Origin of the sequence: Arthrobacter gandavensis (genome assembly GCF_015355785.1) — a bacterium.
GTDB lineage: Bacteria > Actinomycetota > Actinomycetes > Actinomycetales > Micrococcaceae > Arthrobacter_B > Arthrobacter_B gandavensis_A.
The window spans coordinates 758237-813985 of the sequence record NZ_JADKYW010000005.1 but is presented as its reverse complement, the minus strand read 5'-3'; the positions used below and the strand labels follow the sequence as shown (position 1 = coordinate 813985).

Sequence of the window (55749 nt, the reverse complement as noted above, 5' to 3'; positions counted from 1 at the left end):
GGCGCTCTTCGGATAGGCCAAATCCCGAGGTTGCCGTCCAGCTGCCGTGGACGGCGCCGCAGGGCTGTGGAATCAGCCCGACGGTGCAAGGATTAAGGGGCTAATCCATCCACCCGTGCGGGCAGGATCTGCCGGTGCGGAGACAGGAGCATGCCATGAAGGCCCTTCAGTACCGCAGCATCGGCCAAGCCCCCGAAGTAGTGGAAATCGAAACGCCGGAGCCCGGGCCCGGGCAGGTTCGGCTCAAGGTCACAGCCGCCGGAGTATGCCACTCCGATGAATACCTTATGTCCCTGCCGGAAGAGGATTACGTCTACGGGCTGCCGCTGACCCTCGGCCATGAAGGCGCAGGCGTCGTGGACAAAATCGGCCAGGGAGTGAAGTACATCGAGGAGGGCCAGTCGATGGCCGTCTACGGTCCGTGGGGCTGCGGGCTCTGCTACGAATGTTCGTCCGGGCGGGAGAACTACTGCCGCAACGCCGGCAAGTACGGCATTGCCCCTCCCGGACTGGGCGCACCAGGCTCAATGGCCGAATACCTGATCGTGGACAGCGCCCGGCACCTGGTGCCGCTGGGGGACCTTGACCCGGTGAAGAACGTTTCCCTGACCGACGCGGGCCTCACGCCCTACCACGGAATCAAGGGATCCCTGGAGAAACTGCACTCCGGTGCCACCGCCGTCGTTATTGGAGTGGGCGGGCTGGGCCACGTTGCCATCCAGATCCTGCGGGCACTCACCAGCGCCACCGTAGTTGCCCTGGACATTGACGAAGCGAAACTGAACCTGGCCAGCGACGTCGGGGCGCAGTACACCTTCCCGTCCGAGTCCGGCGCAGCGACCATGGTCAGCGACCTCACCAACGGACTGGGTGTGGACGCCGTCTTCGACTTCGTAGCAAACCAGGCCACCCTGGACCTGGGCCAGGCAATGGTGCGCCCCCAGGGCGACCACGTACTCCTCGGCGCAGGCGCCGGAACCCTGAAGATGGGGCTGGTCTCCGGAGCAGCGTGGGACGTCTCCGTTCGCTCACCCTACTGGGGATCGCGTACAGAGCTGTTCGAAGTCCTGGACCTCGCCAGGGGCGGCAACATCAGGGTGCACACCGAAGTCTTTTCACTCGAGGATGCTCCGGCGGCCTATGAAAAGCTGAAGAACAACCAGCTGCTGGGCCGGGCCGTCATCGTCCCGTAGTCGGGCGCTAGTGGGCAATGCGCCGGCCGGCCTGCCCCATTGACCTTTATCCAAAGCGCTCATTAGGGTGTGCAGCAATCGCCGGACGGGTTTTCGGTAACTATGCCGGCCGGCGTTTACCGGTTTCCGCGCATTACCCGAAACGGCATCGTGCTGCCGGGAAATGCCCCCGCAGAGAGGTGACTCATGCCCCTATACGCCTACCGGTGCGCGGACTGCGCGGACTTTGAGGTCCAGGCACGCATGGGCAGCGCCCGGGACACGGAACCGTGCCCGGTGTGCGGCAGTGCGGCAGCACGGAAATTCACCGCACCGAACCTGTCACGTGCGTCCTCGAGTGCCTACAAGCTCATCGAGAGCACGGCCCGCAGTGCGTCGGATCCCGCCGTCGTTTCCTCCCCGGGCGGGCGGAACTCCCCGAACGAGCGGAATCAGGCCGGCCCCCGGATCACCCGAAACCCGCTCCACCGGAAGCTTCCCCGCCCCGACTGAAGAATGTCCATAAGGAGGAATAGTGCCAAAAAACCTGTTTCCACTCGATTCAGCCAAAAAATTCGAAGACCAGGAAAAACTGGGGCATAACCGCTGGCACCCGGAGATACCGCCGGTTGCCGGCATCAAACCCGGCGAATCCTTCCGGGTGGACTGCCGGGAATGGTTCGACGGCGCGATCGTCAACGACGATTCCGCCGAGGACATTCTCAACGCTCCGCTGCTGACCGTGCACAAGCTCAGCGGGCCTTTCGCGGTGGAAGGCGCCAAGCCGGGGGATCTGCTGGTAGTGGACATCCTGGACGTGGGCCCGATTCCGCAGGAGGATTCCGGGCCGCTGGCAGGCCAGGGCTGGGGGTACACCGGAATTTTCGCGAAGGAGAACGGCGGAGGCTTCCTCACCGACCAGTTCCCGGACGCCTACAAGGCCATCTGGGACTTCAGCGGCCAGACGGCCACTTCACGCCACGTTCCCGGTGTCTCCTTCACCGGGCTGATCCACCCCGGCCTGATGGGAACAGCGCCGTCCGCCTCGCTGCTGGCAAAATGGAACAAGCGCGAAGGTGACCTTATTGCCACAGACCCGCACCGGGTGCCGCCGCTGGCCCTGCCGCCCGAAGCCGAACATGCAGTTCTCGGCGGACTGCCCCGGGAGAACTGGGGACGCGTGGGCAGCGAGGCAGCACGCACCGCGCCCCCGCGGGAGAACGGCGGGAACCAGGACATCAAGAACCTCTCCAAGGGATCGCGGATCTTCTATCCCGTGTTCGTGGACGGTGCCAACCTCTCCGTGGGGGACCTGCACTTCTCCCAGGGCGACGGGGAAATCACGTTCTGCGGCGCCATAGAAATGGGCGGGTACATCGACCTGCGCGTGGACATCATCAAGGGCGGCATGGACACCTACGGGGTCCATGAGAACGCCATCTTCATGCCCGGCAACGTGGACCCGCAGTTCAGTGAATGGATCGCGTTCTCCGGAACCTCGGTAACCCTCGACGGCGAGCAGCGTTACCTCGACTCCCACCTGTCCTACCAGCGGGCCTGCCTGCACGCGATCGACTACCTGACCAAGTTCGGCTACAGCCCGGAGCAGGCCTACCTGCTGCTGGGCGCCGCCCCGATCGAGGGCAGGCTCTCCGGCGTGGTGGACATCCCCAACTCGTGCTCCACGGTCTACATTCCGACGTCGATCTTCGACTTCGACGTGCGGCCTTCGGCTTCCGGGCCGTTCCAGATCGACCCCGGAATCGGAGCACCGCGGGCCTCAAGCCGCTAAAACGGCTACGCGCCCACGCCTGCCCCGGATATGGATCCGGGGCAGGCGTGCCGGTCAGCGGTATTTACGGTGCAGGTTCTCCTTCGGCTCGCCGTCGGACGCCGTGGGAGATATCCACGGACCGGTTCCCTCCGACTGGTCTAGTACGCCCTCTTCCAGCCAGGTGTACCGGCCGTCCAGGACCTTCTTGGCAAGCCTGTGGTCCTCGGCATCCGAATTGCTCCACAGCTCGCTGAAGAGGGCATCCACACGCACCCTTGACTGGGCGCAGAACGCGTCGGCCAGCTCGTACGCGCCGGCACCTTCGGAGGCGTCACCCCGCCGGATGGTTTCAGCCTTCATGCAGGACGCGGACATGGCAAACAGCTCCGCACCGATGTCCACGATCCGGCCCAGGAACGCCTGGTGGTGCTCCAGCCCGGCCTGCCAGCGGGCCATGCCGTAGAAGGTGGAGCGCGCCAGCTTCCGGGACGCGCGCTCGGCGTAGCGCAGGTGCCTGGCCAGCGGCCCGAACTCAGCGTACGACGTCGGGACGTTGCCGTTTCCCACCGCCAGGGTGGGCAGCCACTTGCCGTAGAAACCGCTGGCCTTCGCTCCGGCCTTCATCTTGCTGGAAAGCGGCGCGTCGGCCACGGCCAGGTCACCGGCGGCCTTCAAATGTGAGTCAACGGCTTCGCGCGCGATGAGCAGGTGCATGATTTCCGTTGAACCTTCGAAGACCCGGTTGATCCTCAGGTCCCGCAGCTGCTGCTCGGCGGCCACCGCCCGTTCCCCGCGTGCGGCCAGGGAAGCGGCGGTTTCGAATCCGCGCCCGCCGCGCACCTGCACCAGTTCATCGGCAATGTTGTACGCCATTTCGCTCGCCCACAGTTTGGCAAGCGCAGCCTCGATCCGGATGTCCTTGGTGCCGGCGTCGGCCATTTCGGCTGAGAGTTCAAAGACGGACTCCAGGGCGAAGGTGGTCGCGGCGATGAACGCCAGTTTCTTTCCCACCGCCTCATGCCGGCCGATCGGGCGGCCCCACTGTTCCCGGGCATTGGACCAGCCCCGGGCGATTTTCAGCGACCATTTGCCGCCCGCGGCGCACATCGCCGGAATTGAAAGCCGCCCCGTATTCAGGGTGGTCAGCGCGATCTTGAGGCCCTGGCCTTCGCGTCCCACCCGGTTGGCCGCGGGAACCCGCACTCCCTGCAGCCGGGTGACGCCGTTTTCAATCCCGCGCAGGCCCATGAAGTTGTTGCGGTTCTCCACGCTGATCCCCGGGGAGTCCATCTCCACGATGAACGCGCTGATCCCGCCCCTGTGGCCGTCGCGCGGCGGAACAGCAGCCATCACCACCACCAGTTCGGCGATCACGCCGTTGGTGGTCCAGAGCTTCACGCCGTCCAGTACGTATTCGCTGCCGTCCTCAGTGGGAACGGCCGTGGTGCGCATGCGGGCCGGGTCGGATCCGACGTCGGGTTCGGTGAGGAGAAAGGCCGTGATTGCCCCGGCGGCGCAGCGCGGCAGGTACTCCCGTCGCTGTTCCTCGCTGCCGAATACCTTCACGGGTTCAGGGACGCCGATCGAGAGGTCGGCCGAGACGAGGGCGCCCAGGCTGGGGTGGACCGTGCCCAGGATCATCAGGGCCCGGCCGTAGTAGAGCAGGGAGAGCCCCAGACCGCCGTACTCCTGCGGAATCTTCAGGCCGAAGACTCCCAGCCCGGCCAGGCCCGCCAGATACTCATCCGGAATCACCCCGGTGCGCTCGATCAGCTGGCCGTCCATGGTGGCGCAGTACTCCGTCAGGTCCGCGAGGAACTTCTCCGAACGGGCTGTTTCGCCGGGGTCCGGTGCCGGATGCGGCCGGATCAGCGAGAGGTTGAAGTCGCCGAGGTAAATTCCCTTGGCGAAGCTGGGCCGCTGTTCGTCGGTGATACGGGACGCCTCTGCTACGTCGCGGGCGTCCTTTTCGCTGACCTTGCGTTCCCGGAGCCGCCGGACCGAATCGTCCTCGCCGGTGTTTTGGGCATCCTGCAGATTAGTGGAACTCATGGTTTTCCCCTGGTTCTGAACTGGTCAGGGCCGCTCCCCAGGCAGCCTCCGCTGGGTGTGCCAGCCATGCTACGCGCTCCTATTTGCCGGTAAAGGGGTAGGCGGATAACCGGTACCGGCCAGTAGGCAATCCATATCTTCGCCGTCCCCGGGGGTGCCGGGGCAGGGCCATGTAGGGTACGGGCATGGCATGGATGGAAACCGAACGCGCGGCCCTGGTCCGCACGCTGCACGGCGCTGACCCGCAGGCGTCCACGCTCTGCGAGGGCTGGAACGTGAGCAGGCTCCTGGCTCACCTGATAGTCCGCGAGGAGCGGCCGTGGGCCATGGCAGGGGATGTGCTGCGGCGGGACAAGCCGGGGCATGAGCACAGCCTGGATCCGCTGGTGGCCCGGGCCGCGACGGACACGGGCTACCGGCAGCTGGTGGACAGGTTCGCCGCCGGTGCGCGGGGCTTCTCGCCGATGCGGTGGGGCGGCGACGCGGTAAACCTCCTGGAGTTCTACGTCCACCACGAAGACATCCGCCGGGGAACCGGCGATGCGGAACCGCGGGAGATGCCGGAGGGGGAGCTGGCCGAACTGCGCCGCCTGCTTCCACTGGCGGCCCGTCTTGGGTACCGGCGAAGCCCCGTGGGAGTGGTGCTGCAGCTTCCCGGCGGGGAACAGGCCACGGTGCGCGGCGGGGAGCCGGCCGTGACCATCACCGGGCCGGTGACCGAGCTGGCACTCCACGCCATGGGAAGGAGCGCAGCCGCCCGGGTGGAAATTTCCGGCGCGCCCGGGTGCGTGGCGCAATTCCAGGCTTTTGCCGGGGCCCGAGACCGCCGAGCTTGACAGGCACCCCCCTGCAGCGGTTTGGATAGTAAGTACACTGAGGAAATTGGAAACCAGCCACAGCTAACTCAGGGGGTACCGCGGTATGCAGAACGAGGGGGATTGGGAAGCGATCCGGCTGCTGTCAACGGCAGCCCGGATGCTGCGCCGGGAGATGGACAACCGGCTCCGGGCCATGGGACTGACCCAGGAGCGGGTCACGGCGCTGAAGGTGCTGCGGGATTTTGGCCCGATGCGCCGGGCGGAACTGGCCCGCAGGCTCCGTGTGACCGCGCAAACACTGGGCACAACCCTGGTAAGCATGCGCTCGCAGGGACTTGTCTACGAGGTGGGCGACGGCGCAGAGGCGCCCAAGCGCGCAGTGCACATTTCCGAGTACGGCCGCGAAGCGCTGGGACAGGCAATCCGCCTGGAAGACCAGAGCCTTACGGCTGAGCTCCGGCCGGCACTGCGCCAGGAACTCATCTCACTCATTTCCGAACTGGAGGGGCAGCGCCAGTACGGGGCCGCAGGGTCCGCCGGTGCATAGCCGCCGGATCAGTTCCGGCCTCCGGCCCGCGGTAACGTGGATGCCATGAGCGAAGGTATCCGTGTAGCTGCAGCAGACGAAATCGACGAGGGTGAAGCCATCACGGTCGATTCCACCACCACCGGGACAGCGGACGACATAGCCGTCTTCCACAGTGACGACGGTGGGTTCTATGCCCTCAACGACACCTGCACCCATGAGGAAGCGTCCCTGGCCGAAGGCTGGATCGAAGACGGTGAGGTTGAATGCCCGGTCCACTCTGCACGCTTCTGCCTCAAGACAGGTGCGGCCCTCTGCCTTCCCGCCACCGTGAACGCCGTGGCCCACCGCGTGGAGGTTGTGGACGGGGACGTGATCCTCTATCCGGGCGTTGCCCCCGCCGGGTCATAGGGGATGTCCGAGCCCCGCTCCGCAGTAATCATCGGGGCCGGTCCGGCAGGGTTCAGTGCCGCCGCTGAACTGCGCCGACGCGGCTTCGCCGGCCGCCTCCAGCTCGTAGACCCAGCTGGGCGGCCCTATGACCGGCCGCCGCTCAGCAAGGCCTACCTCGCCGGTGGTTCCGGTGCGGCCCTGGCCCTGGCCGAGGAGTCCTGGTACAAAACCAACGCCGTGGACGTGGCCGCCGGAACGGCCGTGCAGCTGGATCCGGATTCCGGAACCGCCGTCCTGGCCGGCGGCGAAGAGATCCAGGCCGATGTATTCCTGCTGGCCACGGGGGCACCGCTCGGAGGCTACCGATCCCCGGCGCCGGGCTGCTCCACACCCTGCGGACCCGCTCCGACGCGGACGCCCTCCGTGGACGGCTGGGGGCCGGTAAGCGACTGGTCATCATTGGGGCCGGACTTATCGGAGCCGAAGTCGCGGCCACGGCTGCCGCGGCCGGTACCGCCGTCGTGCTCATTGATCCGGTTCCCGTGCCGCTCGTGCCCGCCATGGGTCCGGAAGCCGCCGCCTACCTGCATTCACTTCACGCCCGGAACGGGGTCGAAAGCCTCACCGCGCTGCCCGTGGATGTAGTGCCCGACGGCGGCGGGCTGGCCGTGCTGCTGGAAGACGGTTCCGCAGTGGCCGCGGACACCGTGCTGGCCGCCGTGGGAATGGTTCCGGACACGGCGCTGGCAGAGGCCGCAGGCCTGGAAGTCGCAGACGGCATAGTGGTTGACTCCTGCGGCCGTACCAGCCATCCCCGCGTCTACGCAGCGGGCGACGCCGTCCGCAGGCGCGTGGGGGCAGCGCTGGAGCGGCGCAGCGAACACTGGGATGCGGCCGTCCGGTCCGGACAGGCAGCCGCGGCCGGAATCCTGGGACAGGAACCGCAGGAAGCGGCCGTGCCATGGTTCTGGACCGACCGCTACGGCATCCATGCCGAGGCAGTGGGCTCACTGTCCGGTGCAGGATCCAGCGTGGAGCGCGGAGAACCGGGCCCGGGGTACATGGTGTTCCGCATCTCTCCGGATGGAACGCTGGCCGGGGCGGCCGGAATTGATTCCGGGAACTCGATCCGTGCCGCACGCCGGCTGATCGCGCTTGGCAGGCCTGTAGACGCGGGATCACTGGCTGATGTCGACGTTGACCTGCGGCGCCTGCTGCGTCTCCGCCCCCAGTGTGACGATTAGGGCACATCTGTTTTGCGTATTTCACGGATGAATAGGTTAGCCTTACCTTGCCGGACCAAAGAGGCCGGCATCCCCGTCCACACTGCACTATCAAGGAGCCCACAAATGGCCCTGTCCCGCATGCGCAGCCTTGCGGCCGTCGCAGCCGTTGCCGCGCTGTCCCTTTCCGCCTGCTCCACCGGGTCCTCATCGGATTCGGGCAGCGGAAGCTCTGCCGGCTCCAGCGACCAGTTCCCCGTCACCATCGAGCACGCGTTCGGCGAAACCACCATCGACTCGGCTCCGGAGCGCGTCGCCACTGTTTCCTGGGTGAACACCGACACGGCACTGGCCCTGGGCGTAGTACCCGTCGGCATGCCGGAGTACGAGTGGGGCGGCAACGAGAACGGAACCACCCCATGGATTGACGACGCGCTCGAAGAGCTCGGTGCGCCCATCGGATCCGAGAACGCCCCGGTTCAGTACTCCGAGACTGACGGCATCAACTTCGATGCGATCGCTGCCACCACCCCCGACGTGATCCTCGCCGCCTACTCAGGTATTACCGAAGAGGAATATGACAAGCTCAGCGCCATCGCACCGGTGGTCGCCTACCCGGAGACCCCGTACTACACCTCCTGGCAGGACTCCGCGGAGATGATCGGCGAAGCCCTGGGCAAGAGCGACGAAGCAGCCAAGCTGGTTGAAGAGACCGAGCAGGCCATCGCGGACAAGGCGGCCGAGTATCCCGAGCTCGCCGGAACAAGCTTCATTTACGGCAACCTGGACACCACCGCCGGTGCAGACCAGATCTCCATCTACACCTCCGGTGACAACCGCCCCAAGTTCCTGAAGGAACTGGGCATGGTCCAGGCGCCGGTCGTGGACGAGAATGCGCCCTCAGACGCGTTCTACCTGACCTGGTCTCCGGAACGCGCCAATGAGCTCGAAGCGGACCTCTTCGTCAGCTGGGTAGCGGACGACGCCGCCAAGGACGCCATTGCCTCCGATCCGCTGCTGAGCCAGATTCCGGCCGTCAAGAACGGCGGACTGGTTACCGACTCCGACAACACCCTGACGCTCTCCGTTTCAGCCGCCAACGTGCTGAGCATCCCCTACGCACTGGACAACTTCGTTCCGATGCTGGGCGAGGCTGCCGCTCAGGTCAAGTAACACATCCCGTGCCGAGTACCCCTCCGGTTTTATCCGGAGGGGCACTTTTGCGTCCGGGATCACAGGATTGGACAGGACCCCCGGGAGGTTTGCCATGATCGGCCCATGCAGGAATTTCTTGACGCCCTGGACCCGCTGCGGCCTTTGATCGCTGTTCTTATTGCTGTTGCGGCCGCATTGGTCGCCGCCCGGGTGGTGCACGGATCCGCCGCCCGGATCTTCCGCAAGGTCCCGCATATCCGTGAAGTCACCGTCCTGGGACGGAACCCGCTGCGGCTGGTGCTCGCGCTGATCGGCACGCGGATAGCGCTGGGAGCGACGGCCCGCGGGCAGTCCTGGTACGGCACCCTGGACTATGTTCTGGTCATTGGACTGATTGCCGCGATCGGCTGGCTCGCCGTCGTCGCGCTGCTGATCATTGAGGCAGTCATCCTGACCAGATACAGCACGGACACCAAGGACAACCGCCGGCTGCGTCGCCTGAAGACACAGGTCATCCTGGGCCGCCGGGTCGCCGTCGCGCTGGTCATCACCGTGGCGGTAGCCTGCGTCCTGCTGACCATCGAGGAAGTCCGCGCCCTGGGAGCCGGGCTCCTAGCCTCTGCCGGCCTGCTCTCGATCGTGGCCGGCCTTGCCGTCCAGAGCACGCTGGGGAACGTTTTCGCCGGGCTGCAGCTGGCCTTCACGGATGCCATCCGCGTGGACGATGTGGTTGTGGTGGAGGGGCAGTGGGGAACCATCGAAGAAATCACCATGACCTACGTGGTGGTGCACATCTGGGACGACCGGCGGCTGATCCTTCCTTCCACGTACTTCACCTCCACCCCCTTCGAGAACTGGACCCGCAAGCAGTCTGCCATCCTGGGTACCGTCGAGCTGGACCTGGACTGGGAGTCCCCGGTGGCGGCCATGCGCGATGAGCTCAAGCGCATCCTGGCCGGCACGGACCTCTGGGACGGGCGCACCGGCGTCCTGCAGATCACCGACGCCATCCAGGGCCTCATTCGTGTCCGCATCCTCGTTTCAGCCCCCGACTCCGGCACCCTGTTCGACCTGCGCTGCCTGGTCCGGGAGTCCATGGTGTCCTTCCTGCAGGACGAGCACCCGGCGGCCCTGCCGCGCCAGCGCTTCGAACAGCTGCGCCAGCCTGCGGTGGATGCGGTGCCCCCGCGGCTGCAGCCGCAGCGCCGCGGCGCAGATGAGGACGCCAGCACGTCGCAGCTGTTCACCGGCAGCATCGACGCCGTGGAACGCAACCGCAGTTTCGCCGGCCCCGGCCGCGACGCCTGGGAAGACCGCGATGAGCACGCCGGCCGATGAGCACGCCGGCCGCCGGGTGTTGACAACCCGGGGGGCCTAAGGGCTGGAATGATACCCACGGTGCAGCCGCCCGAATGCGGACAGGCTGCGCAAAGCATCCGGACAAGGAGCCAGCGGCCATGGTTGACCAGTATGTGATCCACGAATTGCAGGGTTCGAATGTCTGGGCGAAGGACGGCGAGCGGCTGGGCCTGGTGGGCAACGTCCACCTGGACCGGGCTACCGGCCAGCCGGCCTGGGTTACGGTGGCGCTGGGGCTGTTTGAGGGCCGGCAGTATTTCGTGCCGCTGCAGGGTTCCCGCCGGGACGACGATGACCTGTACGTAGACTATTCGCGCAAGGCGATCGAGGATTCACCGGACATGGACCACGACGGCGCGCTCACCCCGGAGGAGGAAGCGCAGCTGGAGGATTACTACAAGGCCTGGTGAGGCCGGCGGGCCTGCTTGGACATAAGCCTGCTTAGCAATACGATGGGTACCCCGGACTCGAGCATGCCAGGAGGGGCCCATGGCTCAGCAGGAAAAATCTGACCAGTCGGGCGAAGGCTCGCTCGGAACGGCGTCGAAGCCGGACACTCCGGCGGAAGTCACCAAGCCAAGCTGGATGTACATCTTCAAGAAGACGGGGCGGGAGTTCTCCAAGGACCAGTGCACGGACCTGGCCGCATCCCTCACCTATTACACGGTGCTGGCGCTCTTCCCGGCACTGCTTGCACTGGTTTCCATCCTCGGCCTGGTTGGACAGGCGGAAACCACCACCAGCACCTTGATGGATTACGTTCGCTCGTTCGCCCCGGCAGACGCCGTGGACGTGCTCGAAGGTCCCATCGACCAGCTCACCTCTTCCAGTGCAGCAGGGCTGGCGCTCTTTGTAGGCCTCGCCGGCGCGCTGTGGTCCGCTTCCGGATACACCGGTGCCTTCGGCCGTGCCATGAACCGGATCTACGAAGTCGAGGAAGGCCGGCCCATCTGGAAGCTGCGTCCCGTGCAGCTGCTGGTCACCCTGATCATGATCCTCCTCGTGGCGTGCCTGCTGATCATGCTCGTTGTGAGCGGCCCGATCGCAGAGAGCATCGGCAACTGGATTGGCATGGGCAGTCAGGCGCTGATGGTGTGGAACATTGCCAAGTGGCCGGTGATGGTGCTGTTTGCCGTCATCCTGATTGCAGTCCTGTACTACGCCACCCCCAATGTGCAGCAGCCCAAGTTCCGCTGGATGAGCATGGGCGCCTTCCTCGCGCTGGTGGTCATGGCCGTGGCCACGCTCGGCTTCGCCTTCTACGTAGGCAACTTCGGCAGCTACAACGCCACATACGGTGCAATCGGCGGCGTCATCGTGCTGCTGCTGTGGCTGTGGCTGGTGAATATCTCCCTGCTCTTCGGTGCGGAGTTCGACGCGGAGGTAGAACGCGGCAGGGAACTGCAGGCCGGAATCCAGGCCGAACACTCGATCCAGCTGCCTCCGCGGGACACCCGCCAGATCGAAAAGCGGGCGGAGCAGGAAGAGAAGGATATCCAGCAGGGCCGGGAGCTGCGCCAGCAGCACGCCGGCAAGGACTACGACGACGATCTGTAGCCCGGGTAGACGGTCCGCGCGGGCGGGCCGGAAACCAGGTCCGGGGTGCTACGCGGGAAGGGTCCTGGCCTCAGCACGGCTCTGGGCGAACCACAGCAGCAGGACCACCGCGGCACCCGCGAGCGCGGCAGCGAGCGGCACGAGCCAGGCATCATCCGGCGGCAGCAGGGCACTGTTTTCCTGCCACGGCCACAGTGCGCGCAAGGAACCCAGGATCAGGCCGGTCGCCACCAGCAGGACTGCCCGGCGGCGGATCCGCAGCAAATAGCCCAGCAGCCGGACAAACGACCCGAGGCCGACTACTGCGCCGGCTATGAAGAACGCGAGATACCCGAGGTCCCGGTTGCTGACGGCTTCGAGGGTTGGCTCGTACATGCCGAAGGTCAGCAGCAGGAAGGACCCGGAAAGGCCGGGGAGGGCAAGGGCGCAGACGGCAATGGCCCCGCTGAGCACCAGCACCCACCATGAATGGTCCTGGATCTGCAGGGCCGGAATGCCCAGCAGCGCGAATGCGGCCGCGGCTGTCACCAGCACCACTGCCGGGCCGGCGAGCCTGGCTGCAGCCGTCGCCGGGACGGCGGGCGCCGCATCGCGGGCCATGCTGATCGGAACAACCAAGCTGGCAGCCACCATGCCAAAAAACAGTGCGCTGGCGATCTCCGGCTGGCCCTCCACAAATGAATGAAGCGGTCCGGACAGGAAGATCAGGGCCAGGAACATTCCGGCAGCGAGGGGGAGCAGCAGGCTCCACTCGACACCGGAAACCTTGCGGACGGCGCCTGCCCGGTCGCGCCGGAAGACCAAGTGGAGCGCGCCGCTGATGAAGTGGTTCGCCGATGCAATCAGCCGGTCGAAAACGCCGAGGACCAGTGCCACGGTGCCGCCGGAGACTCCGGGGACAAGTTCCACCAGGCCCATGAGGGCTCCGCGGCCGGCATGGGCAACACCGGAGCGGACGGGCCGTGCGGGCTTGGACGGCGGGTGCTGCGGCGAGGGCTGTGATGAAACCATTTTGTCCACGCTACTAGACGGCCCGGCGGCACAGGGAACTCCCGGCCCGCCGCAGCGGGGCCGGGAGGCAGGTATCAGCGGCCGGGACCCAGCAGCGGAGAGGCCGGCACGCCGGCTTGTTCGCTCAGTCCGTCCAGTACATCCTGGAACGCCCGAAGGGAGCTGCGGGTAGGCTGCCAGCCCAGGACCTCGCGGGCACGGGTCGTGTCCATCAGCGGCGCACCGGCCGCCATGTCGATCCAGCCCGGATCGGTTGCCTGCAGTCGGGCCGCCCAGGTGAGGCCGACGATGGCACGGATGACGCGCACGGGAATGTTGATAATCCGGCGCGCACCCAGCATGCCGGCCAGGAGCTCGGGCGTGACCACGGGGTCCGCGGCGATATTGAACGCCCCTTCCGCACGCTGATCCACCACCCGCCAGTACGCGTCGGCCATGTCATCCGCGTGGACCACCTGGAACGAAAACTCCGCCGGCAGCGGGATGATCGGCAGGCTGAGCTTGTTCAGGATGGAACGGGGGACCAGCGGGCCCAGGAAGTACCTGCCGATCTCACTGCCGGCATCGGACTGGAAGATCAGGCCCGGGCGCAGCCGTGCCACACGGATCTCCGGGTAGTTCCGCTCGAACTCGTCCAGCAGTTCTTCCTGTTCGCCCTTGTGCCGGCTGTAGTGGGAGGTGGCAATTCCGCGGGCCGGCCAGGACTCGTCCGTGAGCCTGTCCTTCGGGGCAGGGGAGTAGGCACCGACAGATGATGCGCAGACAACCTGCCGCACTCCGGACTCGGCTGCGGCGGCGAGCATGTTCTGTGTGCCGCGGACATTGATCCGGTGCAGTTCCGCCTCATCGCGGTTCGGCTGGATAGCCCAGACCAGATGGATCACGGCATCCACGCCGCGCAGCACTTCGGTGAGCTCCTGGGCCCCCGCCCGCGAAGCGACGTCGATGCTGTGCCACTCCACTGACTCATAGGGGCCGGTGCGCTGCTCCGGAATCCGGCGGGCGACGCCGATGATCTCCAGGCCGTCGGGGCGTTCGGCCCGCGCTGCCTGCAGTCGGCGCAGGACAGCGGTCCCAACGTTTCCGGTTGCTCCAAGGACGGCTACACGCATCAAGAAAGTCCCTTCAATCTGAGAACCCCGCGGTTCCGCTGCGGCAGTGCTGCTGGTCTCCCGACTCTACAGCCCAAGTGCCCCGGCTGGCAGGGCGATAGTCTGGAGGCCAGAGCAGGCTGGCGGTCAGGAAGGCGAAGCAATCATGGCGAACACAACGGACAAGGCAGCGTCGGAGTACAGCACCAAGGGAGCGTACGTCTCCGGCGGGCAGGAATACACCCGCGACACCAACTACATTGAAACCCGCATCACCCGGGACGGACGTGACGGCTACCCCGTTGAAGCGGGCCGGTACCGGCTGATCGCGGCACGCGCGTGCCCGTGGGCCAACCGCACCATCATCGTGCGCCGGCTGCTGGGCCTGGAGGATGCCATCTCCCTGGGCATGCCCGGTCCCACGCACGACTCCCGGAGCTGGACCTTCGACCTTGATCCGGACGGCAAGGACCCGGTGCTGGGCATTGAGCGGCTGCAGGAAGCCTTCTTCCGCCGCACCCCCGGGTACAGCCGAGGCATCACCGTTCCCGCCGTCGTCGACATCCCGACCGGCGCAGTGGTGACGAACAACTTCCCGCAGATCACCGAGGACTTCAGCAGCGAATGGGTCGATTTCCAGCGCGACGGCGCCCCGGACCTGTGGCCGGCCGAACACCTGGAGGAAATGCGCGAGGTCAATAAGCGCGTCTTCACCGAGGTTAACAACGGTGTGTACCGCTGCGGTTTCGCCGGTTCCCAGGAGGCGTACGACGCCGCCTACGACCGGCTCTGGACGGCTATGGACTGGCTGGAAGACCGGCTCTCCGGGCAGCGGTACCTGATCGGCGATACCATCACCGAGGCCGATGTGCGGCTGTTCACCACCCTGGTACGGTTCGATGCCGTCTATCACGGCCACTTCAAGTGCAACCGGAACAAGCTCAGCGAAATGCCAAACCTGTGGGGCTACGCCCGGGACCTGTTCCAGACCCCGGGCTTCGGGGACACCGTGGACTTCATGCAGATCAAGCAGCACTATTACATCGTCCACGAGGACATCAACCCCACGGGAATCGTGCCCAAGGGGCCGGACAACTCGGTTTGGCTGACCGAGCACGGCCGGGAGGCCCTTGGCGGCCGCCCGTTTGGCAACGGAACGGCCCCCGGCCCGGTCCGTCCCGGTGAGGAAGTCATCCCCGGCCACGGCGCTGAATAGCCGCTTTCCTCCCACCGCGTTTACCCTCGTGTATCTCGCTGGGAGTAATACGGCACAGAACTGTTTCTTAATCTGACGGGCCGTAGGTTAGCCTTACTTAAGTCAAATACCGCTGGCTTCAGGAGGTGCCGCCGTGTCCTCATCGGCCGTGCTCAGCACCCCCGTCTCCGGTCCTCGGCCCGCACCCCGGCGCGGCCGGCGGATGTCCCCGGTGCTCCTGCTGACAGCGGCGCTTGCCATCCTGGCCGCAGCCGCGTTCGCCTCCGTGGCGCTCGGCGCACGTCCGCTCTCCCTCGACACCGTCTGGCAGGCGCTCGTCAGCGCCGATCCCGCCAACGGAGACCACGCCGTTGTCCTGAGCCGGCTCCCGCGCACCGTGGCAGCGCTGCTCATCGGTGCCGCGCTTGGACTGGCAGGAACCGCGCTGCAGGGCATGACCCGCAATCCGCTGGCAGACCCCGGGATTATGGGGCTGAACGCCGGCGCCGCGTTTGCCGTCGTAACGGCGATCTACGTTTTCGGAGTCACCTCCTTCACCGGCTACGTGTGGTTCGCGCTGGCGGGCACGGCCCTGGCCGCGCTGCTGGTTTACGCCGTCGCCTCGCTGGGCAGGGAAGGCGCCACCCCCGTGAAGCTGGCGCTGGCAGGTGCTGCCCTCACCGCCGGGCTGACGAGCCTGCTCTCCGCCGTGCTGGTCTCCAGCCAGCAGACGCTGAACACGTTCCGCTTCTGGCAGGTTGGCACGGTCTCCGGCCGCGGCTGGGACGTCCTGCTTCCCCTGGTCCCCTTTCTCGCGGTGGGCGCGGCCATTCTGCTCGCCTCCGGGCGGGCACTGAACGGCCTGAGCCTGGGCGACGACGTCGCACGCGGGCTGGGCCAGAACGTCGCCTTTTCCCGAGGAGTCATGGCCGTTGGGGTGGTGCTGCTTTGCGGCGCCGCAACCGCGGCCGCTGGTCCCATCGCCTTCCTCGGCCTGGTGATCCCGCACCTGGTCCGGGGCCTGGCCGGGCCGGACTACCGCTGGATCCTGGTGCTCTCGGCGGTGCTGGCGCCCGTACTGCTGCTGGTGGCCGACGTCGTGGGCCGCCTTATCCTTCCCCCGGGCGAAGTCCCGGTTGGCATCATGACCGCCGTTATCGGCGCACCCGTCTTCATTGCGATCATCCGCCGGCGGAAGCTGGCCGAGCTGTGAGCGCCGCACCCCTGATGCAGGAAAACCTCCCTGCCGCCGCGACGATCCGTGAGGTCCGGCGCCGCAGCGGACGGCGCCGCCGCGTGGTCCTCGCCGCGCTGGCCGCCGGGGTCGTGGTGCTGTTCTTCGCCGGCGTGCTGCTCGGCAGCTACACCGTGACCATTCCGGACTTCGTGCGCATCCTGGCAGGGGAGAGGATCCCGGGGGCCTCGTTCATCGTTCTGGAGAGCAAACTGCCGCGTGCCGTGACCGCCGTCCTCATCGGCACGGCCTTCGGAATCTCCGGGCACCTGTTCCAGACCATGCTGCGCAACCCGCTGGCCAGCCCGGACATCATCGGCATCAGCTACGGAGCCAGCGCCGCGGCAGTCACTGCCATGGTGGTGTTCGGTGCCGCCGGGGCCGGAGTATCACTCGCCGCCCTCGCCGGAGCCTGCGTGACAGCGGTGTCCCTGCACCTGCTCAGCCGGCGCGGCGGAGCTTCCGGCGCGCGCCTTATCCTCATGGGTATCGGCTTCGCCGCCGTGCTCCAAGCCGTGGTGAACTTCCTGCTTACCCGCACGGACGTCCGCACCGCGGCGGAATCACTCGTGTGGCTGACCGGGTCCCTGAATTCAGCGTCCTGGGAACGTGCCGGCATCGTTGCCGCCGCCCTCGCGGTGCTGATCCCCGCCGCGGTCCTGCTGGGCCGGCGCCTGCGCGTACTGGAACTGGGGGACGATTTCGCTGCCGGACTGGGACTGCCCGTGGAGGGAACGCGCGCCGGGCTGCTGTTCACCGGCGTCGCGCTCGCTGCGGTGGCCACCGCAGCGGCCGGCCCCGTGGCTTTTGTGGCGTTCCTGGCCGGGCCGACTTCCCGCCGGCTGACCGGCGGGCGCGCCTCGCTCGCCGCCGCCGGCCTCACCGGCGCCCTCATCCTGCTGGCCGCCGATTTCGTGGCCGGAAACCTGCTTCCGGGTGCCCTGCCCGTCGGCGTCGTGACCGGCGCCCTGGGTGCGCCGTTCCTGCTGTGGCTGCTCGTCAGTTCCAACCGTGTAGGCCGAGGAGGCTAAAGCATGCAGAACAAGCTCGAGGCACGGGACCTGGTGCTCTCATATGCTGACCGGACCGTGGTGAACGGCCTCAGCGTCGAGCTGCCCGCCGGCAAGATCACCGTGATCGTCGGCGCCAATGCCTGCGGCAAGTCCACTCTGCTGCGAGGTCTGGCGCGGCTGCTGAAGCCCGCGTCAGGTGTCGTAGAACTGAACGGCAGCAACATCAGTTCAATGCCGAGCCGTGAAGTCGCCCGCATCCTCGGCCTGCTGCCGCAGACCCCGAACGCGCCGGACGGAATCACGGTCGCGGACCTCGTGGGCCGCGGCCGCTACCCGCACCAGGGCTGGTTCCGCCAATGGAACGCGGATGACGACGCCGCCGTGGCCGCTGCCCTCGAAGCCACCGGCACGCTGGAGCTGGCTGGACGCGACATTGACGAACTGTCCGGCGGCCAGCGTCAGCGGGTCTGGATCGCGATGGCGCTGGCCCAGCAGACAGACATCCTGCTCCTGGATGAACCAACCACGTTCCTGGACGTCAGCCACCAGGTGGAAGTCCTGGACCTGGTCACTGACCTGAACCGGCGCGCGGGCACCACGGTGGTGATCGTCCTGCATGACCTGAACCTGGCCGCCCGCTATGCAGACCACCTCATTGCCATGAAGGACGGCCGCATCGCCGCTCAGGGTGCGCCCGCCGACGTCGTGACCGAGGAACTGGTCCAGGACGTTTTTGGCCTGGAAGCAGCGGTCATCCCCGACCCGGTGGCCGGCACGCCCATGGTGGTCCCGGTGGGGCGCCACCATTCCCGCCCGGCTCCAGCCGCCAAGACCCCCGCCGTGGGCTACCTGCCCAACCCGCACGACTCCCGCAGCGAGAACCGCAACCCTATGGAGGCAGCTTCATGACCGCTACCCGCACCACCTCGACGACAGCCGCGGCTGCCCAGGCACGGCGCCAGGGCGCGAACGCTGCGGTGCTGGCCTTCGACGTCGAGGTTCGGAACGTCAAGCGGCTTAGCGCGAACTTCCAGCGCATTACCTTCGGCGGTGAATGCCTCCGTGAATTCGGTGTGCAGGGCAGCACCGACGACCTGCGGATCAAAGTGGTCATCCCGCCCGAGGCTCCCGACGGCACGCGGGCACCCCTTCCTCCCATCGACTGCGACGACGCCGGCTGGTACCGCAACTGGCTCGCCATGGACGCGCAGGCCCGCGGCTCCATGCGCACCTATACCGTCCGTGCATCCCGCTGTTCCGCCCCCGAACCGGAGATCGACGTCGACTTCGTCCTGCATTTCGATGCCGACGGCGCGGGTGGTCCGGCGTCCACCTGGGCGGCTGCGGCGCAGCCCGGCGACCGTGTCACTGTTATCGGTCCCAGCGTGGTGCACTGCGTCACTGCTGAGTCCTACGGCGGCATTGAATGGCGTCCAGGGCTGGCCCAGCACGTCCTGCTGGCAGGCGACGAGACCGCCGTGCCCGCAATCGCGTCCATCCTCGAAAACCTGCCCGAAGACTTCACCGGCCACGCGCTGCTGGAAGTTCCCGACGCCGCGGACGTCCAGGAGCTCACCACCGCGTCCAAGGTGAGCATCAGCTGGCTTCCCCGCAACGGAAGGGCACACGGCGAAGCGCTGGAAGCCGCAGTGCGGGACGCGGTCGCGATTCCGGGTTACGCCACCGTGGAACGCATCCCGGCTGCCGCCCCCGCTCCGTCCCGCCGGCCGGAACTCGAAGACGTGGACATCGATTCAGTGATCCTCTGGGAAACGCCCGCCCGGCTTGATCCTGAAGTCGTCAAGGGCTCCCCCAGCCCGAATACACCCGCCGGTGCGCTGCCGTTCTACGCCTGGATTGCCGGCGAAGCGGCGGTCGTCCGCGGGCTGCGCCGCTACCTGGTCCGGGAAGCCGGAATCGACCGCAAGCAGGTGGCCTTTATGGGTTACTGGCGGCAGGGGCGCGCCGAAGCCTCCTAGGCCGTCAGCTCTCCTGCACGGTGTGAAGCGGCGCCGCTGCCCTGGCAGTAGAACCCGTCACACGCTCCAGTTCGGTTAGACATAAAACTCCCCCCTGTCAATGCCGGCTTGGCTAAACTGGAGGAAATCACTTCCACTTTCGCCGTGGCTCTCGCACGCCCCCATGAGGCATCCGCAGTACCGACAGAAACTGTTGTCTATCCACAGTGGAGTATGCGTGACCCTCAAACTGAACGAGACCGCACGGAACCTGGCCGGCATTCTTCGCCGCTACGCCACAGAAACGGCGGCCCGTTACCGTACACCCGGCAAGCACGCCGGCCCCGAAAATGGCCGCCGGTTTGTCCAATCCCCCCAGGTGCAGGACGTCCTTCGACGCGCCCGGACGTACAGCACACCCGCACGCAAGACGGCCGCGCTTGGAACCGGTGCGTCCCTGCTGCTCAGCGGCATGGTCTTCGGAGTAGCCGAAGCGGCAACCCTTGAAGCTCCCGAAACGGTCTCCGAACGGCAGCTCGTCAATACCCGGCCGCTGGACGAGGAGCCGCGGGCGGAAGCCTCCGTTCAGGCTCCGCCTGCGGAAGCCCCTCTTCAGGACGGCACCGGCTCCACCGCCCCCGTTGCCGAAGAACCACCGGCCAAACCTTCCGTTCCGGTTGACGGCATGGTGATCACCTCTCCCTTCGGATGGCGGATCAACCCAATGGTCGGGTCTGGGCAGGAGTGGCACACCGGCACCGACTTCCGCGGCGCCCTGGGCGCCGAGGTCCGCTCAGCGCGCCCCGGCACGGTCATTGAAGCGGGCTGGCACACCACCGGCGGCGGCGGGCTGAGGGTGGTGGTGGACCACGGCGGCGGAATCCAGACCACCTACAACCACCTCAACGACATCCGGGTTGAACCCGGCCAGCCCGTCGAGGAAGGCCAGGCAGTCGGCGGAGTGGGCAGCACCGGAAACTCCACCGGTCCGCACCTGCACTTCGAAGTACTCATCAACGGCGAGTACGCGGACCCAATGTCCTGGCTCTAGGCCACAATGAAACAGCCCCCGGCGTGAACCGGGGGCTGTTTCTTCCAATGCCGGGGAACCTAGGGCTCCGGATTGGTGAGGATCGCGGGGTCTTTCTTGCCGTGAGGCATCCGGATCCGCAGGGCGCTCGGATCAACCCGGAGCGAGAGCCGCGTCGCGCTGCCCAGATGGTCGCCGTCCATCTCAAAGTCCTGCTGGGTGTCGGCCCAGATATCGGCGCTGCGGCACTGGAAGTACTCCACCGCCGTACCCCGGCCCTTGCCGCGGCGCAGCAGGCCGGCAACAACGGAAAGCCAGCCAAGGCGTCCCTTGGGGGCCATGGTCATGATGTCCAGCAGGCCGTCGTCGATCCTGGCGCCGGGGAAGACCTCAAGGCCGCCCATGATCTTGCCGCAGTTCCCGCCCATGACGCTCCGGAGCCGGCGGGAGAACGGCTTGCCGCCGTCAATCGAAATCATTGTCTTCACCGGTTTGCCGGGGAGGTTGCGGATGCCGGCATCCACGTAGGCCAGCCACCCCACGCGGTCCTTCAGGGCAGTGTTCGTGTCCCCCATCATCACGGCGTCGTAGCCCAGCCCGGCCATGACCAGGAAGATTTCGCTGTCCACGGCCTCGTCCACCTTGACGTGGACCACGTCGATGCGCCGTTCGGTCCCGGCCAGTGCCGCACGCACGGCGCCCTCCGGGTCATCGACGGGCACGTCCAGGTTCCGGGCCAGGAGGTTGCCCGTGCCAAGGGGCAGCAGCCCCAGGGGAGTGTCCGTACCGGCCAGCTCCGCCGCAACGCAGCGCACGGTGCCGTCGCCGCCTGCGGCGATAACGACGTCGGCTCCTTCCTTCAGCGCCTGCTGCGCCATGCCGTGGCCGGGGTCATCCGCCTCGGTCTCCAGCCAAAGCGGCGCAGCCCACCCTTCCTCGGCACAGACCTGTTGCACCAGCGCGCGGATGTCCACGTCTGTCTTTTTGGTTGGATTGATAACGACGGCGGCGCGCCGCCCGGCGGCGGGTGTTCCCGCTGCGGGCGCACTTTGCGTCTGGGACTGGCTGGACATGATGCCCTTCGTTCGATGGGAGTGCTCCGGCTCTGAGTCTAGACTGCCATCGGGCCGGCGGGGTGGTGAACGGCTTGTAGGCTGTGGAGGTGACTTTCTCGCAGCGATACGTGGCCCTTGGAGATTCATTTACCGAAGGTGTGGGGGACTGGGATCCCTCCCGGCCCAACAGTGTTCGCGGCTGGGCGGACCGCGTGGCGGAGCAGCTCGCCCTGGCCGATCCGTCCTGGGGCTACGCCAACCTGGCCATCCGTGGAAAGAAGCTGCGCCAGGTGATGGATGAGCAGATCGAGCCGGCACTGGCACTTGAACCAACGCTGGTAAGCATCTATGCCGGCGGCAATGACATCCTGCGCCCCAAGGTGGACATCGATGCCATCGTCCAGGCGTACGATTCCGCGATCGGACGGCTGCGGGCCTCCGGGGCGGCCGTGCTGGTCTTCACCGGTTTCGACTCGGGCCAGTCGCCAATTTTCGGCCGGACCCGTGGCCGCACGGCGCTATACAACGAGCTGGTCCGCGAGGCCGCAGATGCCCACGGAGCGGTCCTGGTGGACTACTGGCGCCTGAAGGTGCTCCAGGACGAGCGGTACTGGGATGTGGACCGGCTGCACATGTCACCGGCGGGGCACATCCTGACGGCAAAGAAGGTGCTCGAGGTCCTGCGCGCCACCGATGCTCTCGATGTTCCCGAGCTCGATACCCTGCCTGCCCGGGACCGGATCCAGCGCCTAAAGCATGACGCGCGGTGGGCAAGGGAATACCTCGGACCCTGGGTCAGCCGTCGCCTCCGCGGAGTTTCCTCCGGCGATAACCTCAGCGCCAGGTTCCCCGGCCTGGTGCAGCTCGTTCCGCAGGGCTGAGCGGGCCCCGGGCGGGCCAAAAGGCGCCGGCAAACCCTGCGTGTGACTCACTTCACAATAACCGCCGAACTCCGCGCAGCTCTTGGCCACTGTTGGTCCTGCCGCGCGCCACGAGCGAAATAAGTACCCTTACGATTCGGGAATGCGCGTGCCTTTTTCTAGACTTGTGGGTCTGCCGCCCCGCCGGCACGCAGGGATGCACCACCCCTCAGCAGTTGACCTCTAGAGAAAAGGCCCAAATGCAGCAGGAAGCACCTGATTCGAGCACCGCTCCGCCCGGTTCACTCCCGGGCGCCGCGGCCCGTAAACCGAAGCGCAGCCCGCTTCGCCGCCGCCTTAAGGTGGAAGACGTCAACGTGGTTGACCATTCGATGATGAAAAAGGCCGTCGGAGGCACCGTCGTCGGCAACACCATGGAATGGTTCGACATCGGCGTGTACGGTTACCTGGCCGTCACCATGGGTGCCGTTTTCCTTTCCGACGCCGACCCCGCTGCCCAGCTGCTCTTCAGCCTGGGCGTGTTCGCGGCGACTTTCATTGCCCGCCCGCTGGGCGGCGTCGTCTTCGGACGCATCGGCGACCGGATCGGCCGGCAGAAAACGCTGGCTGCAACGTTGATCATGATGGCGTCGTCCACCTTCGTCATCGGCCTGCTCCCCGGTTACGCCCAGATCGGCATGGCCGCACCGGTGCTGCTGGTCCTCATGAAGCTCCTGCAGGGCTTCAGCACCGGCGGTGAATATGCGGGCGCCACCACCTTCGTCTCGGAATATGCTCCGGACAAGCGCCGCGGCTTCCTGGCCAGCATCCTGGACCTCGGCAGCTACATGGGCTTCGCCCTTGGCGCGCTCACCGTCTCAACCCTGCAGCTGACCCTCAGTGAAGAAACCATGCTGGACTGGGGCTGGCGTATCCCGTTCCTGGTCGCCGGCCCGCTTGGCGCCATTGCCATCTACTTCCGCCTGAAGATCGAAGAGTCCCCGGCCTTCCAGGCAACCCTGGATGCCCAGGAGGAGCAGGCCGCGTCAGCAGCAGGCAAGGACATGGACAAGGATGCAGTTGCGCAGGGCACCTTCGGCATCTTCCGCACGTACTGGCGTCCGATCGTCCTGGCCATGGTCCTGGTGGCCGCGGCAAACACCGTCGGCTACGCCCTGACGTCCTACATGCCCTCCTATCTCACCGATTCGAAGGGCTACGACCCGCTCCACGGCACCCTGCTGACCATTCCGGTACTGGTGGCCATGGCGCTCTGTATTCCGCTCACCGGGCGCCTTTCGGACCGGATCGGCCGCCGGCCGGTGCTGTGGATGGGCGCCGGAAGCACTGTGGTGCTGGCCGTCCCGGCCTTCGTCCTCATCGGCCAGGGTCCCATCTGGACGACCCTGCTTGGCTTGGGGCTGCTGGCCATTCCGGTGACGTTCTACGTTGCCAACCTGGCTTCGGCCCTGCCGGCGCTGTTCCCCACCGCCAGCCGCTACGGTGCCATGGGTATCGCCTACAACTTTGCCGTGGCAATTTTCGGCGGCACCGCTCCGCTGATCATGCAGGGCCTCATCACCCTCACCGGCGATGACATGATGCCTGCCTACTACCTGATGGCCACGTCCGCCATCGGAGCCGTCGCCATCGGCATCATGAAGGAATCGGCCCGGCGTCCCATGCCGGGGTCAATGCCCAGCGTGGCCAGTGAGGAAGAGGCCCGTGAGCTGGTTGAGACCCAGGATGAGAACCCGCTGCTGGATGTGGATTCGCTGCCGTTCGACTCTGCCGGAGAGGCCGGCGGAACAGCTGCGGCGGAGGACCGGGAACCGGCCCGCTAGGCTGGCTGCGCTTACTGCCGGGGCGCCGGTTGGGGTCCTTTTCCGGTGAGAAGGACCCCAACCGGTGCCTGAGTCAAGGCTTGAAGGCTCAACTGACGTGAGAGAATTGGCCCATGACCCAACAGCAGTCCGGCCCGTGGCTCACCCCGGAGGAACGCAGCGCCTGGCTGGCACTCTACGCCGTCGCCACGCGGCTGCCGGGAACCCTCGACGCCGATCTTTTCCGCCGGGCGCGAATCACGCTTTTCGACTACCACGTCCTGGCCATGACCTCGGAGGCCGAGGGGCGGCAGCTGGCCATGAGCGAGCTGGCTTCCCGTTCCAACGCGTCCCTCTCCCGCCTGTCCCACGTTGTGAAGAAACTCGAAGCGCGCGGCTGGATGCGCCGGTTCCCGTCACCCACGGACGCGCGGGTGACGACGGCGGCACTCACGGAAGAGGGCATGGCTGCCCTGGTGGACCTCGCCCCCGGGCACGTGGAGACTGTCCGGGAAGCAGTTTTCGACGCCTTGGATGACCGGGACGTGGAAGACCTGACCCGCGTAGGCACCAAAATCCTTACCCTGCTCGATCCGGCCTCGGACCGTCCGGGCGCCCCAACCGAAGGAACCTGAATGCGCCAGCCGCGGATACTGACCATCATCCTTGCCGGGGGATCCGGAGGAAGGCTCGGGAGCCTCACGGATACCCGGGCCAAGCCTGCCATGCCGGTGGGCGGTTCCTACCGGCTGATAGACATCCCGCTTTCGAACCTGCACAATTCCGGACTCAGCGACGTCTGGATCGTGGAGCAGTACGAGCCGAAGTCCCTGAACGACCATCTGGTCAGCGGGCGGCCCTGGGACCTGGACCGTACCAACGGCGGGCTGCGGGTGCTTCCGCCCTACCAGGGGTCCGAGGGGGAAGGGTTCGCCGAAGGCAATGCCGATGCCCTGTACCGGCAGGTGGGCTACATCCGCGAATATGATCCGGACCTGGTCCTGGTCCTCAGCGCGGACCACCTGTACCGGCTGGACTACCGGGATGTCATAGCCGCGCACACCTCGGCGGCTGCCGCGCTCACCGTGGTGAGCCACCGCATCAACCATGAACCGTCCGAGCACGGAGTCCTCGAAGTTGAGGGCGGCACGGTCACCGGGTTCGAGTACAAGCCTGAAAAGCCCAAATCGGACCTGATTGCCGCGGAAATTTTCCTCTACGACGCCGAAGTGCTGCTGCGGAGCCTGGAAGAACTCATGGAGCGCGACGGCAAACTGGAAGACTACGGCGACCAGCTCCTGCCTTACCTTGTAGAGCGGGAAAAGGTCATCGAACACCGGCTGGACGGCTACTGGCGGGACATGGGTACGCCGGACAGTTACCACCAGGCGCACATGGACCTGCTGGACGGGCATGGGATGGTCTTCGACGACCCGGCATGGCCCATCCTGTCCGCCACTCCGCGCCGCCTTCCCGCCTTCGTGGGCGCCTCGGCACAGATTGAAACCAGCCTCCTCGCTCCCGGATCGCGCGTGGACGGAAAAGTCGCCCGCAGCGTCGTCGGCCCGGACTGCCACGTCGAGCCCGGCGCCGAGGTGCACAGCTGCGTGCTGCTCGACGGCGTGCGCGTTATCAGCGGTGCGCGCCTGCGGAACATGGTGGTGGATTCGGGTGCCGTCGTGGGAGGCGCAACCGACCTCGACGGTGCGAAAGAGGACCCGGAAACCGGGATCGCCGTCGTGACCGCGGCGGGCGCACTGGAGAAGCCCTCCGCCGATTAGCCGGTTTGGCGCAGCGCTCCGCACCGTTTAGGATAGGAAGGCGTTAAGTCGCGCCCATGATCTGGTTCCGTCCCGCAAGGGCAGGGACCAGGACATTTGCGTGGCCGCCCGTATAAACCTAGAATTGAAGGCTGTCGCAGCGGAGTACTGCTGTGGCTGCCCGAACTTCACCGTCTTCCCCGCGGCGAGGCACTTCGGCTGGATCTCACCCCGCCAGGTCAACCTCCGGAAAGTCGCAGTAATAACGGTGTCAAAACTGGTGGCGGGACGCTCTTTATTGCAGGTGCCATGGCGGCATCGCCTGGTGCTTGTTTTTTGAGGACCGTCATATTTACTACAACTGGAGGAGAGATCATGGCAGCTTACTGCCAGGTAACCGGAGCTGTTCCCGGCTTTGGTCACAGCATTTCGCACTCGCACCGCCGCAACAAGCGTCGGTTCGACCCGAATATTCAGAAGAAGCGCTACTGGGTTCCGTCCCTGCGCCGCAACGTGACGCTGCAGGTTTCGGCCCGCGGCATCAAGACGATCGACGTCCGCGGCATTGACGCAGTCGTCACCGAACTCCTCGCGAAGGGTGTGAAGCTCTAGTGGCTAAGGACAAGGACGTTCGTCCGATCATCAAGCTGAAGTCGACCGCCGGCACCGGGTACACCTACGTGACCCGCAAGAACCGTCGTAACGACCCGGACCGCATGGTTCTGAAGAAGTACGACCCCAAGATCCGCCAGCACGTCGAATTCCGTGAGGAGCGCTAAGAATGGCAAAGAAGTCCAAGATTGCCCGCAACGAGCAGCGCAAGGTTGTTGTTGAGCGTTACGCTGCCAAGCGCCTCGAACTGAAGAAGACCCTGGTCGACCCGAACGCGACCGACGAAGCACGCGAAGCAGCACGCCTCGGCCTGCAGAAACTTCCCCGCAACGCTTCTCCGGTTCGCCTGCGCAACCGCGACCAGATTGACGGCCGCCCCCGGGGTACCCTCCAGAAGTTCGGTATCTCCCGCGTGCGTTTCCGCGACATGGCTCACGCCGGCGAACTGCCCGGCATCAAGAAGTCCAGCTGGTAAGCTCCGCTTTCCACGCCTGAAAAGGGCGGCAACCCCCGCGGTTGCCGCCCTTTTTGCATTCCCGCCCGTTGGCGGCATCCAAAACACCCCGAATATTGCCCAAAAAGCCGAGAAATCCGCGAAAAGCCGGGGTTTTCAGCGTGATTTAGGCGTCCAAGCTGGTAAGTTTTCGAACAGAGGCGGTTACGCATCCGTGAACCGCTCGCGCTAAACACCAGAGTCCAGGAGGACATAAATTGGCTATGAACCGCAGTGAACTTGTTGCCGCTGTCGCAGAGAAGTCCGGCAACAGCCAGACCGCCGTTAACGGCGTGCTCGATGCTGTCTTCGACATCTTCGCCACTTCCGTTGCCAACGGCGAGAAGATCACCATCCCGGGCTGGCTTGCTGTTGAGCGCACCGACCGTGCAGCTCGCCAGGGCCGCAACCCGCAGACCGGCGAAACCATTCAGATCCCGGCCGGCCACAGCGTCAAGCTGACCGCAGGCTCCAAGCTGAAGGCTGCTGTCGCCAAGAAGTAGCATTTTCGGTTTTCCCGGAAGGCCGGTACCGCATGGTGCCGGCCTTTCGTGTTCCGGGACCGCTGCGCGCCGGATGTCCGGCAGCCGGTGTCCAACCAGCGGCCGGAATTGGCCCAATTTTTACAAGGGGTAGAGAATGGATACCGTGCCAAACTCTGCCAAGCCCCACAACGCCCTGCCGGGCCGAGCTGCCGGACAGCTGTCCGAACCAGGACACCCCGCGCGCAACGGCTGGCTGGCTGCCGCTGCCGGTGTCATGGTCCTGGCCCTGGGTGTTGCGCTGCTCTTCACCGGTGCGGCCGCAGCGTCGCAGCTCTCGGATCCCGGGGCGCTGACGCGCTGGGGGCTGCCCGTCGCCAAGGCGCTGCAGAACGGTGCCGTCGCCGCAGTAATCGGCGCACTGGTGTTCGCCGTCTTCATTCTTCCCAAGCACGCCGGACCGCGGCTTGGCAAAGGCGAAAGGGAGACCCGCCCTGAGCATCCCGCCTTTACCCAGGCCATGTACCTGGCCTCAGGCGCCGCTGCGCTGTGGACGCTGTCCGCCATCGCGGTCATGCTCTTCACCTACTCGGATGTCTCCGGACTGCCGCTGAGCGCGGACCCGTCCTATACCGAGGGGCTTGCATCCTTCCTGACTGACTTCGCGACCGGCCGCGCCTGGCTGGCAGTCAGCATCATCGCCGCCGTCGTGACCACCCTGACCTTTGGCGTCCGTTCCCTGACGGGCCTGGCCCTCACTCTGATACTTGCTGCCGGTGGACTGCTGCCCATGGCACTGGTGGGCCACGCCGCCGGCGGTGACGACCACAGTGCCGCCGTGAACTCGATCGGGCTGCACCTCATCGGCGTCTGCGTGTGGATCGGCGGACTCATCGTCCTCGTTGTCATAGCCAGGCAGCTCGGCGACATCACCGGGGTGGTCCTGCGCCGGTTCTCGGCGCTGGCCGGCTTCGGCTTCGTCCTGGTTTCCCTTTCCGGCCTGGTCAATGCCTCACTCCGGATCACGTCCCTGGAGCAGCTCGATTCACGCTGGGGCGTGCTGGTGCTCTTCAAGGTGGCGGCCACGCTGGTCCTGGGCGTCTTCGGTTTCCTGCACCGGCGCTGGATCATTCCACAGCTGCCGGCCCAGGCCGCGGGGTCAACCAAGGCTGCGTCCGGACAGACGCAGCGCTCGATGAGCGCCCGCCGGGTGCTGTGGCAGCTCGCCGGCGTCGAACTGCTCATCATGGGCGCCATTTCCGGCGTCGCCGCGGCCCTGGCCCGGACGGCCCCGCCGCGGCCGGAGGAGCTGCCGCCGAACGCCTCCCCGGCGCGCATCCTCACCGGTTACGACCTGCCGCCGGAACTGACCGCTGAACGCTTCCTCACCGAGTGGCGCTTCGACTGGCTGTGGGTCGCGATCGCCGTGACGATCGGTGCTGCGTACGTGCTGGGTGTTATCAAGGTGCGCCGCCGGGGAGATAAGTGGTCACTGGTGCGGACGCTGTGCTGGCTGGTTGGCCTGGTTGCGCTGACCTATGTCACCTCCGGCGCACCGGCCGTGTACGGCATGGTGCTCTTCAGCACGCACATGCTTGGACACATGGCGCTGACCATGGTGGTGCCGCTGTTCCTCGTACTTGGCGCTCCGGTAACCCTGGCACTCAAGGCACTGACCCCGCGCAGGGACGGCAGCCGCGGCCTGCGCGAATGGATCCTGATCGCGGTGCATTCGCGGTATTCGAAGATCATCACGAACCCGATCTTCGCGGCAGTGAACTTTGCCGGCTCGATTGTGATCTTCTACTACTCGGACCTTTTCGGATTTGCGCTGCGCGAGCACGTGGGCCATGAACTGATGGTGCTGCACTTCCTGCTCACCGGCTACATCTTCATCCTGACCATGATCGGGATCGATCCGCTGCCCAACCGGGCACCCTACCCGCTGCGCCTCGTGATCCTGCTGGCCACGATGGCGTTCCACGCATTCTTCGGGGTGGCCGTGATGGGCCAGACCTCACTGATCCAGGCGTCCTACTTCGGCAACATGGGCCGTGACTGGGGCGTGAGCGCCCTGGAAGACCAGCAGTTTGGCGGAGCGATCATGTGGGGAATCGGTGAAGTTCCCACGGTTCTGGTGGCCATCGGAGTCGCTCTCCAGTGGTCCCGGACGGATGCACGTGAAACAAAACGCAAAGACCGTGCGGCCGAACGGAATAACGATGCTGAACTTACGGCTTACAACAACATGTTCGCCCAGCTGGCCGAACGTGATGCAAGGACAGACCAAGGAGAACGCAGATGACTGAAACGGTGCGCGCCGGATACCGCGTCCGGGCCTCCGAGCTGGAAGGCCGCAACTGGCTCAACACGGGCGGAAAGCAGCTGGGGCTGGAAGACCTCCGCGGCAAAATCGTCCTGCTGGACTTCTGGACTTTCTGCTGCATCAATTGCCTCCACGTCCTCGATGAGCTGCGGCCGCTGGAAGAGAAGTATTCCGATGTCCTGGTGACGGTGGGCGTCCACTCACCCAAGTTCGAGCATGAGGCCGATCCGGTGGCACTGGCTGCCGCCGTCGAACGCTATGAAATCCACCGCCCGGTCCTCGACGACCCGGAGCTGGCCACCTGGCAGGCCTACACGGCCCGCGCCTGGCCCACCCTGGTGGTCATCGACCCCGAGGGCTACATCGTGGCCCACCTCTCCGGTGAGGGCCACGCTGCCGGGCTTGAGTCACTGGTCTCCGAACTTGTGGCCGAGCACGAGGCGAAGGGCACCCTGCACCGCGGCGACGGTCCCTACGTTCCGGCCGAGGCCACCTCCGGCGACCTGCGGTTCCCGGGCAAGGCCGTAGCGCTGCCGGAGGGAACGTTCCTGGTGACGGACACCGGCCACCACAGGCTGGTGGAGCTGGAAGCGGACCTGTCCACCGTGCGCCGCGTCATCGGCGAAGGCACCAAGGGCTGGCGCGACGGCGATGCCGGCACGGCCCGGTTCAACGAACCGCAGGGTCTGGCCGTGCTCCCCGCAGCCGTTGCGGAGACCCTGGACTACGACGTGCTCGTGGCAGACACCGTCAACCACCGCCTGCGGGGCGTGAACCTCGCCACCGGGGCTGTCACCACCGTGGCCGGCAACGGCGTCCAGCGGCTGCTTGATGCTGAAAACCAGTCCGAGCCGGCCTCCACGGATCTGGGAACCGATCCGCTGGGAACGTCCCTCTCCTCACCATGGGACGTGCTGTGGTCCACCGCCCTGGGCCAGGCCGTGGTCGCCATGGCTGGAACCCACCAGATTTTCACCTTCGATCCCGCCACCGGCGCGACGTCCATCCTGGCCGGCACCGGCCTTGAAGGACTGCTTGACGGCGACGGCGACGCGGCGTGGTTCGCGCAGTCCTCGGGGCTGGCCCAGGACGCTGAAGGCAGCATCTGGGTTGCCGACTCCGAGACGTCCGCACTGCGTCGGCTGCGTTTCGACACCTCCGCCGCAGGCAGGCCCGCCGTCAGGGTGGACACCGCCGTCGGCGCCGGGCTGTTCGATTTCGGCTACCGCGACGGCGACGCTTCCGAGGCACGCCTGCAGCACCCGCTGGGAGTCGCTGTCCTTCCGGACGGCTCCGTGGCGATCGCCGACACCTACAACGGCGCCGTGCGCCGCTACGATCCGGCGACGCAGACCGTCTCCACCCTTACCCGCGGCCTTGCAGAGCCCTCGGGGGTCCTGGTGGACTCGACGCGTGACGAGCCGCTCCTGGTGGTCGTGGAGGCCAACAAACACCAGCTGGTCCGGCTGCCCATCCCCAAGGAAGCGCAGTCCGTGGACGAAGGGGCCCGGCAGACCCAGCGGCCCAAGACGGCCATGGAGCCGGGAACCGTGGGACTGACCGTCCGGTTCGCTGCACCCAAGGGGCAGAAGCTTGATGACCGCTGGGGAGACCCGACTCAGCTGAAGATCTCTTCCTCCCCGGAAGAGCTGCTGGTTTCCGGCGGCGGAACTGCCGTCGGGCTGGTCCGTGACCTGGTGCTCTCCGATTCTGTTCCCGAGGGAGTCCTGCACATCACCGCCCGCGCTGCGGCCTGCGACGGCGAACCAGGGGGAGAGATCCCGGACCACGCCGCCTGCCACCTGTACCAGCAGGACTGGGGGATTCCCGTGGTCATGCAGGCCGGCGGGGAAACGGAGCTGACCCTGGACCTCCGCGGCCTCGACTAACCACCATCGAGATAACAGAAACTGCCCGTATCCGGCCGGATACGGGTAGTTTCTGTCATCTCGATATTTTGAGGGGGACCTAGTCGATGACGGCGGTCAGCGATACCCCGGCGTCGGTGACGGATAACCGGGCACCGAAGGTGAAGTCCTTCTCCTCGACGAGCGGGCTCTGCGCACCGGAGAAGAGATCGGTCTGGGTGGCGCTCACGCGGGCCTGGCCCTGCAGCGGGGCCAGTACCCAGTGCCCGTCAGCGGGAGAAATCTCCACCGTGGGGTATTCGAGGATCTCCCAGGTGATCGGCGGCTCAACACGGTTGTCCGTGAGGTGGTAGAACGGGCACCCCGGAGGTGCCAGGCGGTTCTGCTCGCCGGCGCAGTTGTCCAGGAATTCGCGCACCCGGGCGTCAACCGTCTTGACCAGTTCCTCGGTGGCCTGGCTGCGCAGCGTCAGGTCCTGCGAGTCACCCGGCCCTGCCAGGACCGCCGACTGCTCCGGTGCCTCGAAGTATCCGCTGGTGTATGAGGCCGCTACCCGGGAGGGATAGAACGCGGCGAAGGTGTTGCTGCCTTCGGGCAGCAGGACACGGGTCCCGTTGAGCTCTGCCTCGTTCTGGTTGGGCGCGTTGATGCGCACAGTGGGCAGGCCCTGGGGCCGGAATGACCATTCGTCGAAGAACATCCACCGGGTGCCGGTCTGCTCCAGCTCAAAGGTGGACTGCTGTTCAGTGCCGTCCAGCCGGTAGCTGACCACAACGTCGGTTCGCCCGTCCGCGGAGGTGGAGACCTCCTCCATGCCGAGCACCTCAAGGCCTTCAGTGGAAGCACGCAGCGCGTCCGAGTCCAGCAGGGCCGCGTTGGCCTGGGGCACCTCAGCGTTGAGGATGCCCAGGGCCAGGGCGCCGTTGCCGTCCTGGAGCGCCTGGAAATAGTCCTCCACCTGCTTGGCCGGGCCGTAGACTTTGGCGTTCACGAGCCAGACCACGACGACGGCGGCCGCAATGGAGAGCATGAGGGCAGTGAGCCAGATGGTGACTGCCTTAATTACCGGTGATGATGCCTGCACGCTCTTACGTTACCTGCCGTTTCCGTGCGCAGCTGACCGAAGGTCCCGCAGAGGGAGGGTTCTCCGGCCAGCTGCGGGCGGCTAGGAGTCGGCGGCGCTGGCCGCCGCTTCCTTCACTTCCTCGCGTGCCATGGCGATCTCTTCAGCCCGCCGCTCGTTGGCTTCCTCCGTCAGCTCCGCTCCGGCTTCCGGGTCCCGGGTCAGGTTCTCACCGGTCTCCGGATCGAAGATGTGGATCTTCCGGGTGTCCAGCCAGAGCTCTGCCTCGCGTCCGCCGCGCACCCGGCTGGCGGCGTCGAGCGTCACCACAATCTGCGGGCGCAGTTCGTCAGCGTCCATGTCCCGGGCCAGGTTGTCCAGCAGCTCACGGACTTCCGGCGTGGGGTCGAAGTGGATGTAGCCGTACTGCTCATTGCCCAGCCACTCGGTATGGGTGATCTGGGCGGTGAAGGTGGACCCGTTGGCTTTTTTGTCCCCTTCGACGAGGGACGCGTCCTCGAAGAACTCCGGCCGGATACCCACCAGCACCACCTTCTTGCCGGCGGCCTTGGCTGCTTTGTCCTCCGGAATTCGAATGTCCCCTACGGCAGTCTCCAGGACGTTGCCTTCCTTGATGGTGGCTGGGAGGAAGTTCATCGACGGAGATCCGATAAAGCCGGCGACGAACAGGTTGACCGGCTGCTCGTAAAGCTCCCGGGGGGAGGCCACCTGCTGGAGGATGCCCTTCTTCAGGACGGCTACCCGGTCACCGAGGGTCATGGCTTCGGTCTGGTCGTGGGTTACGTAGATGCTGGTGACGCCGAGGCGCCGCTGCATCTGCGAGATCTCCGAACGCATTTGGCCGCGCAGCTTGGCGTCCAGGTTGGAGAGCGGCTCGTCGAACAGGAATGCGTCTGCCTGCCGGACGATCGCCCGGCCCATGGCCACACGCTGCCGCTGCCCGCCGGAGAGGTTCGCAGGCTTGCGGTCCAGGTGCTCGGTGAGCTCCAGGGTGGCAGCTGCGTCATTCACCAGCTTCTTGACCTGCTCCTCGTTGTATTTCCCCTTGTTCAGCCTGAGGGGGAAGGCGATGTTCTCGAACACCGTCAGGTGCGGATACAGGGCATAGTTCTGAAACACCATGGCCAGGTTCCGGTCCCGGGGGGCCTTGTCATTGACGCGCTCTCCGTTGATCAGCAGGTCACCGGAGGTGATGTCCTCCAGCCCCACGATCATCCGAAGCAGGGTCGACTTGCCGCAGCCGGAGGGGCCCACCAGGATGATGAACTCACCGTCGGCAATGTCCAGGCTGATGTCGTTGACAGCCGGAAAGCCGTCCCCGTACTTCTTGACGAGATTGTTGAGCGTAATAGATGCCATGCTCATGGCTCCTTTTCTAGTACCTTGCGTCTGGGGGCTAGCCCTTGACGGCGCCCTGGGTTAGTCCGGAAACGATCTGTCGCTGGAACAGCAGTACAAGCACAACGACCGGGATGGTCACAATGATCGCGGCTGCGGAAATCGCTCCGGTTGGCGCTTCGAACTGGGAAGCGCCGGTGAAGAATGCCAGAGCTGCAGGCACCGGCCGCGCAGCCGAGGTAGAAGTGAGCGAAATCCCGTACACGAAGTCGTTCCAGGCGATGAAGAACGCGATGATTGCTGTGGTGAAGACACCGGGAGCGGCGAGCGGAACGATCGCTTTCCGGAACGCCTGCCAGGTGGTGGCGCCGTCGACCTGCGCTGCCTGCTCCAGCTCCCAGGGAATCTGGCGGAAGAACGCTGCCAGGGTCCAGATGGAGATGGGCAGGGTGAGGGAGAGATAGGGGATGATCAGCCCGGGCCAGGTGTCGTAGAGGCCGATGTTCCGCCAGAGATTGAACAACGGCGTGACGATCGAGATGACGGGGAAGATCGAGACGCCCAGGGCTGTGGTCAGCACGAGCTTCTTGCCCGGGAAGTCCAGGCGGGCAATCGCGTAGGCGCAAAGAGTGGCCAGTACGACGGCGATGAATGTGGCGATCAGCGAGATGCCGACCGAGTTCCGCAGCGCGGAGAGGAACAGCTCCTGGGCGTCGCCGACCAGGATCTGCTCATAGTTCACCGTGGACCAGTTGGTTGGCAGGAAGGTGCCGGAGGTCAGGTCGCTGGGGAGCTTGAACGAGGTCGCGAAAATGGAAGCGACGGGGAACAGTGCATAGATGATCACCAGGATCGAGATGATGGTCCAGGTGACGCGTGTGCGTATCGGTGACGATTTCATTTAGTTGCCCCCTCGTGCGCCGGTCAGGTCCACCTTGAAGAGCTTGATCGCAATGAAGCAGATCAGGATCACGCAGAGGAACAGCAGGACGGACACCGCGGAACCCATACCGATCTCCAGCCGGGTAATGGATGTGCGGTATGCCAGCAGCGACAGTGTTTCAGTGCCGTACGCACCCTTGGTCATGATGTAGACGTTGTCGAAGATCCTGAAGGCATCGAGTGCGCGGAACAGGACTGCCACCATGATGGCGGCCTTCATATTCGGGACGATCACCCGGGTGAACCGCTGCCACCAGGTTGCGCCGTCGACTTCCGCCGCTTCGGTCAGCTCGCCGGGAACCTGCGCCAGACCGGCCAGCAGCAGCAGTGAGATGAACGGCGTCGTCTTCCAGATTTCCGAAGCCATGATGACCGTGATGGCGGTGCCGAAGTCAGCGAACCAGTTCAGGTCGGTGCTGATCCCCGGGACCCAGCTGAACCAGTGGTTCACATACCCGGAGTTGATGTCGAAGGCGTAGAACCAGGCAAAGGCTGACACCACGGTGATGATGCCGTAGGGCACCAGGATGGCGGTTCGCAGCCAGCCTCGGACGGCCTTGAGTGCGCTGTTCATCACCATGGCCAGCGCGAAGCCGAGAATCAGCTCGATGATCACGGTGACCACGGTGATGAGCAGGGTGACACCCAGGTCCCGCCAGAACACCTCATCCGTGAGGATGGTGGCGTAGTTGCTCAGGAAGACGAACTCCCTGTCATCCGGCGCCGTGAGGCGGTACTTGAAGAGGGAGTCCCACAGTGCCAGGAGGATGGGATAAGCCGTCACGGCCAGCATGATGATGAATGCGGGCCCGGCCAGCCAGAACCCCAGCCGGCGTTCAGCCTTGGCCCGGTCGCTCAGCCCCGGGCTTCGTCCTCTGGGGCTGCCGCTGGCCGCGGCACGTGTTTCGACTGACGTACTCATAGCAGCCTCTCTCCCTTCAGGACCGCAAGAATGAACTCCTGGCTCGTTGCAGGAGTTGTCTCAGGGTCGACGTCCTGCGGCGGCGTCCAGGTCTGCTGGATGCCGGTGGAGATTTCGTTGTAGTAGGGAGTCTGAGGGCGGGGCTTGGCCAGGTCGAGCGACTCGCGGATAGTTCCGGCCATGGGGAAGGTGTCAACGACTTCCGGATCGTTGTAGGCGTCCGGGTTGGAGGGCGGATTGCCGTTCGTGGCAAAGTAGTAGGCCTGGTTTTCCGGGCTGACGATGCACTCAATCGCCTTGAACGCCAGATCCGGGTGCTTGCTCTTGGACCCGACGCCCAGATCGATGCCGCCCAGCGGGGGAGCGGTTTCCTCGCCCTCGTTGACCTGCGGATAGAGGGCCCACCCAATGTCGTCGATCAGGGAAGCAGGCAGCGCCCCTTCCTCGACAGCCGCGTTGGTCGCCGGCCAGACGAAGGGGTAGTTGACCATGAAGGCGCCCTTGTCGCCCTGGAACTGGATCATGGAGAAGTTCTCGGTCTGGGTTGGAAGGCCCGGACCGCCGAGGCCCTCCTTGCCGATGGCTGAGACGATCTCCGCCGCCTTCCTGCCTGCGTCGGAATCGATCCCGAGCTGGATCTCGTCGGCAGGGGCGTCCGGGTTCTCCACGATCTGCCCGCCTGCCGATTCGATCAGCGCGTTGACCCAGACGGTCATTGACTCGGCCCGGGCGCCCTGGACGCTGAGGTACTTGTCCTGGCTGGCTACGGCCTCCATCAGTTGGTCCCAGGTGACGGGCTGGCTCATATCCAGGCCGGCCGCCTCCGCCACTGACTTGCGGTACCAGAGAATCTGCGTGTTGGCCCAGAACGGTACGGCGACTACCTCGTCCTTCCAGGTAGCGCCGGCAAGGGCGCCTTCCAGGACGTTGGCGGTGGTGCGCTCGCGTACATCATCGGGGATCGGCGCCAGGTAGCCCGGTTCCGCGTATTCAGGGACGTTGGGCGGATCCAGGCTCATGATGTCCATGCTGGTGTCACCCGCAGCGAGCCGCCGCGCCAGCTGCTCCCTCTGCGACGGGGCATCGTTGGGAAGGAGTGAAGTCTCGATGGTGTACTCCCCGTTCGAAGCGTCAGTGCAGCGCTTCGCCAGCTCGGCCTGGCCGCCGTCGTCCGGGTTGATGTACCACGTCAGGGTAGGCGTTGAGCCGGAATCCGAACTGCAGCCCGCCAGCAGCGTGGCGCCGACGGCGAGGGCGAACCCCGCAGCTGCAGACTTTTTCATCCGGTGTCTGCCGTGATGTTTTGCACCTTGTGGCATGGGTATATGCCTCCACCTCGTCGTAGGCACGGACTTCAGTGATGTTCCGCGAAAGGAAGCTCAGCAACCTTTCGATCGACCATATGCCCAACGAGGTGCATTGCGCCACAGTTCTGGAGGCAAACCCGCTAAAGCGCAGGTTGCAGGGGAACGAACCGTTATCCAACCGTGTCCGGGGCGGGTAAACAGTCCGCGGGAGGCGTTTCCGCGCGCGGAAACCAAGTGGTGCGCCCGTAGGCCGGTACGGGGAGGCGGGAGGCGGGAGGCTCAGGAAACGGAGGCAGCGAGCGGCGGGCGCTGTGTGCCGGGGGTGATCGCCTCGGCGGGATCGGTGCCGAGCTCGATGATGCGGTTGCTGCCGTCAACATGGACCACCACGGGAACGTAGGCGCGTGCCTCTTCGGTACTCATATCCGCGTAGGTGATCAGGATGACCTTGTCCCCGATGTTGACCAGGTGCGCTGCCGCCCCGTTGATGCCGAGGACACCGGAACCGCGTTCACCGGCGATAGTGTACGTTTCGAGCCGGGAACCGTTGTCTACATCCACGATCGAAACCAGTTCGCCGGGAAGAATGTCCGCTGCTTCAAGCAGGTCCACATCCACGGTCACGGAGCCTACGTAGTGGAGGTTGGAATGGGTCACGGTGGCACGGTGGATCTTCGACTTAAACATTTTGCGGTTCATAGCGTGTTCAAGTCTACGCCCGGCCCGGTACTTCCCGAAGGACAAAGAAAAGCGACTCCGGCCCGGGCCGGAGTCGCTGGCAAGACAACACATGGGAGCGGGCGACGGGAATCGAACCCGCGTATCGAGCTTGGGAAGCTAGCGCTCTACCATTGAGCTACGCCCGCACTGGCCGGTGAAGCACCGGCACAACAAACCACTTTACATGTCTTTGGCACCAGCAGCATAAAGCCGTCTCGGCTGGCCTGACGTGGTGTCCTAGGCCGGACGGGCCTCTTCGCCGTCCCGTGCCCGCTCTACCAGTTCCCGCCAGCGCCCTTTGAGGGATGTCTCGGGAATGGTGACGGCCTGCTGGCCCACGCTGATCTCATACGTGAATCGGTCCGGGCCGCCGGCAGATTCTTCCGGCGGCTCCCGGAGCAGGGGAAGCCAGCGTTCCTCGGCTTCCTCGGAACTCACCTCGCTGCTCCAGGTGCGCCGCATTCCAGCCATGCCTCCGGTACGCACCACAACCAGTCTCATACCATGACATTAACCTCTTGCCATGCGGCCTGCACAGCGGAACTTTCTTCGCTCCCGGCCCCATAGCGCTTTTCAGCCGCCGTAATGGTCGCCGCAGCGAAGACTGAAAACGTGCAGTCCGCCGGAAAGTTGGGCTCCGTGATCGTGTCATACCAAACCTGGCCTGCCCGTTCCCAGGCATAGCCGCCCAGCCGCACCGAGGCGAGGTAGAAAGCGTGGTTCGGGATTCCCGAATTCAGGTGCACGCCGCCGTTATCCGATGCTGTTTCAATAAAACCGGACATGTCCGCAGGCTGGGGATCCTTACCCAGCACGTCGTCGTCGTACGCGGTTCCCGGAGCAGCCAGGGACCGGAGCGCAGAGCCGCTGACTTCCGGCGTGAACAGGCCCTCGCCGACCAGCCACGACGCTTCGGCGGCGGTTTGTCCCAGGAGCTTCTGCTCCACCAGGCTGCCGAAAACGTCCGCTACCGATTCGTTCAGCGCCCCGGCCTGGTCCTGGTACACCAGTTTGGCGGTGTACTGGATGACGCCGTGGGTCAGTTCGTGGCCGATCACGGTCAGCGATTTGCTGAACCTTTCGAAGACCTCGCCGTCACCGTCGCCCAGGACCATCTGTGCCCCGTCCCAGAACGCGTTGTCATAGTCGCGGCCGTAGTGCACAGTCGCCAGGAGCGGCTGGCCCGCACCGTCAACGGAGGAACGCCCATAGGCGTCCTCAAACAGTGCGTAAGTGGCTCCCAGGCCGTCATAGGTCTCATCGACGGCGGGATCCCCGCTCGGCGCGGAGCCTTCGGGGCGTACCTCCCTGCCGGGCAGTTCCTGCCGCTGCATGGCGTCGAAGACAGTGCGGCGGAGCTTGGGGCTGAAGGCGGTGCCGGGCGACGGCGCCTTGGCAGTACGGCCGAGCTGCCTGGTTTCGGCCACGGAGGTGAACTCCATAAGCGTGCGCCGGGCAGCCTCGGCGGCAGCAGCCAGCCGGTCGGGACGTTCCGCTATCCGGGAGAGCAGATACGGCGGAACGATCGAGCATTTCGTTGCGGATGCTGGGAAACAGGTCACTTTACAGCCCTCCATCTGTAGTGAGTTTCCCCAGAGTAGACGCCGCCACCCACACGGCAAGGCCGAGGCGGGCAAAACCGGGCCGCATTGGCCAAAGGACTACCTAAACGGTGCCCGCTCAGCCGCAGGGACTAGGCTCCGCCCGGATCCGTTCCCTCAGCGGGGCCGCCGCCAAAAGCGGCGACGACGGCCTGGACGCCTTCGGGGCCGAGCTCCAGTCCCAGGGAATTTCCGGGATTGATGGCCAGTCCGTAACCCGGAGCGATGCTGCGCAGCGTCGCCTCACCGGATGCCTTCACCATGATGGGGGCGGTGTCCCGGATGCGCTGCGGAATCCGCTGCGCGTCGGTGAAGGTGGCAGCGACGGGGGCGGCGCCCTCGGGGGACTTCAGGACCAGCGCCTGGAAACTTGCCGGGTCATCCTCGACAGTCAGCCGGCCGACGCTGAGCAGTTCGGAGTTCCAGATGGCCGTGATGACGTCATGGTTGCTGATCGCGCCGGACTGTCCGGAGACGATGGCTTCTTCCAGTGCCGTGGCGGGCTCGGGAGCGCTGGGCCGGGAATCTGCTCCGGTGCCGGTTTCCTGCGCGGTGCCGTCCATGCCGGCGTTGCTGTTCTCGGTGCCGTTGTCCAAGGGGACCTCCTCTGGAGGGTCGGATGCATAAACCGCCAGTCTTCCACAGCCCTGCCGTGGCGCAGAAGCTGCAGGCAGGGAGCTGCGGTTACCGTGAATCCCAGCACCGCAGTACTCAGGGCGTGGGCCCGCCAACCAGCTACCTATGGAGCAGCGATGAGCGTAGACCGGAATACAAGGGACCTGGAACCGGAAATCGAGCGGGATTTCAGCCGGAAAATGAGCTACGGGTCTTATCTGGGACTCGACGAGCTGCTCTCCGCACAGCATCCGGTCAGCAGCCACCATGACGAGATGCTCTTCATCATCCAGCACCAGACCTCAGAGCTGTGGCTGAAGCTGGTGCTGCATGAGCTCAGGGGCGTGCGGTCGCGGCTGATGGCTGATGACCTCCGCTCGGCCATGAAAGGCATCGCCCGCATTAAGCACATCCAGCGCTCGCTGACCGAACAGTGGTCCGTGCTGGCAACGCTGACGCCGTCGGAGTACGCCGGGTTCCGGGGCGAACTTGGCGCTTCCTCAGGTTTCCAGTCCTACCAGTACCGTGCCGTGGAGTTCCTGCTGGGCAACAAGAACGCGGCCATGCTGGAGGTTTTCCGTTCGGACCCGCAGGCGCAGGAACTGCTCGCGGAGCTGCTCTCGGAAACCAGCGTGTACGACGAATTCATTGCGGCTCTGGCCCGGCGCGGCTATCCCGTGCCGCAGAGCCTGCTGGAACGGGACGTCACACAGGCGCACGTCTTCGACGCATCCCTGATGGACATATTTCGCAGCGTGTATGAGAACCCCGCGGAGAACTGGGACATCTATGAGGCCTGCGAAGAGCTCGTGGACCTGGAGGACAATTTTCAGCTGTGGCGCTTCCGCCACCTGCTTACCGTGCAGCGCACCATCGGCATGAAGCGGGGCACCGGGGGATCCTCCGGCGCCCACTTCCTGCGCAGTGCACTTGACCTGACGTTTTTCCCCGAGCTCTATGCCGTCCGCACCGAAATTAAGCAGACTTGAGGATGCGCTATTTTTAGAAGGTGCTGATATCTGACCGCGACATTCGAGCCGAAATTGCCGACGAGCGGATCGTCCTTGATCCCTATGACCCGGCAATGGTCCAGCCCTCCAGCGTTGACGTGCGGATCGACCGCTACTTCCGCCTTTTCGACAACCACAAGTACGCTCACATCGACCCGTCCCTGGACCAGCCGGACCTCACCAGGCTGGTGGAGGTGGCTCCGGACGAGCCCTTCATCCTGCACCCGGGTGAGTTCGTCCTTGGTTCGACGTATGAGCAGGTCACCCTTCCCGATGACGTCGCCGCCCGGCTTGAGGGTAAATCCTCGCTGGGCCGGCTCGGGCTGCTGACCCACTCGACCGCAGGGTTCATCGACCCCGGCTTCTCCGGCCACGTAACCCTCGAGCTCTCCAACATGGCCACCCTCCCCATCAAACTGTGGCCGGGCTCGAAGATTGGCCAGCTGTGCTTCTTCCGCCTCTCCTCCCCGGCTGAGCACGCCTACGGCTCCGGTGCGTACGGTAACCGTTACCAGGGCCAGCGGGGCCCGACGGCGTCGCGCAGCTACCAGAACTTCCACCGCACCAGCATCTAGGGGCGGGAAGGCTGCGGGAGCTCCCGCACTGTGGACACCGGCACGGCACGGTGAAAGATTGTGCGCATGGAACCTGCAGAACCAGAAGAGCTAACGGATTACCTGGCAGCCCTGGATCACCCGATGTCCTCCGTGGTGCGTCACCTTCGTGCGGCCATACTCTCCGTGGATCCCCGGATTCACGAGAACATCAAGTGGGGCGCTCCGAACTTCGCCCTGCATGATGACTTTGCGACCTTCAGCCTCAGGCGCCCGGAGAACATCCAGGTTGTCCTTCACACCGGTGCCCGGCCGAAGCCCGACCACCGTGAAATCACCGTTACCGATCCGCGCAAGATGCTCCGGATGGCCGGTCGGAACAGGGGAGTAATAACTCTCTCCAACCGGGCGGCTGCCGAAGCAGCGATGGGTGACTTCACCGACGTCGTCCGTCAGTGGGTGGCCCAGCTCGAATAACCGCTAGACCTCCGGGACCACGGCCTTGGGTGTTTGCCCCGGGGCCCGCACGGGCAGCAGCGCCAGCAGCCCCAGCAGCAGGACGAGCAGGATCCCGATGATGCCGTAGCGCTGCGCCCCGAAGACGGCGATGAAAGCGGCGAACAGCGAAGGGGCCAGGAAACTGACCGCGCGGCCCGTGGTGGCATAGAGCCCAAACAGCTCCGACTCCTCTCCGTCCGGGGCGAGCCTTGCCAGGAAGGCGCGCGAGGCGGATTGGGCTGGCCCCACGAAGAGGCACAGCAACAGGCCGAAGATCCAGAACGTGGTGTCCCCGGTCCACTCGAGCCCAAAGAGGCTTACGTCTCCGGCGCCGAGGAGGGCAATGGTGGAGCCGGCCAGCAGCAGGCCGGTCAGGGCTCCAACGATCACGGGTTTGGGGCCGATCCGGTCATCGAGGAAACCACCGGCAAAGGAGCCTGCCGCTGCCACAATGTTTCCGAAGATGGCGAACATGATCACCTGGGACAGCTCCCAGCCGAACGTCCCGGCTGCGATGACCCCGCCGAAGGTGAACACGGCGGCGAGGCCGTCCCGGAACACGGCGCTGGCCAGCAGGAAATAGATCGTGTGCGGGCTGGTTCTGTAGATGGCCCTGATGCGGCGGAACAGCAGGCCGTAGGACGCGATGAAGCCGATCTTCGCCGCGCGGGTCCGCGGAACCTCTGGAACCGTGAAGAAGATGGGCAGTGAAAAGATCAGGAACCATACGGCGGAGAAGAGCGCTACCGCCCGGATGTTCTGGCCGTCCTCGGACGTGACGCCAAACCAGCCGACGTCCGGATTGATGAATCCCACGAGAACCAGCGCCAGGGCCGCGATTCCGCCCACGTAGCCCATGGCCCAGCCGAACCCGCTGACCTTGCCGATGGTTGACGGCGTCGAAACCTGCTTGAGCATGGCGAAGTAGTTGACGTTGGCGAATTCGAAGAACACGTTCGCCAGGGCGATCAGCGCGACGCCGAGCAGCAGGAAATTCTCGCTCGGATAGACGAAGAAACACAGGCCGGTGGCAATACACACGGCCACTGTGTTGACGCCCAGCCAGAGCTTCCGCCGCCCGCCGGCATCGGAACGCTGCCCCGCTACGGGAGCGAGCACCGCCACCAGGACACCGGCCACGGCCAGACCTGCCCCGAGGACGGCTGATGCGTGATCTTCGCCACCAAATGAATCCGAGGTGAGGTAGACGGTGAACACGAACGTGGTCATGACGGCGTTGAAGGCAGCCGATCCCCAGTCCCAGGAGGCCCACGCCCAGACCTCCCGCCGGCGCGCCTGTGCGGGGGCGCCTGGGTGCCCGGGGGTTGCGTGCGTCATCGAAGCCATGTTCCAGATGCTAACGGGCAAACGCGGATGAGAGGTGAACGGACGCGGTCCTCTGTGTTCTTGGGCTGAATATGACCGGTGCGTATGCCTCCGGTAGAATAAACAAAGCCCTTGACCCGACGTTGATAACTAAAGCTGTGTTCTGACCTGTAAGGCCCATTAGAGAACCCGGGAGATCTACGTGCTGTTTGTGCTCACCGTTCTATTTGCGGTGGCACTCGTGGCGCCCTTATTCTTCCGCCGAATGGGCAGGTCTGCCTTTTACCTGCTGGCTGCGGTTCCCGCCGGAGCGTTCATGTGGCTCATGGCCACGTACCCCCGGTACATCGACTCGGACCAGTCCCTCGCCTCCGGTGCTCCCAATGCGCCGCCGTCGGTCATCCTCAACTGGATCCCGGACCTGCGCGTTGAACTGGCGTTCCGCATGGACGCGCTCTCCGCAGTCCTGGCGATCCTCATCCTGGGCGTCGGCTCACTGGTCCTGTTCTACTGCGCCCGCTACTTCCGCCCTGAAGATCCCAAGATGGGCAGTTTCGGTGCACAGCTGCTGGCCTTCGCGGCGGCAATGTTCGGTTTGGTGACGGCGGATGACCTGATCCTGCTGTTCATCTTCTGGGAACTGACAACAATCCTGTCCTACCTGCTGATCGGTTACGCAGCGCACCGCCTTTCGGCCCGCCGCGCAGCACTGCAGGCGCTGATCGTGACCACTTTCGGCGGCCTGGCAATGCTGGTGGGCATGATCATGCTCGGCTCGGCAGCCGGAACCTACCGAATCTCCGAGATCATGGCCATGGCGCCGGAGCTTGCAGCCAGCGGCGTCATCGTCGATGTCGCGGTGGTGCTGCTGCTGCTCGGTGCGGTGTCCAAGTCTGCGCTGTTCCCCTTCCACTTCTGGCTCCCCGCGGCGATGGCTGCGCCCACCCCGGTCAGTGCCTACCTGCACGCCGCAGCAATGGTCAAGGCAGGCATCTACCTGGTGGCCCGGCTTGCCCCCGGTTTCTGGGAGACCGCCTACTGGACCCCCGTCGTCACCGTGCTGGGGCTGGCCACCCTGCTGCTGGGTGGCTGGCGGGCACTTCGCCAGCATGACCTGAAGCTGATGCTCGCCTACGGCACCGTCAGCCAGCTTGGGTTCCTCACCCTGGTGGTGGGCCTGGGCAACCACGAGGCAGCCCTGGCAGGCATGGGGCTGCTCCTTGCACACGGCTTCTTCAAGGCAACGCTATTCCTGGTGGTGGGCATCATTGACCATCAGGCCGGAACCCGGGACATCCGCAAGCTCTCCGGCGTCGGGCGTTCAGCTCCCATCCTGGCCGTTGTGGCCGCCATCGGGGCTGCCTCCATGGCCGGGCTGCCTCCGCTGCTCGGGTTTGTGGCCAAGGAATCGGTCTACGAGACCTACGTCCACTTCGCCGAGGAACAGGGCACGCCCACGGCGATCGTCCTGCTCGTTGGCGTGGTTGCGGGCGCCATCCTGACCTTCGCGTACAGCTGCCGGTTCGTGTGGGGCGGGTTCGCCTCCAAGGAGTCCTGCAAGCCGACGGCGTTCAAAGCGATTCCGTGGCCGTTCCTGGCACCCCCCGCCATCCTGGCCGCCGTCACGGTCTTTTTCGGCCTTTGGCCCAAGCCGCTGGATACGATCATCGCCCCGTACGCGGACCTGTACCCCCTTGAAGGCGAGGCCACGCACCTGGCGCTCTGGCACGGTTTCACCCTTGCCCTGGGCCTGACCGCCCTGACGATCGCTGCCGGAACACTGCTGTTCTTCCAGCGCACCCGGGTGGAGAAGATCCAGGCCAGCATGGCCAGCCCGCTCGACGCGGAACGTTCCTACCGTGGCCTAATCGGCATCCTTGACGACGTCGCGGTGTGGGTTACCGGACGTACGCAGCGCGGTTCGCTGACCTTCTACCTGTTCGTCATCCTGAGCATGGCGATCGTCACGCCGCTGAGCGTCGTCCTGCTCCGCGGAGCGCCGCTGCCTGAGCAGTTCCACTGGTTCGATTCACCGCTGCAGGCCGTGATCGGCGCAGCGATGGTGATCGGCGCCGTCGGCGCGGCCCGCGCCAACAAGCGGTTCCTGGCCGTGCTCATGGTCAGTGTCAGCGGCTACGGCCTCGCCCTGATCTTCGCCCTGCAGGGTGCTCCTGACCTGGCACTGACCCAGATGCTGGTCGAAACCATTGTCCTCGTCGCCTTCGTCCTGGCGCTGCGTTCCCTGCCGGCCCGGCTTTGGAAGCGCGAGCCCACCGGCCAGCGGCTGCTGCGGGCCGGGCTGGGAATCGCGTTCGGTGCCGCAATGGTGTTCTTCGCCATGACCGCCATGGCGTCCCGCGTGGCTGAACCAATTTCGCTGTCCTATCCGGAACTCGCCTACAAGGGCGGAGGCGGACTGAACATCGTCAACGTGACCCTCGTGGACATCCGCGCGTGGGACACCTTCGGTGAGCTGTCCGTGCTGGCCATGGCGGCCACCGGTGTTGCCTCCCTGATCTTCATCCGGGGCCGGGGTGACAAGCGCCGCCGCGCCGACGAGGTGGCCACCGGGTCCGTGGACCGCGGGCGTGAACACTTCGCTTCCTCCGAGCGGGAAGCAGCCACCCTGGCACTGGCCCGGAAGTTCTCTTCCGTTGCCCGCGAGGCGTGGCTGGTAGCTGGCCGTACGCTGGCCCCGGAACGCCGGTCCATCATCTTCGAAGTGGTTACCCGGCTGCTGTTCCACTCGGTAATCATCTTCTCCATCTACCTGCTCCTCGCCGGCCACAACACCCCGGGCGGCGGGTTCGCCGGCGGTCTGATGGCAGGCCTGGCGCTGACCATCCGCTACCTTGCAGGCGGACGTTTCGAACTCGCCGAGGCCACCCCGGTCAGCGCCGGAACCCTGCTGGGTGGCGGCCTGGGCCTGGCAGCACTCTCCGCAGCCGCGCCGCTGTTCTTCGGCGGGCAGGTGCTGCAGAGCGCCATCATCGAGTTGACCTGGCCGGTCTTCGGCGACATCAAGTTCGTCACGTCCACCATCTTCGACATCGGCGTGTACCTGGTGGTGGTTGGCCTGGTGCTGGACGTCCTGCGCAGCCTCGGCTCGGAGATTGACGAACGCTCCGAGGGCGGGTCAGACACTGACGACGACGAGGACCTGGTGGAACCCGAACCCGAAATGCTTGAAACGGAAGGAGTGTCCCGATGAGCGTCAACATCACGCTGCTGCTCATCATGGGCGCCCTCTATGCGGCCGGGATCTACCTGGTTCTGGAACGCAGCCTCACCCGTGTGGTGCTGGGCCTGGCTATGATGGCCAACGCCACCAACCTGCTGCTGCTGACCACCGGAGGGTTCGCAGGGCTGGCTCCGCTGTTCGGCTCCGAGATACCGCCGGAAGACTACAACGACCCGCTCCCGCAGGCGTTTATCCTCACCTCGATCGTCATCTCCTTCTCCGTAACCGCCTTCATGCTGGGCATCATTTACCGGTCCTGGGTGCTGGGGCGCCAGGACGAGGTCCAGGACGACATCGAAGACCGCCGCGTGGCCAGCCAGAGCAGCTACGACGCGGAAGACGACGCCGATGTCCCCGAGGACACGACCGAGTTCACGCCGGCTGAGGAAGCCGAAGAAGCACCCGGTTCGCAGCGCGGCGCGGGCACCGGATCCACAGGAGAGGCAAAACAATGAACGCTTCCAGTTTTGCCCCCCTCGCCGTCGTCCTGCCGTTCCTCGGCGCGGCGCTGGCCTTCCTGCTCATCCGGCACCAGCGTTCCCAGCGCATCGTGTCGATCAGCGTGCTCACCCTGACCCTGGTGCTCGAGTGCTTCCTGCTGGCAGCGGTCTGGGAGACCGGAGCCCAGGCAGTCAACCTGGGCGGCTGGATGCCGCCGTTCGGCATCACCATGGTGGTGGACCAGTTCTCCGCCCTGATGCTGGTGGTCTCCTCAGCCATCAGCCTCGCGGTGCTGATCTACGCAGCCGGCCAGGGCATGGCAGACGGCGATGAAGACGGTCCGATTTCAATCTTCCATCCGACCTACCTCATCCTCGTGGCCGGCGTTTCCAACGCCTTCCTGGCCGGAGACCTCTTCAACCTCTACGTCGGCTTCGAAATCCTGCTGACCGCCAGCTACGTGCTGATGACCCTTGGCGGCACTACGCCGCGCATCCGCGCCGGCGTGACCTACGTCGTCGTCAGCGTCATTTCCTCCGTCCTGTTCCTCACCGCCATCGGCATGATCTACGCCGCAACGGGAACGGTGAATATGGCGGACCTTGCGATCAAGCTCGGTGAACTGGACCCCGGAACGCAGATGATGCTGCACCTGATGCTCCTGGTCGCGTTCGGCATCAAGGCCGCCGTGTTCCCGCTCTCCTTCTGGCTGCCGGACTCCTACCCCACGGCCCCGGCTCCCGTTACCGCGGTGTTCGCCGGCCTGCTGACCAAGGTGGGCGTCTACGCCATGGTCCGGACAGAGACGCTCCTGTTCCCGGGAGACCGGATCAATACGCTGCTGATGGTTGTCGCCGGTCTGACCATGCTCGTGGGCATACTGGGTGCACTGGCGCAGACGGACATCAAGCGAATGCTGTCCTTCACGCTGGTGAGCCACATCGGCTACATGGTGTTTGGGCTGGCGGTCGCTTCAATCGTGGGCATCGGCGCGGCGGTGTTCTACGTGGTCCACCACATCACCGTCCAGACCAGCCTCTTCCTAGTGACGGGCCTGATCGAGCGGCGCGGCGGGACAGCCAACATGGACCGCCTGGGCGGACTGGCACGGTTGTCTCCGCTGCTGGCAGTCCTGTACTTCATACCGGCAATCAACCTTGCCGGTATCCCGCCGTTCTCCGGGTTCCTGGGCAAGCTTGGCCTGATGCAGGCCGGCGTGGAGCTGGGTACGCCGCTGGCCTACGTCCTGGTGGCCGCGTCCGTCCTGACCTCGCTGCTGACCCTGCTGGTGATGGCGCGGGTCTGGAACCGCGCGTTCTGGCGCACCCCGGAGGACGCAGTCCACCCGGACCCGATCCTCCTAGCCACCACTACGGACGGCAGCACCGTCCGGGACTCCGGCAACGTGAGCGGGCACAGCAGCGGACGCTTTGGCGGCCGCTCGACCGTGGACCTGCTGCCGAAGACCATGGTGTACCCCACGGTGGGGCTGGTCGCCCTGGGAGTCTCCCTTACCATCCTGGCCGGGCCGCTGTTTTCACTGAGCGACAACGCCGCACAGGACCTGCTGGACCGCACGCCCTACATCGAGGCAGTGCTCGGTGAAGGGAGCGCACCGTGACGAAGAAAGCGCGCATGCGCAACCACCCGCGGATTCCCCTGCTCAAGGAACTGCCGCTGATCATCTGGCTGGTGCTGCTCTGGGGTGCGCTCTGGCAGGACTTCAGCCCGGGCAACCTGGTGTTCGGCGCCATCATCGCGTTTGTTGTCACGAACATTTTCTACCTGCCGCCGGTTGACCTGTCCGGCCGTTTCAACGTCTTCTACGCCGCGGGCTTCAGCGTGCGGTTCCTCTGGAAACTGGTGATTGCCAGCGTCCACGTGCTGTGGCTCGCCGTCGTCCAGGGGCCGCGGATCAAGAATGCTGTAGTTGCGGTGAAGCTGCGCAGCCACTCGGACCTGCTTGTTACAGCCACCGGCCACGCACTTTCCCTGATTCCCGGTTCACTGGTGGTGGAGGTAGACCGGTCAACGTCCACGCTGTACCTGCACTGCCTGGGCGTGGACACCCAGAAGGCTGCCGAGAAGGTCCGTGACGACGTGCGTGCCACAGAGTCATGGCTGATCCGCATGATGGGCACCAAGGAAGAGCTGGCGCTTGTCCGGGCGGAGCAGAAAGACCTGAAGGAACTGCGCGAAGGGGAGGTCAGCCGATGACTGTTGCCATCATCATCGTGGCCATCATGCTGGCCGTTTCTGCGGCCGGTGCCATCTTCCGCATAGTACGGGGACCATCCATCCTTGACCGCGTGCTTGCCGCAGACGTCCTGCTGGCGATTGTGGGCGGCGCCCTGGTGGTGGACATGGTCGTGAACCGGAACCTGGACTACCTGGCCCTGCTGATTGCGATTTCGCTGATCGGCTTCATCGGCTCCGTGACGGTTGCCCGCTTCGTAACGGACCGGAGGTAGCCATGAACGAAACCGCGATTGACGTTATTGTGGCGGCCCTGCTGCTGGGCGGTGCCACCATGTCCCTTGCCGCGGCGATCGGCCTGGCCCGCTTCCCTGACCTGATGAGCCGGATGCACGCCGCGTCCAAGCCGCAGGTGCTTGGCCTGCTGCTCTTCCTGCTGGCCATGGCGGTTGAATTCCGCAGCTGGGTCCTGCTCCCGGTCCTGGCGCTGTGCTGGATCTTCATGCTGCTCACTGCGCCGGTGTCCGCCCACATGGTGGGCCGCGCCGGGTACCGTACCAAGCACCTGCGTCCCGAGCTGCTAACCATTGACGAGCTGGACGACGTCGTTGAGCGCGCACAGCAGCTGATGTTCGAGGCCAGGGAGGAAAAGGCCGCCGCGGACTCAGCTGCAGATCCGCTGGTGGATGACGATCCCGGCCACGAACCGGACGGGACCTACTACACCGGCGACCTCAGCGACGAGGAACTGGCGCGGACACGGGCTGAAGCGGACAAGCTGCCGCCCGGACGCAGCCGCGAAGGCTGACCCCGACGACACATCGAGATGACAGAAACTGCCCGTATGAACGCTCATACGGGCAGTTTCTGTCATCTCGATGAAGGGGGGAGCTAGACGACCTCGGGGGTGCGGCTGTAACGGGCGATCGCGCGCTGCGTACCGCGGTTGGTAAGCACCCGGATAACCTGGCTGACCGCGCCGGAAACCAGCGCGAAGACGACCGCCGAACGAAGGCTCGCTTCAAGCGCGCCGTCCTTGTCCTTGGGAGGCTCATTGCCCGTGGCCTTGGTCCAGACGAAGTCCAGGATCTTTGCCGAGGCCAGTCCGGCGCCCACACTGACACCGGTACCCAGCAGTTTCAGGATCAGGTTCATTAGTGCTCCTTGGTCTTGTGCGATGGTGTTTCCCCCTACGCTACCTGCCGCGCCCGGATTCCACGCGGCACTGCGTGTACAGTGGACCACGCATACACACGACAGGGGAGCGCCGCTTCCCGGCTCCGGAGGCAATCCGGACGCCGGTTTTCGGGCGCTGAGAGTGCGGACCAAGCCGCAGACCCTCGAACCTGCTCCGGTTAGTACCGGCGAAGGGAGTCGAGATCTCAGGGGTGCACCGCCGCCGGCGGTTTTCCCTCCCCTCCTGAATCCAGGAGGAACATTTCATGCAGGAAACCCAATCCATCCGGCCCGTCCGCTCATCCTGGCGGGTGGTGGACATCGTCGTCGCCTCCGTCCTGGCCGTAGCCACCGGGGTGGTTTTCTGGGCCTGGTCCCTGGCTTACGGCGGAGTCGCCGCAGCCTTCGTTGCCTTCCCGCCCCTGGCGGGCCTCTACACCGGCGGCTGGCTGATTGCCGGCGTCCTGGGCGCTTTGATCATCCGCAAACCCGGAGCCGCGCTTTACTGTGAAGTCCTTGCCTCTGCCGTTTCCGGCGTGCTGGGAACCCAGTTCGGCCTTTCCGTGCTGCTCTCCGGTGCAATCCAGGGCCTGGGCGCCGAACTGGTGTTCCTGCTCTTCCTGTACCGGAAGTTCACCCTGCCCGTGGCGCTGCTGGCGGGTCTCGGCTCCGGACTCTTCCTGGGGGTGAGTGAATCCATCCTGTACATGCCGGAATGGGCCTTCCAGTGGCAGGCGCTGTACACCGTCTTCGCGATGGTGTCCGGACTGATTCTCGCCGGACTGCTGTCCTGGCTGGCGGTGCGGGCGCTGGCAAAGACCGGTGTGCTTTCGGCCTTCGCCTCCGGACGCACGGCGGACGTGTAGACGATGGCCGCAGCCAACCCCGTGGCCGTTGCTGCCCGGGACTGGGGGTGGCGGCACGCCGGGCGCAAAGCCCAGGCGGTTGCCGGCGTTTCCTTCGACATCAACCCCGGGGAGCGGGTGCTCCTGCTGGGGGCTTCCGGAGCAGGCAAGTCCACCCTGCTGCACGCCCTGGCGGGAGTCCTGGGCGAGGACACCGGCGGGACCGAAAGCGGCACGCTGCGGCTCGACGGTGCCCATCCCCAGGGGGCGCGGGGGCGTGCCGGCCTGCTGCTGCAGGACCCCGACTCGCAGATTGTGCTCTCCCGGGTGGGCGACGAGGTGGCTTTCGGGGCCGAGAACCTCGGTGTTCCCCGCGCGGAGATCTGGGAACGGGTACACGCGGCCCTGGACGACGTTGGACTCCGGGTGCCGCTGGGGCATTCAACCGCGGCGCTCTCCGGCGGCCAGAAGCAGCGCCTGGCACTGGCCTCGATCCTGGCGATGGCTCCGGGGCTGCTGCTGCTGGACGAACCTACTGCCAACCTCGACCCCGCCGGTGTACTGGAAATCCGGGACTCCGTTGAACGGGTCCTGGACCGGACCGGCGCCACCCTTATTGTGGTGGAACACCGCGTCGCAGCGTGGGCGCAGCTGGTGGACCGGGTCATAGTGCTCGACGCCGGCGGGGGACTGCTGGCGGACGGCCCGCCCCGGGAGGTCCTCACCGCCGAACGAACGCGCTCCCGCCTGGCTGAAGCCGGTGTTTGGCTGCCCGGCGCAGCGGTGGATGTTCCGCCGCCCCTGCCCGCCATGCCGGCAGCAGAGGACCTGCTTACCGCCGACGGACTCGAGGTGGCACGCACACCCCGCGGACCGGCAGTGCTCACCGGGGTCGATCTGGCCCTGAAGGCCGGGGATGCCCTGGGAATCACCGGAGCCAACGGAGCCGGGAAGTCAACCTTGGCGTTGACGCTGGGAGGGCTGCTGCGTCCCCGCGCCGGGAAACTAACTGCTTCCCCGGCGCTGGCTCGGGAAGCGGGAAACACCCCGTCCAAATGGAAGTCGGCCCAGCTGGTGACACGGATCGGGACCGTGTTCCAGGAGCCGGAGCACCAGTTCCTCACCGGCTCGGTCCGGGAGGAGCTGGCTTTCGGCCCGCGCCGCGCCGGGCGCAGCGAAACCGATGTCAGGGATACCGTGGAAGAACTGGCGCACCGGCTGAAGCTGTCCGGGCTGCTCCAGGCAAACCCGTTCACGCTCTCCGGCGGAGAGAAGCGCAGGCTCTCGGTGGCTACCATGCTCGCAACCTCGCCGGACATCCTGCTCCTGGACGAGCCCACCTTCGGCCAAGATGCCAACACCTGGCGGGAACTGGTCTCGCTGCTCGCGCAGCAGCGCCGGGACGCGGGCTGCGCCGTCGTCTCGGTGACGCACGACCGCGAGTTCACTGCGGCACTGGGCGGCCGCATCCTCCAAGTGCAGGAGGGCCGTGCAAGCCTGCATCCGGCCGAACCCACCGGGGCGGCAGCATGAGCGCCCCGGCCGTGCGGCCTGCCGCCGCAGGAACCCTCCCCGGCCCGCAGGGTTCCCGGCTCAGCGCCGCGAACCCGCTATCCACCCTCGGCGCCGCCGTGGCGGTCACCATCGCCGTGCTGCTGACGGTGGACTGGGTCAGTGCCACCGTGGTGCTGGCAGGGGAGCTGGCGCTGCTGCCGCTGCTGCGGATCAGTCCCTGGACGCTGGCAAAGCGGATCTGGCCGCTGCTCATCGCTGCCGCCGTGGGGGCCTACGGGACCGCCCTGCTGGCCGAAAAAACGGGCGACGTGCTGCTGGATGCCGGACCGCTGCTGGTCACCACGGACTCGGCAGCGGCCGGTATCGCGATTGGGCTGCGCGGACTGGCGATCGCGCTGCCGGGGATCTTCCTGCTCGTCACGGTGGACGCGACGGACCTCGCTGACGCACTGGCCCAGCGGCTGCGGCTGCCTTCCCGGTTTGTCCTCGGTGCCCTGGCCGCAATGCGGCTGGTAGGACTGCTGGTCCAGGAATGGCGCACCCTCGGACTGGCCCGGCACGCGCGCGGGGCCGACGCCGCCGCCTCGCCGCTGGGGAAGTTCCGAAACTTCCTGGGCCAGGGCCTTGCCCTGCTGATCCAGGCGATGAGGCGCGCCACCCGGCTGGCCGTCGCCATGGAAGCCCGCGGGTTCGGCGGCAGCGAACGGACCTGGGCGCGTGCATCCACGTTCAGCCGCATCGACCTGTGGGTCCTTGCCTACGGCGTCGGACTCGCGGCAGCGGCCATATCCGCGGCCGCAGCGGCGGGGACATTCAACTTCATCCTGTCCTGAAACGCAGGCGGGCGCAGCCGGAAAGGCTGCGCCCGCCTGAGATCAATGTGCTCAAGCCATTAGAGGACGGTTTCCACCAGGGCTGCCAGCTCCTCGGTCAGCTCGCGGGAAACGGGCACCGGGTTGCCGTCGATCGATTTCACCGGGGCGAGCAGACGAATACTCGAAATCAGCCACACGCCGTCGGCCTGCATGAGGTGGGTGGGCTCCAGCGGGCCGTAGCCCAGCTGCCAGCCTTCCTTTTCTGCGGCAGCGAACAGGGCGCTCTGCGTGGTCCCTGGCAGGATGCCGCTTTCAAGCTCCGGAGTAAGCAGCGTCTTCACTCCGTCCTCCACCACGGCCAGTACCACGGTGGAAGTGGGCCCCTCCAGCACCTTGCCGTCAGAAGACGTGAAGATGACGTCATCCGCGCCGTCCTGGTTGGCGAACCGAATGGCCGCCATGTTCACCGCGTAGGACAGCGTCTTGGAACCCAGCAGCAGCCAGGGAGCACGCTCTGCCACCGAGGAGTCGTAGCCGCGGTCCAGCAGCAGCACGTCCAGGCCTTCCTCCCGCTGGCGGGCCGTGGACTCGGGAACGGGGGAGGCCGCCACCCACGCCGTCGGGGATCCGGCGCCCTCGGGTCCGCGGGTGAGTATGAGCTTTACGACCGCGGGCACGTCCCCGTGCACGCGGGCAAACTCGGCAAGCGCCGTCGCTATTGCCGGTTCCCAGACCTGCGGGGAAGGGAAGTCCAGCTGCAGGGCCGCAGCGGAGGAAGCCATCCTCTCCAAATGCATGTCCACTTTCCGGGCGTGCCCGTCCACGGCAAGCATCGACTCGAAGACTCCATCGCCGCGGGTGGCCCCGAGGTCCGTTGCCAGCAGCTGCGGCCTGGACGCATCCGCGATGCGTCCAGCGGGATATGCGGGATCCAGGAAAACCAAAACAGTCATACAGCAAGCCTAGTGGCCGTCCGGGCCCATTCCGGGCGCTAGGCTGAAGGGAAGGTTGGGTGGTCGGAGGGAAAAGCGCACGTGTGGTGGACGGTTACTGCTCCAAACTGGCTCGCGACGAGCCTGACAATCCTGGACTTCGCCATCCGGATCATCGCCCTCGGTGTAGTGCCCGGAAACCGTCGTCCCACCACGGCCATGGCCTGGCTGCTGGCGATCTTCTTCCTGCCGGTTCCGGGAATCATCCTGTTCACGCTCTTCGGCAACCACCGCCTTTCCGAGCAGCGGGTGGACCGCCAGACACAGATCAACAAGAGGGTCCGCGAAAATACGCGCGAGCTTGAGGCTGAATCATCCTCCTACTCCGGTCCGGACTGGGTGCTCTCTGCCGTGGAACTCAACCGGCGCCTCGGTTCACTGCCCAGCCTGGACGGCAACAAGGTGGAGCTCCAGCGCGACTATGAGGAATCCATCCGGCAGATGACCGATGCCGTCCGCGGCGCCACCAAATACGTGCACGTCGAGTTCTACATCATGAGTTACGACGCCGTCACCCGGGAGTTCTTCACCGCACTGCGCGACGCCGCCGAACGGGGCGTAACCGTCCGCCTGCTCTTCGACCACATTGGAACGCTCCGGGTGAAGGGCTACCGCCAGCTGCTCAAACAACTGAAAAGCAGCAGGATCCAGTGGCACCCAATGCTGCCGATCCAGCCGTTCCGCGGCCACTGGCGGCGTCCGGACCTGCGCAACCACCGCAAGATCCTCGTGGTAGACGGCGTGCTTGGTTTCACGGGTTCGCAGAACCTG

At 65.7% G+C, this 55749-nt stretch carries 56 protein-coding genes, 1 tRNA gene, 2 pseudogenes and 1 riboswitch (2 of these 60 only partly in view); of the genes and pseudogenes, 42 read left to right on the top strand and 17 right to left on the bottom strand.

The window, feature by feature from the left end:
* The 4 genes from ITX31_RS16165 to fmdA form a co-directional block, all read left to right on the top strand.
* Positions 1-16: the 3' portion of an MFS transporter small subunit gene (locus tag ITX31_RS16165; RefSeq protein ID WP_194783038.1), read on the top strand. 86 nt of this gene lie to the left of the window's left edge; the window shows 16 of its 102 coding nt (coding positions 87-102); its start codon lies beyond the left edge, outside the window; the stop codon is at positions 14-16.
* Positions 17-155: 139 nt separating this feature from the next.
* Positions 156-1193 (top strand): NAD(P)-dependent alcohol dehydrogenase, encoded by a 1038-nt coding sequence (locus tag ITX31_RS08915; RefSeq protein ID WP_194783037.1) that lies wholly within the window; start codon positions 156-158, stop codon positions 1191-1193.
* A gap of 186 nt (positions 1194-1379) precedes the next feature.
* A complete protein-coding gene (locus ITX31_RS08910) occupies positions 1380-1685 on the top strand; it encodes an FmdB family zinc ribbon protein (RefSeq protein WP_194783036.1) in 306 nt (101 codons plus the stop codon).
* 22 nt (positions 1686-1707) lie between these two features.
* Positions 1708-2964: a formamidase gene (gene fmdA, locus ITX31_RS08905; RefSeq protein WP_194783035.1), complete on the top strand. Its 1257-nt coding sequence runs from the start codon at positions 1708-1710 to the stop codon at positions 2962-2964.
* A gap of 54 nt (positions 2965-3018) precedes the next feature.
* Here the strand turns inward: fmdA and ITX31_RS08900 are convergent, their stop codons facing one another.
* Positions 3019-4998 carry an acyl-CoA dehydrogenase family protein gene (locus ITX31_RS08900; RefSeq protein WP_194783034.1) on the bottom strand — a complete coding sequence of 660 codons (1980 nt, stop codon included), beginning with the start codon at positions 4996-4998 and terminating at the stop codon, positions 3019-3021.
* A gap of 185 nt (positions 4999-5183) precedes the next feature.
* Between ITX31_RS08900 and ITX31_RS08895 the strand changes: the two genes are divergently transcribed.
* The 9 genes and pseudogenes from ITX31_RS08895 (at position 5184) to ITX31_RS08860 (ending at position 12029) form a co-directional block, all read left to right on the top strand.
* Positions 5184-5834, top strand: a complete 651-nt coding sequence (locus ITX31_RS08895) for a TIGR03085 family metal-binding protein (protein ID WP_194783033.1) — start codon at positions 5184-5186, stop codon at positions 5832-5834.
* 85 nt (positions 5835-5919) lie between these two features.
* Complete coding sequence (locus tag ITX31_RS08890; protein WP_194783032.1) at positions 5920-6363, top strand: MarR family transcriptional regulator; 444 nt, start codon at positions 5920-5922, stop codon at positions 6361-6363.
* A 45-nt stretch (positions 6364-6408) separates the two neighbouring features.
* Positions 6409-6753 (top strand): bifunctional 3-phenylpropionate/cinnamic acid dioxygenase ferredoxin subunit, encoded by a 345-nt coding sequence (locus ITX31_RS08885; RefSeq protein WP_194783031.1) that lies wholly within the window; start codon positions 6409-6411, stop codon positions 6751-6753.
* A 3-nt stretch (positions 6754-6756) separates the two neighbouring features.
* Positions 6757-7583 (top strand): annotated as a pseudogene (locus ITX31_RS16160) (NAD(P)/FAD-dependent oxidoreductase); the annotation flags it as partial.
* Between the two features lie 3 nt (positions 7584-7586).
* A complete protein-coding gene (locus tag ITX31_RS16155; RefSeq protein WP_416354812.1) occupies positions 7587-7979 on the top strand; it encodes an oxidoreductase C-terminal domain-containing protein in 393 nt (130 codons plus the stop codon).
* 105 nt (positions 7980-8084) lie between these two features.
* Positions 8085-9131, top strand: a complete 1047-nt coding sequence (locus ITX31_RS08875) for an iron-siderophore ABC transporter substrate-binding protein (RefSeq protein ID WP_194783030.1) — start codon at positions 8085-8087, stop codon at positions 9129-9131.
* A gap of 105 nt (positions 9132-9236) precedes the next feature.
* Entirely contained in the window at positions 9237-10451 is a 1215-nt protein-coding gene (locus tag ITX31_RS08870) for a mechanosensitive ion channel family protein (RefSeq protein WP_194783029.1), read from the top strand.
* Positions 10452-10570: 119 nt separating this feature from the next.
* Positions 10571-10882, top strand: a complete 312-nt coding sequence (locus tag ITX31_RS08865) for a PRC-barrel domain-containing protein (protein WP_194783028.1) — start codon at positions 10571-10573, stop codon at positions 10880-10882.
* A 79-nt stretch (positions 10883-10961) separates the two neighbouring features.
* The gene (locus tag ITX31_RS08860; RefSeq protein ID WP_194783027.1) at positions 10962-12029 is read left to right on the top strand and encodes a YihY/virulence factor BrkB family protein; all 1068 of its coding nucleotides are present in this window, start codon (positions 10962-10964) and stop codon (positions 12027-12029) included.
* 48 nt (positions 12030-12077) lie between these two features.
* On the opposite strand, the gene ITX31_RS08855 is transcribed toward ITX31_RS08860, so the two are convergent.
* Complete coding sequence (locus tag ITX31_RS08855; RefSeq protein ID WP_194783026.1) at positions 12078-13040, bottom strand: DUF368 domain-containing protein; 963 nt, start codon at positions 13038-13040, stop codon at positions 12078-12080.
* A gap of 74 nt (positions 13041-13114) precedes the next feature.
* Entirely contained in the window at positions 13115-14152 is a 1038-nt protein-coding gene (locus tag ITX31_RS08850) for an NAD-dependent epimerase/dehydratase family protein (protein ID WP_194783025.1), read from the bottom strand.
* Positions 14153-14297: 145 nt separating this feature from the next.
* Here ITX31_RS08850 and ITX31_RS08845 point away from each other — a divergent pair, with 145 nt between their 5' ends.
* The 6 genes from ITX31_RS08845 to ITX31_RS16080 all read left to right on the top strand — a co-directional run bounded on the left by ITX31_RS08845 (position 14298) and on the right by ITX31_RS16080 (position 20582).
* A complete protein-coding gene (locus ITX31_RS08845) occupies positions 14298-15347 on the top strand; it encodes a glutathione S-transferase family protein (protein WP_194783024.1) in 1050 nt (349 codons plus the stop codon).
* 202 nt (positions 15348-15549) lie between these two features.
* Positions 15550-16539 (top strand): FecCD family ABC transporter permease, encoded by a 990-nt coding sequence (locus ITX31_RS08840; protein ID WP_194783591.1) that lies wholly within the window; start codon positions 15550-15552, stop codon positions 16537-16539.
* Between the two features lie 14 nt (positions 16540-16553).
* Entirely contained in the window at positions 16554-17591 is a 1038-nt protein-coding gene (locus ITX31_RS08835; RefSeq protein WP_194783590.1) for an iron chelate uptake ABC transporter family permease subunit, read from the top strand.
* Between the two features lie 3 nt (positions 17592-17594).
* Complete coding sequence (locus ITX31_RS08830; protein WP_194783023.1) at positions 17595-18482, top strand: ABC transporter ATP-binding protein; 888 nt, start codon at positions 17595-17597, stop codon at positions 18480-18482.
* Entirely contained in the window at positions 18479-19552 is a 1074-nt protein-coding gene (locus ITX31_RS08825) for a siderophore-interacting protein (RefSeq protein WP_194783022.1), read from the top strand. The genes ITX31_RS08830 and ITX31_RS08825 overlap by 4 nt, the downstream gene beginning before the upstream one ends.
* A 217-nt stretch (positions 19553-19769) precedes the next feature.
* On the top strand, positions 19770-20582 hold the full coding sequence (locus ITX31_RS16080) for a M23 family metallopeptidase (RefSeq protein WP_323745623.1): 813 nt from the start codon (positions 19770-19772) through the stop codon (positions 20580-20582).
* 59 nt (positions 20583-20641) lie between these two features.
* Here the strand turns inward: ITX31_RS16080 and ITX31_RS08815 are convergent, their stop codons facing one another.
* Positions 20642-21634 carry a diacylglycerol/lipid kinase family protein gene (locus ITX31_RS08815; protein WP_194783021.1) on the bottom strand — a complete coding sequence of 331 codons (993 nt, stop codon included), beginning with the start codon at positions 21632-21634 and terminating at the stop codon, positions 20642-20644.
* Between the two features lie 89 nt (positions 21635-21723).
* Here ITX31_RS08815 and ITX31_RS08810 point away from each other — a divergent pair, with 89 nt between their 5' ends.
* From ITX31_RS08810 to ITX31_RS08765, 10 genes are all read left to right on the top strand, one after another.
* Complete coding sequence (locus ITX31_RS08810; protein WP_194783020.1) at positions 21724-22497, top strand: SGNH/GDSL hydrolase family protein; 774 nt, start codon at positions 21724-21726, stop codon at positions 22495-22497.
* Between the two features lie 239 nt (positions 22498-22736).
* Positions 22737-24320 carry an MFS transporter gene (locus ITX31_RS08805; protein WP_194783019.1) on the top strand — a complete coding sequence of 528 codons (1584 nt, stop codon included), beginning with the start codon at positions 22737-22739 and terminating at the stop codon, positions 24318-24320.
* A gap of 113 nt (positions 24321-24433) precedes the next feature.
* Positions 24434-24934 carry a MarR family winged helix-turn-helix transcriptional regulator gene (locus tag ITX31_RS08800; protein WP_194783018.1) on the top strand — a complete coding sequence of 167 codons (501 nt, stop codon included), beginning with the start codon at positions 24434-24436 and terminating at the stop codon, positions 24932-24934.
* Positions 24935-26080, top strand: a complete 1146-nt coding sequence (locus ITX31_RS08795) for a glucose-1-phosphate adenylyltransferase family protein (RefSeq protein WP_194783017.1) — start codon at positions 24935-24937, stop codon at positions 26078-26080. It begins immediately after the preceding gene.
* A gap of 354 nt (positions 26081-26434) precedes the next feature.
* Positions 26435-26671, top strand: coding sequence for a 50S ribosomal protein L28 (rpmB, locus tag ITX31_RS08790; RefSeq protein ID WP_055239037.1), 237 nt, complete (start codon positions 26435-26437; stop codon positions 26669-26671).
* Positions 26671-26838, top strand: coding sequence for a 50S ribosomal protein L33 (gene rpmG, locus ITX31_RS08785; protein WP_013602737.1), 168 nt, complete (start codon positions 26671-26673; stop codon positions 26836-26838). The genes rpmB and rpmG overlap by 1 nt, the downstream gene beginning before the upstream one ends.
* A gap of 2 nt (positions 26839-26840) precedes the next feature.
* Entirely contained in the window at positions 26841-27146 is a 306-nt protein-coding gene (gene rpsN, locus ITX31_RS08780; protein ID WP_055239038.1) for a 30S ribosomal protein S14, read from the top strand.
* 236 nt (positions 27147-27382) lie between these two features.
* Positions 27383-27667, top strand: coding sequence for an HU family DNA-binding protein (locus tag ITX31_RS08775; RefSeq protein WP_055239039.1), 285 nt, complete (start codon positions 27383-27385; stop codon positions 27665-27667).
* A gap of 136 nt (positions 27668-27803) precedes the next feature.
* Positions 27804-29951 (top strand): cytochrome c oxidase assembly protein, encoded by a 2148-nt coding sequence (locus tag ITX31_RS08770; RefSeq protein ID WP_194783016.1) that lies wholly within the window; start codon positions 27804-27806, stop codon positions 29949-29951.
* Positions 29948-31861, top strand: a complete 1914-nt coding sequence (locus tag ITX31_RS08765; protein WP_194783015.1) for an NHL domain-containing thioredoxin family protein — start codon at positions 29948-29950, stop codon at positions 31859-31861. Before ITX31_RS08770 ends, ITX31_RS08765 begins: the two co-directional genes overlap by 4 nt.
* Positions 31862-31940: 79 nt before the next feature.
* On the opposite strand, the gene ITX31_RS08760 is transcribed toward ITX31_RS08765, so the two are convergent.
* The 10 genes from ITX31_RS08760 to ITX31_RS08715 form a co-directional block, all read right to left on the bottom strand.
* Positions 31941-32924, bottom strand: coding sequence for a hypothetical protein (locus tag ITX31_RS08760; RefSeq protein WP_194783014.1), 984 nt, complete (start codon positions 32922-32924; stop codon positions 31941-31943).
* Between the two features lie 81 nt (positions 32925-33005).
* Positions 33006-34283: an ABC transporter ATP-binding protein gene (locus ITX31_RS08755; protein WP_194783588.1), complete on the bottom strand. Its 1278-nt coding sequence runs from the start codon at positions 34281-34283 to the stop codon at positions 33006-33008.
* Between the two features lie 37 nt (positions 34284-34320).
* Entirely contained in the window at positions 34321-35163 is an 843-nt protein-coding gene (locus ITX31_RS08750) for a carbohydrate ABC transporter permease (protein ID WP_194783013.1), read from the bottom strand.
* Entirely contained in the window at positions 35164-36126 is a 963-nt protein-coding gene (locus ITX31_RS08745) for a carbohydrate ABC transporter permease (RefSeq protein WP_194783012.1), read from the bottom strand.
* On the bottom strand, positions 36123-37409 hold the full coding sequence (locus ITX31_RS08740; protein WP_194783011.1) for an extracellular solute-binding protein: 1287 nt from the start codon (positions 37407-37409) through the stop codon (positions 36123-36125). The genes ITX31_RS08745 and ITX31_RS08740 overlap by 4 nt, the downstream gene beginning before the upstream one ends.
* A 303-nt stretch (positions 37410-37712) precedes the next feature.
* Entirely contained in the window at positions 37713-38132 is a 420-nt protein-coding gene (gene panD, locus ITX31_RS08735; protein WP_194783010.1) for an aspartate 1-decarboxylase, read from the bottom strand.
* 96 nt (positions 38133-38228) lie between these two features.
* A tRNA-Gly gene (locus ITX31_RS08730) sits at positions 38229-38299 on the bottom strand.
* A 91-nt stretch (positions 38300-38390) separates the two neighbouring features.
* Positions 38391-38654: a protealysin inhibitor emfourin gene (locus ITX31_RS08725; RefSeq protein ID WP_194783009.1), complete on the bottom strand. Its 264-nt coding sequence runs from the start codon at positions 38652-38654 to the stop codon at positions 38391-38393.
* Positions 38651-39715, bottom strand: a complete 1065-nt coding sequence (locus ITX31_RS08720) for a M4 family metallopeptidase (protein WP_323745622.1) — start codon at positions 39713-39715, stop codon at positions 38651-38653. The genes ITX31_RS08725 and ITX31_RS08720 overlap by 4 nt, the downstream gene beginning before the upstream one ends.
* Positions 39716-39846: 131 nt before the next feature.
* Positions 39847-40350, bottom strand: a complete 504-nt coding sequence (locus ITX31_RS08715) for an SseB family protein (protein ID WP_194783007.1) — start codon at positions 40348-40350, stop codon at positions 39847-39849.
* A 156-nt stretch (positions 40351-40506) separates the two neighbouring features.
* On the opposite strand from ITX31_RS08715, the gene kynA reads away from it, so the two are divergent.
* The 3 genes from kynA to ITX31_RS08700 all read left to right on the top strand — a co-directional run bounded on the left by kynA (position 40507) and on the right by ITX31_RS08700 (position 42410).
* Positions 40507-41358: a tryptophan 2,3-dioxygenase gene (gene kynA, locus ITX31_RS08710; RefSeq protein ID WP_194783006.1), complete on the top strand. Its 852-nt coding sequence runs from the start codon at positions 40507-40509 to the stop codon at positions 41356-41358.
* Between the two features lie 20 nt (positions 41359-41378).
* Positions 41379-41954: a dCTP deaminase gene (gene dcd, locus ITX31_RS08705; protein WP_194783005.1), complete on the top strand. Its 576-nt coding sequence runs from the start codon at positions 41379-41381 to the stop codon at positions 41952-41954.
* Positions 41955-42020: 66 nt separating this feature from the next.
* Positions 42021-42410, top strand: a complete 390-nt coding sequence (locus ITX31_RS08700) for a DUF1801 domain-containing protein (protein WP_194783004.1) — start codon at positions 42021-42023, stop codon at positions 42408-42410.
* A gap of 3 nt (positions 42411-42413) precedes the next feature.
* On the opposite strand, the pseudogene ITX31_RS08695 reads toward ITX31_RS08700, so the two are convergent.
* Positions 42414-43871: pseudogene (locus tag ITX31_RS08695) on the bottom strand (MFS transporter); the annotation flags it as partial.
* An 88-nt stretch (positions 43872-43959) separates the two neighbouring features.
* Here ITX31_RS08695 and ITX31_RS08690 point away from each other — a divergent pair.
* From ITX31_RS08690 to mnhG, 6 genes are read left to right on the top strand one after another with little or no spacing between them, the layout of a single operon-like run.
* The gene (locus tag ITX31_RS08690) at positions 43960-46968 is read left to right on the top strand and encodes a Na+/H+ antiporter subunit A (protein WP_194783002.1); all 3009 of its coding nucleotides are present in this window, start codon (positions 43960-43962) and stop codon (positions 46966-46968) included.
* Positions 46965-47453: a Na(+)/H(+) antiporter subunit C gene (locus tag ITX31_RS08685; RefSeq protein WP_194783001.1), complete on the top strand. Its 489-nt coding sequence runs from the start codon at positions 46965-46967 to the stop codon at positions 47451-47453. Before ITX31_RS08690 ends, ITX31_RS08685 begins: the two co-directional genes overlap by 4 nt.
* The gene (locus ITX31_RS08680) at positions 47450-49060 is read left to right on the top strand and encodes a Na+/H+ antiporter subunit D (protein ID WP_194783000.1); all 1611 of its coding nucleotides are present in this window, start codon (positions 47450-47452) and stop codon (positions 49058-49060) included. The genes ITX31_RS08685 and ITX31_RS08680 overlap by 4 nt, the downstream gene beginning before the upstream one ends.
* Positions 49061-49074: 14 nt before the next feature.
* Positions 49075-49656 carry a Na+/H+ antiporter subunit E gene (locus ITX31_RS08675; RefSeq protein WP_194783587.1) on the top strand — a complete coding sequence of 194 codons (582 nt, stop codon included), beginning with the start codon at positions 49075-49077 and terminating at the stop codon, positions 49654-49656.
* Positions 49653-49910 carry a monovalent cation/H+ antiporter complex subunit F gene (locus ITX31_RS08670; RefSeq protein ID WP_194782999.1) on the top strand — a complete coding sequence of 86 codons (258 nt, stop codon included), beginning with the start codon at positions 49653-49655 and terminating at the stop codon, positions 49908-49910. The genes ITX31_RS08675 and ITX31_RS08670 overlap by 4 nt, the downstream gene beginning before the upstream one ends.
* Before the next feature lie 2 nt (positions 49911-49912).
* Positions 49913-50443 (top strand): monovalent cation/H(+) antiporter subunit G, encoded by a 531-nt coding sequence (gene mnhG / locus ITX31_RS16150; protein ID WP_194782998.1) that lies wholly within the window; start codon positions 49913-49915, stop codon positions 50441-50443.
* A gap of 83 nt (positions 50444-50526) precedes the next feature.
* Here mnhG and ITX31_RS08660 read toward each other — a convergent pair whose 3' ends face one another.
* A complete protein-coding gene (locus ITX31_RS08660; RefSeq protein WP_194782997.1) occupies positions 50527-50790 on the bottom strand; it encodes a DUF4235 domain-containing protein in 264 nt (87 codons plus the stop codon).
* Between the two features lie 93 nt (positions 50791-50883).
* Positions 50884-51025: riboswitch (TPP riboswitch) on the top strand.
* A 52-nt stretch (positions 51026-51077) separates the two neighbouring features.
* Here ITX31_RS08660 and ITX31_RS08655 point away from each other — a divergent pair.
* From ITX31_RS08655 to ITX31_RS08645, 3 genes are read left to right on the top strand one after another with little or no spacing between them, the layout of a single operon-like run.
* A complete protein-coding gene (locus ITX31_RS08655) occupies positions 51078-51677 on the top strand; it encodes an ECF transporter S component (RefSeq protein ID WP_194782996.1) in 600 nt (199 codons plus the stop codon).
* A 3-nt stretch (positions 51678-51680) separates the two neighbouring features.
* A complete protein-coding gene (locus ITX31_RS08650; RefSeq protein ID WP_194782995.1) occupies positions 51681-53189 on the top strand; it encodes an ABC transporter ATP-binding protein in 1509 nt (502 codons plus the stop codon).
* On the top strand, positions 53186-54004 hold the full coding sequence (locus ITX31_RS08645; RefSeq protein WP_194782994.1) for an energy-coupling factor transporter transmembrane component T family protein: 819 nt from the start codon (positions 53186-53188) through the stop codon (positions 54002-54004). The genes ITX31_RS08650 and ITX31_RS08645 overlap by 4 nt, the downstream gene beginning before the upstream one ends.
* Positions 54005-54063: 59 nt before the next feature.
* Here ITX31_RS08645 and ITX31_RS08640 read toward each other — a convergent pair whose 3' ends face one another.
* Positions 54064-54939: an aminodeoxychorismate lyase gene (locus ITX31_RS08640; protein ID WP_194782993.1), complete on the bottom strand. Its 876-nt coding sequence runs from the start codon at positions 54937-54939 to the stop codon at positions 54064-54066.
* Between the two features lie 81 nt (positions 54940-55020).
* Between ITX31_RS08640 and cls the strand changes: the two genes are divergently transcribed.
* Positions 55021-55749, top strand: the start of a protein-coding gene (gene cls / locus ITX31_RS08635) for a cardiolipin synthase (protein ID WP_416354801.1). It continues 738 nt past the right edge of the window; the window shows 729 of its 1467 coding nt (coding positions 1-729); it begins with the start codon at positions 55021-55023; its stop codon lies off the right edge, out of view.

Bases quoted from the DNA above. Each gene is read 5' to 3' on its own strand.
- ITX31_RS08915 (WP_194783037.1), top strand. From the start codon at position 156: ATGAAGGCCCTTCAGTACCGCAGCATCGGCCAAGCCCCCGAAGTAGTG.
- ITX31_RS08910 (WP_194783036.1), top strand. From the start codon at position 1,380: ATGCCCCTATACGCCTACCGGTGCGCGGACTGCGCGGACTTTGAGGTC.
- ITX31_RS08900 (WP_194783034.1), bottom strand. From the start codon at position 4,998: ATGAGTTCCACTAATCTGCAGGATGCCCAAAACACCGGCGAGGACGAT.
- ITX31_RS08895 (WP_194783033.1), top strand. From the start codon at position 5,184: ATGGCATGGATGGAAACCGAACGCGCGGCCCTGGTCCGCACGCTGCAC.
- ITX31_RS08890 (WP_194783032.1), top strand. From the start codon at position 5,920: ATGCAGAACGAGGGGGATTGGGAAGCGATCCGGCTGCTGTCAACGGCA.
- ITX31_RS08885 (WP_194783031.1), top strand. From the start codon at position 6,409: ATGAGCGAAGGTATCCGTGTAGCTGCAGCAGACGAAATCGACGAGGGT.
- ITX31_RS08875 (WP_194783030.1), top strand. From the start codon at position 8,085: ATGGCCCTGTCCCGCATGCGCAGCCTTGCGGCCGTCGCAGCCGTTGCC.
- ITX31_RS08870 (WP_194783029.1), top strand. From the start codon at position 9,237: ATGCAGGAATTTCTTGACGCCCTGGACCCGCTGCGGCCTTTGATCGCT.
- ITX31_RS08865 (WP_194783028.1), top strand. From the start codon at position 10,571: ATGGTTGACCAGTATGTGATCCACGAATTGCAGGGTTCGAATGTCTGG.
- ITX31_RS08860 (WP_194783027.1), top strand. From the start codon at position 10,962: ATGGCTCAGCAGGAAAAATCTGACCAGTCGGGCGAAGGCTCGCTCGGA.
- ITX31_RS08855 (WP_194783026.1), bottom strand. From the start codon at position 13,040: ATGGTTTCATCACAGCCCTCGCCGCAGCACCCGCCGTCCAAGCCCGCA.
- ITX31_RS08850 (WP_194783025.1), bottom strand. From the start codon at position 14,152: ATGCGTGTAGCCGTCCTTGGAGCAACCGGAAACGTTGGGACCGCTGTC.
- ITX31_RS08845 (WP_194783024.1), top strand. From the start codon at position 14,298: ATGGCGAACACAACGGACAAGGCAGCGTCGGAGTACAGCACCAAGGGA.
- ITX31_RS08840 (WP_194783591.1), top strand. From the start codon at position 15,550: ATGTCCCCGGTGCTCCTGCTGACAGCGGCGCTTGCCATCCTGGCCGCA.
- ITX31_RS08835 (WP_194783590.1), top strand. From the start codon at position 16,554: ATGCAGGAAAACCTCCCTGCCGCCGCGACGATCCGTGAGGTCCGGCGC.
- ITX31_RS08830 (WP_194783023.1), top strand. From the start codon at position 17,595: ATGCAGAACAAGCTCGAGGCACGGGACCTGGTGCTCTCATATGCTGAC.
- ITX31_RS08825 (WP_194783022.1), top strand. From the start codon at position 18,479: ATGACCGCTACCCGCACCACCTCGACGACAGCCGCGGCTGCCCAGGCA.
- ITX31_RS08815 (WP_194783021.1), bottom strand. From the start codon at position 21,634: ATGTCCAGCCAGTCCCAGACGCAAAGTGCGCCCGCAGCGGGAACACCC.
- ITX31_RS08805 (WP_194783019.1), top strand. From the start codon at position 22,737: ATGCAGCAGGAAGCACCTGATTCGAGCACCGCTCCGCCCGGTTCACTC.
- ITX31_RS08800 (WP_194783018.1), top strand. From the start codon at position 24,434: ATGACCCAACAGCAGTCCGGCCCGTGGCTCACCCCGGAGGAACGCAGC.
- ITX31_RS08795 (WP_194783017.1), top strand. From the start codon at position 24,935: ATGCGCCAGCCGCGGATACTGACCATCATCCTTGCCGGGGGATCCGGA.
- rpmB (WP_055239037.1), top strand. From the start codon at position 26,435: ATGGCAGCTTACTGCCAGGTAACCGGAGCTGTTCCCGGCTTTGGTCAC.
- rpsN (WP_055239038.1), top strand. From the start codon at position 26,841: ATGGCAAAGAAGTCCAAGATTGCCCGCAACGAGCAGCGCAAGGTTGTT.
- ITX31_RS08770 (WP_194783016.1), top strand. From the start codon at position 27,804: ATGGATACCGTGCCAAACTCTGCCAAGCCCCACAACGCCCTGCCGGGC.
- ITX31_RS08765 (WP_194783015.1), top strand. From the start codon at position 29,948: ATGACTGAAACGGTGCGCGCCGGATACCGCGTCCGGGCCTCCGAGCTG.
- ITX31_RS08755 (WP_194783588.1), bottom strand. From the start codon at position 34,283: ATGGCATCTATTACGCTCAACAATCTCGTCAAGAAGTACGGGGACGGC.
- ITX31_RS08750 (WP_194783013.1), bottom strand. From the start codon at position 35,163: ATGAAATCGTCACCGATACGCACACGCGTCACCTGGACCATCATCTCG.
- ITX31_RS08745 (WP_194783012.1), bottom strand. From the start codon at position 36,126: ATGAGTACGTCAGTCGAAACACGTGCCGCGGCCAGCGGCAGCCCCAGA.
- ITX31_RS08740 (WP_194783011.1), bottom strand. From the start codon at position 37,409: ATGAAAAAGTCTGCAGCTGCGGGGTTCGCCCTCGCCGTCGGCGCCACG.
- panD (WP_194783010.1), bottom strand. From the start codon at position 38,132: ATGAACCGCAAAATGTTTAAGTCGAAGATCCACCGTGCCACCGTGACC.
- ITX31_RS08725 (WP_194783009.1), bottom strand. From the start codon at position 38,654: ATGAGACTGGTTGTGGTGCGTACCGGAGGCATGGCTGGAATGCGGCGC.
- kynA (WP_194783006.1), top strand. From the start codon at position 40,507: ATGAGCGTAGACCGGAATACAAGGGACCTGGAACCGGAAATCGAGCGG.
- ITX31_RS08700 (WP_194783004.1), top strand. From the start codon at position 42,021: ATGGAACCTGCAGAACCAGAAGAGCTAACGGATTACCTGGCAGCCCTG.
- ITX31_RS08685 (WP_194783001.1), top strand. From the start codon at position 46,965: ATGAGCGTCAACATCACGCTGCTGCTCATCATGGGCGCCCTCTATGCG.
- ITX31_RS08680 (WP_194783000.1), top strand. From the start codon at position 47,450: ATGAACGCTTCCAGTTTTGCCCCCCTCGCCGTCGTCCTGCCGTTCCTC.
- ITX31_RS08675 (WP_194783587.1), top strand. From the start codon at position 49,075: ATGCGCAACCACCCGCGGATTCCCCTGCTCAAGGAACTGCCGCTGATC.
- ITX31_RS08670 (WP_194782999.1), top strand. From the start codon at position 49,653: ATGACTGTTGCCATCATCATCGTGGCCATCATGCTGGCCGTTTCTGCG.
- mnhG (WP_194782998.1), top strand. From the start codon at position 49,913: ATGAACGAAACCGCGATTGACGTTATTGTGGCGGCCCTGCTGCTGGGC.
- ITX31_RS08660 (WP_194782997.1), bottom strand. From the start codon at position 50,790: ATGAACCTGATCCTGAAACTGCTGGGTACCGGTGTCAGTGTGGGCGCC.
- ITX31_RS08655 (WP_194782996.1), top strand. From the start codon at position 51,078: ATGCAGGAAACCCAATCCATCCGGCCCGTCCGCTCATCCTGGCGGGTG.
- ITX31_RS08650 (WP_194782995.1), top strand. From the start codon at position 51,681: ATGGCCGCAGCCAACCCCGTGGCCGTTGCTGCCCGGGACTGGGGGTGG.
- ITX31_RS08645 (WP_194782994.1), top strand. From the start codon at position 53,186: ATGAGCGCCCCGGCCGTGCGGCCTGCCGCCGCAGGAACCCTCCCCGGC.
- ITX31_RS08640 (WP_194782993.1), bottom strand. From the start codon at position 54,939: ATGACTGTTTTGGTTTTCCTGGATCCCGCATATCCCGCTGGACGCATC.